Origin of the sequence: Paraburkholderia sp. SIMBA_054, assembly GCF_046534875.1 — a bacterium.
GTDB classification, from domain to species: Bacteria; Pseudomonadota; Gammaproteobacteria; order Burkholderiales; family Burkholderiaceae; genus Paraburkholderia; species Paraburkholderia hospita.
Map to the genome: position 1 here is coordinate 56,515 of NZ_JAWRXV010000032.1, position 57,671 is coordinate 114,185.

The 57,671-nt window shown below is 63.6% G+C and carries 48 protein-coding genes (2 of these 48 only partly in view); 27 read left to right on the forward strand and 21 right to left on the reverse strand.

Annotation, left to right across the window (positions count from 1 at the left end):
* Positions 1 to 1,288, reverse strand: the 5' portion of a protein-coding gene (locus tag SB822_RS32540; RefSeq protein ID WP_410856474.1) for an NRAMP family divalent metal transporter. The gene continues 356 nt to the left of window position 1, outside the view; the window shows 1,288 of its 1,644 coding nt (coding positions 1-1,288); it begins with the start codon at positions 1,286 to 1,288; its stop codon lies off the left edge, out of view.
* Positions 1,289 to 1,330: 42 nt separating this feature from the next.
* Positions 1,331 to 1,492 (reverse strand): hypothetical protein, encoded by a 162-nt coding sequence (locus SB822_RS32545; RefSeq protein ID WP_410856475.1) that lies wholly within the window; start codon positions 1,490 to 1,492, stop codon positions 1,331 to 1,333.
* Positions 1,493 to 2,262: 770 nt separating this feature from the next.
* Between SB822_RS32545 and SB822_RS32550 the strand changes: the two genes are divergently transcribed.
* The 4 genes from SB822_RS32550 (at position 2,263) to SB822_RS32565 (ending at position 6,008) form a co-directional block, all read left to right on the forward strand.
* Entirely contained in the window at positions 2,263 to 4,185 is a 1,923-nt protein-coding gene (locus SB822_RS32550) for a potassium transporter Kup (RefSeq protein WP_007744308.1), read from the forward strand.
* A gap of 103 nt (positions 4,186 to 4,288) precedes the next feature.
* Positions 4,289 to 4,957 (forward strand): nitrile hydratase subunit alpha, encoded by a 669-nt coding sequence (gene nthA, locus SB822_RS32555; RefSeq protein ID WP_410856476.1) that lies wholly within the window; start codon positions 4,289 to 4,291, stop codon positions 4,955 to 4,957.
* The gene (gene nthB / locus SB822_RS32560; RefSeq protein WP_410856477.1) at positions 4,954 to 5,619 is read left to right on the forward strand and encodes a nitrile hydratase subunit beta; all 666 of its coding nucleotides are present in this window, start codon (positions 4,954 to 4,956) and stop codon (positions 5,617 to 5,619) included. Before nthA ends, nthB begins: the two co-directional genes overlap by 4 nt.
* On the forward strand, positions 5,616 to 6,008 hold the full coding sequence (locus tag SB822_RS32565; RefSeq protein WP_410856478.1) for a nitrile hydratase accessory protein: 393 nt from the start codon (positions 5,616 to 5,618) through the stop codon (positions 6,006 to 6,008). Before nthB ends, SB822_RS32565 begins: the two co-directional genes overlap by 4 nt.
* A 23-nt stretch (positions 6,009 to 6,031) precedes the next feature.
* Here SB822_RS32565 and SB822_RS32570 read toward each other — a convergent pair whose 3' ends face one another.
* The 8 genes from SB822_RS32570 to SB822_RS32605 form a co-directional block, all read right to left on the reverse strand.
* Positions 6,032 to 6,178, reverse strand: a complete 147-nt coding sequence (locus tag SB822_RS32570) for a hypothetical protein (RefSeq protein WP_007744312.1) — start codon at positions 6,176 to 6,178, stop codon at positions 6,032 to 6,034.
* A gap of 214 nt (positions 6,179 to 6,392) precedes the next feature.
* Complete coding sequence (locus tag SB822_RS32575) at positions 6,393 to 7,109, reverse strand: PIG-L family deacetylase (RefSeq protein WP_410856479.1); 717 nt, start codon at positions 7,107 to 7,109, stop codon at positions 6,393 to 6,395.
* Positions 7,110 to 7,402: 293 nt separating this feature from the next.
* Positions 7,403 to 7,990: an NTP transferase domain-containing protein gene (locus SB822_RS32580; RefSeq protein WP_410856480.1), complete on the reverse strand. Its 588-nt coding sequence runs from the start codon at positions 7,988 to 7,990 to the stop codon at positions 7,403 to 7,405.
* Between the two features lie 1,011 nt (positions 7,991 to 9,001).
* Positions 9,002 to 10,303: an NCS2 family permease gene (locus tag SB822_RS32585; RefSeq protein WP_007746087.1), complete on the reverse strand. Its 1,302-nt coding sequence runs from the start codon at positions 10,301 to 10,303 to the stop codon at positions 9,002 to 9,004.
* A gap of 477 nt (positions 10,304 to 10,780) precedes the next feature.
* Positions 10,781 to 11,032: a DUF4148 domain-containing protein gene (locus tag SB822_RS32590; protein WP_039902891.1), complete on the reverse strand. Its 252-nt coding sequence runs from the start codon at positions 11,030 to 11,032 to the stop codon at positions 10,781 to 10,783.
* A 188-nt stretch (positions 11,033 to 11,220) separates the two neighbouring features.
* Entirely contained in the window at positions 11,221 to 12,000 is a 780-nt protein-coding gene (locus SB822_RS32595; protein WP_007746090.1) for a slipin family protein, read from the reverse strand.
* Complete coding sequence (locus SB822_RS32600) at positions 11,997 to 13,676, reverse strand: NfeD family protein (RefSeq protein WP_410856497.1); 1,680 nt, start codon at positions 13,674 to 13,676, stop codon at positions 11,997 to 11,999. Before SB822_RS32600 ends, SB822_RS32595 begins: the two co-directional genes overlap by 4 nt.
* A gap of 85 nt (positions 13,677 to 13,761) precedes the next feature.
* Entirely contained in the window at positions 13,762 to 14,838 is a 1,077-nt protein-coding gene (locus SB822_RS32605) for an AraC family transcriptional regulator (protein WP_007746092.1), read from the reverse strand.
* A gap of 264 nt (positions 14,839 to 15,102) precedes the next feature.
* Between SB822_RS32605 and SB822_RS32610 the strand changes: the two genes are divergently transcribed.
* From SB822_RS32610 to SB822_RS32635, 6 genes are all read left to right on the forward strand, one after another.
* On the forward strand, positions 15,103 to 16,236 hold the full coding sequence (locus tag SB822_RS32610; protein ID WP_114221685.1) for an acyl-CoA dehydrogenase family protein: 1,134 nt from the start codon (positions 15,103 to 15,105) through the stop codon (positions 16,234 to 16,236).
* A gap of 173 nt (positions 16,237 to 16,409) precedes the next feature.
* Positions 16,410 to 18,116, forward strand: a complete 1,707-nt coding sequence (locus SB822_RS32615) for an AMP-binding protein (protein WP_114222810.1) — start codon at positions 16,410 to 16,412, stop codon at positions 18,114 to 18,116.
* Between the two features lie 54 nt (positions 18,117 to 18,170).
* Positions 18,171 to 19,700, forward strand: a complete 1,530-nt coding sequence (locus SB822_RS32620) for a CoA-acylating methylmalonate-semialdehyde dehydrogenase (protein WP_086919356.1) — start codon at positions 18,171 to 18,173, stop codon at positions 19,698 to 19,700.
* An 812-nt stretch (positions 19,701 to 20,512) separates the two neighbouring features.
* Complete coding sequence (gene mmsB, locus SB822_RS32625) at positions 20,513 to 21,406, forward strand: 3-hydroxyisobutyrate dehydrogenase (protein WP_410856481.1); 894 nt, start codon at positions 20,513 to 20,515, stop codon at positions 21,404 to 21,406.
* A complete protein-coding gene (locus SB822_RS32630) occupies positions 21,406 to 22,203 on the forward strand; it encodes an enoyl-CoA hydratase (RefSeq protein WP_410856482.1) in 798 nt (265 codons plus the stop codon). Before mmsB ends, SB822_RS32630 begins: the two co-directional genes overlap by 1 nt.
* Positions 22,200 to 23,354 carry an enoyl-CoA hydratase/isomerase family protein gene (locus SB822_RS32635; protein ID WP_009771229.1) on the forward strand — a complete coding sequence of 385 codons (1,155 nt, stop codon included), beginning with the start codon at positions 22,200 to 22,202 and terminating at the stop codon, positions 23,352 to 23,354. Before SB822_RS32630 ends, SB822_RS32635 begins: the two co-directional genes overlap by 4 nt.
* 13 nt (positions 23,355 to 23,367) lie before the next feature.
* Here the strand turns inward: SB822_RS32635 and SB822_RS32640 are convergent, their stop codons facing one another.
* Complete coding sequence (locus SB822_RS32640; RefSeq protein WP_007746239.1) at positions 23,368 to 24,381, reverse strand: hypothetical protein; 1,014 nt, start codon at positions 24,379 to 24,381, stop codon at positions 23,368 to 23,370.
* Between the two features lie 369 nt (positions 24,382 to 24,750).
* Here SB822_RS32640 and SB822_RS32645 point away from each other — a divergent pair, with 369 nt between their 5' ends.
* The 3 genes from SB822_RS32645 to SB822_RS32655 are packed head-to-tail and all read left to right on the forward strand — an operon-like array spanning position 24,751 to position 28,571.
* Positions 24,751 to 25,302 (forward strand): (2Fe-2S)-binding protein, encoded by a 552-nt coding sequence (locus SB822_RS32645; protein ID WP_410856483.1) that lies wholly within the window; start codon positions 24,751 to 24,753, stop codon positions 25,300 to 25,302.
* Positions 25,303 to 25,311: 9 nt separating this feature from the next.
* Complete coding sequence (locus SB822_RS32650) at positions 25,312 to 26,313, forward strand: FAD binding domain-containing protein (protein ID WP_410856484.1); 1,002 nt, start codon at positions 25,312 to 25,314, stop codon at positions 26,311 to 26,313.
* Positions 26,314 to 26,336: 23 nt separating this feature from the next.
* Positions 26,337 to 28,571 (forward strand): xanthine dehydrogenase family protein molybdopterin-binding subunit, encoded by a 2,235-nt coding sequence (locus SB822_RS32655; RefSeq protein ID WP_410856485.1) that lies wholly within the window; start codon positions 26,337 to 26,339, stop codon positions 28,569 to 28,571.
* Between the two features lie 836 nt (positions 28,572 to 29,407).
* Here SB822_RS32655 and SB822_RS32660 read toward each other — a convergent pair.
* Positions 29,408 to 30,337 carry a LysR family transcriptional regulator gene (locus SB822_RS32660; RefSeq protein ID WP_410856498.1) on the reverse strand — a complete coding sequence of 310 codons (930 nt, stop codon included), beginning with the start codon at positions 30,335 to 30,337 and terminating at the stop codon, positions 29,408 to 29,410.
* A 342-nt stretch (positions 30,338 to 30,679) separates the two neighbouring features.
* Between SB822_RS32660 and SB822_RS32665 the strand changes: the two genes are divergently transcribed.
* Positions 30,680 to 31,450, forward strand: a complete 771-nt coding sequence (locus tag SB822_RS32665) for a response regulator (protein ID WP_410856486.1) — start codon at positions 30,680 to 30,682, stop codon at positions 31,448 to 31,450.
* On the opposite strand, the gene SB822_RS32670 is transcribed toward SB822_RS32665, so the two are convergent.
* From SB822_RS32670 to SB822_RS32700, 7 genes are all read right to left on the reverse strand, one after another.
* Entirely contained in the window at positions 31,447 to 32,415 is a 969-nt protein-coding gene (locus tag SB822_RS32670) for a quinone oxidoreductase family protein (protein WP_410856487.1), read from the reverse strand. The genes SB822_RS32665 and SB822_RS32670 overlap by 4 nt on opposite strands.
* A gap of 16 nt (positions 32,416 to 32,431) precedes the next feature.
* Positions 32,432 to 33,211, reverse strand: coding sequence for an alpha/beta fold hydrolase (locus SB822_RS32675; protein ID WP_410856488.1), 780 nt, complete (start codon positions 33,209 to 33,211; stop codon positions 32,432 to 32,434).
* A 105-nt stretch (positions 33,212 to 33,316) separates the two neighbouring features.
* On the reverse strand, positions 33,317 to 33,643 hold the full coding sequence (locus tag SB822_RS32680; protein WP_007743338.1) for a DUF4148 domain-containing protein: 327 nt from the start codon (positions 33,641 to 33,643) through the stop codon (positions 33,317 to 33,319).
* A 308-nt stretch (positions 33,644 to 33,951) separates the two neighbouring features.
* Positions 33,952 to 35,712 (reverse strand): cytochrome c biogenesis protein DipZ, encoded by a 1,761-nt coding sequence (locus tag SB822_RS32685; protein ID WP_410856489.1) that lies wholly within the window; start codon positions 35,710 to 35,712, stop codon positions 33,952 to 33,954.
* Between the two features lie 271 nt (positions 35,713 to 35,983).
* Positions 35,984 to 36,739, reverse strand: coding sequence for a response regulator (locus tag SB822_RS32690; protein ID WP_410856490.1), 756 nt, complete (start codon positions 36,737 to 36,739; stop codon positions 35,984 to 35,986).
* Between the two features lie 52 nt (positions 36,740 to 36,791).
* Positions 36,792 to 37,835 carry an alpha/beta fold hydrolase gene (locus tag SB822_RS32695; RefSeq protein WP_007743335.1) on the reverse strand — a complete coding sequence of 348 codons (1,044 nt, stop codon included), beginning with the start codon at positions 37,833 to 37,835 and terminating at the stop codon, positions 36,792 to 36,794.
* A 245-nt stretch (positions 37,836 to 38,080) separates the two neighbouring features.
* The gene (locus SB822_RS32700; protein ID WP_410856491.1) at positions 38,081 to 39,808 is read right to left on the reverse strand and encodes an FAD-dependent oxidoreductase; all 1,728 of its coding nucleotides are present in this window, start codon (positions 39,806 to 39,808) and stop codon (positions 38,081 to 38,083) included.
* Positions 39,809 to 40,141: 333 nt separating this feature from the next.
* Between SB822_RS32700 and SB822_RS32705 the strand changes: the two genes are divergently transcribed.
* The 7 genes from SB822_RS32705 (at position 40,142) to SB822_RS32735 (ending at position 50,506) form a co-directional block, all read left to right on the forward strand.
* Complete coding sequence (locus SB822_RS32705; protein WP_410856492.1) at positions 40,142 to 41,413, forward strand: epoxide hydrolase family protein; 1,272 nt, start codon at positions 40,142 to 40,144, stop codon at positions 41,411 to 41,413.
* Between the two features lie 133 nt (positions 41,414 to 41,546).
* Complete coding sequence (locus tag SB822_RS32710) at positions 41,547 to 46,619, forward strand: AAA family ATPase (protein WP_410856493.1); 5,073 nt, start codon at positions 41,547 to 41,549, stop codon at positions 46,617 to 46,619.
* 134 nt (positions 46,620 to 46,753) lie between these two features.
* Entirely contained in the window at positions 46,754 to 47,416 is a 663-nt protein-coding gene (locus tag SB822_RS32715; protein WP_410856494.1) for a response regulator transcription factor, read from the forward strand.
* A 155-nt stretch (positions 47,417 to 47,571) separates the two neighbouring features.
* Positions 47,572 to 47,949 (forward strand): response regulator transcription factor, encoded by a 378-nt coding sequence (locus tag SB822_RS32720; protein ID WP_007743325.1) that lies wholly within the window; start codon positions 47,572 to 47,574, stop codon positions 47,947 to 47,949.
* Positions 47,950 to 48,133: 184 nt separating this feature from the next.
* Positions 48,134 to 48,511, forward strand: coding sequence for a BON domain-containing protein (locus SB822_RS32725; protein WP_007743324.1), 378 nt, complete (start codon positions 48,134 to 48,136; stop codon positions 48,509 to 48,511).
* A 117-nt stretch (positions 48,512 to 48,628) separates the two neighbouring features.
* On the forward strand, positions 48,629 to 49,066 hold the full coding sequence (locus SB822_RS32730) for a DUF3331 domain-containing protein (protein WP_009769500.1): 438 nt from the start codon (positions 48,629 to 48,631) through the stop codon (positions 49,064 to 49,066).
* Between the two features lie 39 nt (positions 49,067 to 49,105).
* Positions 49,106 to 50,506 carry an amidase family protein gene (locus SB822_RS32735; RefSeq protein WP_086915283.1) on the forward strand — a complete coding sequence of 467 codons (1,401 nt, stop codon included), beginning with the start codon at positions 49,106 to 49,108 and terminating at the stop codon, positions 50,504 to 50,506.
* A 50-nt stretch (positions 50,507 to 50,556) separates the two neighbouring features.
* On the opposite strand, the gene SB822_RS32740 is transcribed toward SB822_RS32735, so the two are convergent.
* Both SB822_RS32740 and SB822_RS32745 read right to left on the reverse strand, forming a co-directional pair.
* Positions 50,557 to 51,006 carry a universal stress protein gene (locus SB822_RS32740; RefSeq protein ID WP_007743316.1) on the reverse strand — a complete coding sequence of 150 codons (450 nt, stop codon included), beginning with the start codon at positions 51,004 to 51,006 and terminating at the stop codon, positions 50,557 to 50,559.
* A 117-nt stretch (positions 51,007 to 51,123) separates the two neighbouring features.
* The gene (locus SB822_RS32745; RefSeq protein WP_079488200.1) at positions 51,124 to 51,426 is read right to left on the reverse strand and encodes a sigma factor; all 303 of its coding nucleotides are present in this window, start codon (positions 51,424 to 51,426) and stop codon (positions 51,124 to 51,126) included.
* A 447-nt stretch (positions 51,427 to 51,873) separates the two neighbouring features.
* Here SB822_RS32745 and SB822_RS32750 point away from each other — a divergent pair, with 447 nt between their 5' ends.
* The 6 genes from SB822_RS32750 to ilvD all read left to right on the forward strand — a co-directional run.
* Positions 51,874 to 53,343 (forward strand): aldehyde dehydrogenase, encoded by a 1,470-nt coding sequence (locus SB822_RS32750; RefSeq protein WP_410856495.1) that lies wholly within the window; start codon positions 51,874 to 51,876, stop codon positions 53,341 to 53,343.
* A 101-nt stretch (positions 53,344 to 53,444) separates the two neighbouring features.
* Positions 53,445 to 54,392 (forward strand): AraC family transcriptional regulator, encoded by a 948-nt coding sequence (locus tag SB822_RS32755; RefSeq protein WP_039901827.1) that lies wholly within the window; start codon positions 53,445 to 53,447, stop codon positions 54,390 to 54,392.
* A 25-nt stretch (positions 54,393 to 54,417) separates the two neighbouring features.
* On the forward strand, positions 54,418 to 54,864 hold the full coding sequence (locus SB822_RS32760; protein ID WP_009769504.1) for a cupin domain-containing protein: 447 nt from the start codon (positions 54,418 to 54,420) through the stop codon (positions 54,862 to 54,864).
* Positions 54,865 to 55,186: 322 nt separating this feature from the next.
* Positions 55,187 to 56,215, forward strand: coding sequence for an alpha/beta fold hydrolase (locus tag SB822_RS32765; protein ID WP_079501182.1), 1,029 nt, complete (start codon positions 55,187 to 55,189; stop codon positions 56,213 to 56,215).
* Between the two features lie 23 nt (positions 56,216 to 56,238).
* Positions 56,239 to 56,766: a cytochrome P460 family protein gene (locus SB822_RS32770; protein WP_199588700.1), complete on the forward strand. Its 528-nt coding sequence runs from the start codon at positions 56,239 to 56,241 to the stop codon at positions 56,764 to 56,766.
* Positions 56,767 to 56,933: 167 nt separating this feature from the next.
* Positions 56,934 to 57,671, forward strand: partial view of a dihydroxy-acid dehydratase gene (gene ilvD / locus SB822_RS32775; RefSeq protein WP_009769507.1) — the 5' end (the start) only. 1,122 nt of this gene lie beyond the right edge of the window; the window shows 738 of its 1,860 coding nt (coding positions 1-738); the start codon lies at positions 56,934 to 56,936; its stop codon lies off the right edge, out of view.

The window sequence follows — 57,671 nt, forward strand, 5'->3', positions numbered from 1 at the left end:
TGAACAGGTTCAGCCCTTTCGAGTTGACCCACGGCCCGAGCACCGCGCGGTCGTTGCACAGCAGAAGCAGGAACACGGTTGCGCTCGGCAGCAGCACGCCCGCGAGCGTCTGCACGGCTTCCGTCAGCAGGCCGAGCGGGCTGCCCGGAATCAGCACGAGTCCTGCCGCCGCCGCCACGATGCCGAAGTACACGAGATAGAAGCCCTTCGCATCGGCGACGCCGCGATGCAGCGAATGACGGATCTTGAACACGTCGCCGATCGCATAGGCCGTCGACAGCGACACGGCCGCCGCGCCGATGATGCACGCGTCGAGCAGCGCAATCGCGAACAGCACGGCGGGCGTGCGGCCCGCATACCTTTCGAGGCCAGCGATCACGCCGCCCGCATCGGTGAACTGGCCGAACTCCGGCTTGCCGCCGAACAGCGCGGCGCTGAACGAGATCATCGCGATGGCGCCGATCAGCACGAACACGATGCCGATCCACAGATCGGCCTTTTCGTACTTCATGAAGCGCGGCGTGATGCGCTTGTCGATCACGTAGCTCTGCTGGAAGAATAGCTGCCACGGTGCAACCGTCGTGCCGACGATGCCGATCACGAGCAGCATCACGTCCGAGAGCTTTGCGTGCGCGGGCCATGCGGGCACGAACAGATGGTGCGTCATCTGCGCGACGGGAGGATGGATCGTCACGAGCACGGGCACGAGCAACAGGCTCAGCAGACACAGCACGATCGCAAAGCGCTCGAAGCGTTTGAAGTCGCCGGTGCTGACGGCCGCCATCGTCAATGCGGCCGCGATACACACGCCCGCTACTTTCGATACACCGAAGAAGTCGAGCACGAACGTAATGCCGATGAACTCGGTGACGATGGTCAACGCATTGAGGATGAACAGGTCGATGACGCTGAACGCGCCCCAGAACTTGCCGAAGCGTTCGAAGATCAGGCGCGCATGACCGACGCCCGTGACGGCGCCCAGGCGCAGCACCATCTCCTGATTGACATACAGCACGGGCACGAGCAGCAGCAGCGTCCACAACAGCGTGGTGCCGTAGTTCTGGCCGGCCTGCGTATAGGTGCCGAAGGCGCCCGCGTCATTGTCGCCGACCATCACGATGAGGCCGGGTCCGACGATCGCGAGCAGCGTGCGCAACCGCGCGCCCCAGCTGTTACGGGGTGCAGTGTCGTGATGCGCGATCGTGCCGAGTGCACCGCGGATATCGCCGACATGCGCGTCGTCGAGAACGGCGGTGCGGGTCGGCAGGGCTTGTGGTGGCGTTGCCATTGTTATTCTCCCGTGAACGGATATAGGTCGAATGATTTCCGTTTATGCGGCTTGCCGCTTCCGCAAGCGGGCGGCAATGCTGCTGAGCGTGCTGGCGAGCTTCGCGAATACGTGGCGTCGCTCGTGATGCAGCGAAAGGAGCGCGTCGTAGTGCGCGCGTGCTTCGCGGGTTTGCGGCAAGGTCGAAAGAAGCAGGAAGTACATGTCGGTTCTCCGGCACGAAGGCTCGTGCATGCGAGGCGGCAGGCGCTGGAGAATCGATGGAATCGAAAGCGGTCGGCTTGCCTGCCTCAGGTCGATAAAGGCATTTCTGGGTTCAAGGGATGACTGTCACTGTCGGGCATGGTGGCTCCCGGTTCATTGAGAAAACGCATCGCGATTGGCGAAACGCACGTAGGCGAGATACGTGGCGATGGACAGGTCGAACTTTCGCGGCGTTGACGGCGGCGGTAAGCAGGCACACGCACGCGGACGCAGGCACGCGAAGCGAAACCGCACATGTGACGAAGGCGGCTACGAATCGCGCGCGAACGCGCTGCGCCGGGTGCTGAACCCAACGACGCTAAACAGGATGCACGAGGAATGAATCTGCGACGCGCACCGTCTGCCTGCTGGCAAGACGGCGGCTAGATGAGGAAGCGCGGACGTCTGCCGTTCAGGCGGCGAAACTGTTCGAAAACGTACTACTGCAACTGTCCAAGGCAACGCCCCTCAAATTTCAAGATAAGAGAATTTTATGCCCACGCGCAAAGCCGAGTCAATGCACTTTCTTAAGCAGAACCGAAATATGCGGTGAAGCGCACATCGGGCGTCGCGCGATGTCCACGCACGTTCGCTGCGCTTTTCCCGAGGCGCTTTCTATACTGGGATCAGCCGTCAGCACAACGGATCACGCGTACTAAAGGTCCGACCATTCATCCGGCTTTCAGATCGCTCAATAGCAGCTAACGACGAGGCGATCATTGGAGGGAGACATGAGCGTTTCAGCCACGCACCCCGGTTCGGGCGCGATCGGCGCGCCTGCGCCGCACAAACCGGCGCTCCGCTCGCTGGCGCTTGCTGCATTGGGCGTCGTCTACGGCGATATCGGCACGAGTCCGCTGTACACGCTGCAGACCGTCTTCGCGACAGCGGGCGGTCTGCCGCTGACGCCGTTGAACGTGATCGGCATCGTGTCGCTGATCTTCTGGTCGCTGACCATCGTCGTGTCGCTCAAGTATGTAACGCTGATCCTGCGCGCGAACAATCACGGCGAGGGCGGCATCATGGCGCTGCTCGCACTGGCCGCTTCGTCGGTGGCGGACCGGCCGCGCTTGCGTCATGTGCTGCTGATCGTCGGCGTGATGGGCGCAGCGCTCTTTTATGGCGACAGCATCATCACGCCGGCCATCTCCGTGCTGAGCGCGGTGGAAGGGCTGGAAGTCGCCGCGCCCTTTCTGAAGACCTGCGTGATACCCGTGACGCTCGCCGCGATCGTCACGCTGTTCGTGATGCAGAAGCACGGCACGTCGGGGATCGGCGCGGTGTTCGGGCCGGTGATGGTGGTCTGGTTCGTGGTGCTGGCCGTGGTCGGCGTGACCAACGTGGTTTCGGCACCCGCGATTCTCGCCGCGCTCGATCCGCTCGCCGGACTCGCCTTCTGCCTGCGTCACGAGTGGCTGGCGTTCGTCGCGCTGGGCGCCGTCGTGCTGTCGCTGACGGGCGCTGAGGCGCTCTATGCCGACATGGGCCACTTCGGCGCGCGGCCGATCCGCATTACATGGTTCGGCATCGTCTTCCCCGCGCTCGCGCTGAACTATCTGGGGCAGGGCGCATTGCTGATCTCCGACCCCACCGCGCTGCAAAACCCGTTCTACCGGCTCTTTCCGCAATGGGCGCTGTATCCGATGATCGTGCTCGCGACGGTCGCGACTGTGATTGCGTCGCAAGCCGTGATCTCCGGCACCTACTCGATGACCAAGCAGGCGATGCAACTGGGCTTCCTGCCGCGCATGAACGTCGTCTACACGTCGGAGAGGGAGATCGGCCAGATCTATGTGCCCGGCATCAACTGGACGCTGCTCGCGGCCGTGGTGGCCGCCGTGCTCGGCTTCGGCTCGTCGACAGCGCTCGGGTCCGCGTATGGCATTGCGGTGACGGGCACGATGCTCATCACGACGCTCTTGACCTTCTTCGTCGTGCGCTATGCATGGCATTACAACTGGCTGCTATGCGTGTTCGCGACCGCGTTCTTCTTCGTGATCGACGCGACGTTCTTCTCGGCGAACCTGCTGAAGATCGTCGAAGGCGGCTGGTTCCCGCTGATGATCGGCTTCGTGATGTTCACGATCATGGCGACATGGGGACGCGGCGGCGAAATCATGCGGGCAGAAGCGCGCGTGCACGCGGGCACGATGCCGCTCAAGGCGTATCTGGAAAAACTGATCGCAAGTCAGCCGGTGCGCGTCCCCGGCACGGCGATCTTTCTCACGCCCAATCCGGACAGCGTGCCGCATGCGCTCGTCAACAACCTGATGCATAACCACGTGCTGCACAACCGCGTTGTGTTCCTGACCGTGAACAACGAGGAGATTCCGTGGGTCGCCGAGCATGAGCGCGTTGCTTTGCATACGGTGTGTGAGAGCTGCTATCAATTGACGATCCGCTATGGCTTCAAGGACGAAGTCGATCTGCCGAAAGCGCTCGCAGCCGCAGGGGCGCTGGGTCTCGATTTCGATCCTTGCGAGGCGTCGTACTTCCTGAGCCGCGCGACCGTCGTGCCGACACCGGGCGCGGGCATGGCGATGTGGCGCGAGCGTCTGTTCGCGGTGATGCTGCATAACGTCGGCAACGTGGCGGCGTATTTCAAGCTGCCTGCCAATCGCGTGATCGAGGTTGGCGCGCGGGTGGAGATATGAGGCGGCGATGCTTGTCGAACGCGCTGCAGGTCGGCATGCGTTTGCATTCGCCAGTTTGCCCGACCATACTGCGCGAGTGTCGCATTCTTCAGGCGGAACGCAGATGAGCCATGACGCTGAACATGAGCATGAACACGGAGATGAACACGCGCACGAAGGCAGCGCGCTGCCCGAGATGGATCTGCGCGTGCGCGCGCTGGAGTCGCTGCTGATCGAAAAGGGCTACGTCGATCCGAAAGCACTCGATGTGCTGATCGACACCTACGAGCACAAGGTCGGGCCGCGCAACGGCGCGCGTGTCGTCGCGAAGGCATGGTCTGATCCCGGCTTTCGCCAGTGGCTGCTCGACGATGCGACGGCCGCGATTGCGTCGCTCGGTTTCACGGGGCGGCAGGGCGAGCACATGGTCGCGCTGGAGAACACGCCAGGCGTGCACAACATGGTCGTGTGCACGCTCTGTTCGTGCTACCCGTGGCCCGTGCTGGGATTGCCGCCCATCTGGTACAAGTCGGCGCCGTATCGCTCGCGCGCGGTGATCGATCCGCGTGGCGTGCTCGCCGAGTTCGGCGTGGTATTGCCCGACGACACCGACATCCGCGTGTGGGATTCGACGGCGGAAGTGCGCTATCTCGTGCTGCCGATGCGCCCTCCCAACACGGAGACGCTGAACGAAGACGAACTCGCCGATCTCGTCACGCGCGACTCGATGATCGGCACGGGACTCGCGCTCGCGCCGCACGAAGCGAAACCCGCAAGCGGAGGTCAACCATGAACGGCGCACAGGACATGGGCGGCATGCAGTCGTTCGGGCCCATCGCGCCCGAAACCGACGAGCCGTATTTCCACGCGGCCTGGGAGCGTCGCGCGCTGGCGTTGACGATCGCGATGGGCTCGACGGGGAAATGGAACATCGACATGTCGCGCGCCGCGCGCGAAAGCCTGCCGCCCGCGCAGTATCTGTCGAGCAGCTACTATGAGATCTGGTTCGCGGGCTTGCGCAAGCTGCTGATCGACTCGGGACTTGCGACGCGGGACGAGATCGACAGCGGCGTGTCGCAGCGCGCCGGTGCGCCCGTGCCGCGCGTGCTCGCCGCCGAGCAGGTCAACCCCATGCTATTCCGCGGCAGTCCCGCATCGCGCCCCGAGCCGTATCCCGCGCGCTTTGCGGTGGGCGACGCGGTGCGCACGCTGACGCTCAATCCGTCGACGCACACGCGCCTGCCACGCTATTGCCGAGGCAAGCGCGGCCGGATCGTCGCGGTGCGTGGCGCGCATGTGTTCCCCGATTCGAACGCGCTTGGACGCGGCGAGGATCCGCAATGGCTGTATACGGTGCGCTTCGACGCCGTCGAACTGTGGGGCAAGGACACGACGGCGTCGTCGGTGTGCGCCGATTGCTGGGAGCCGTATCTCGAAGCGGACGGGACGGCATGAGCGCGCCCGCATGCACTACGTCGCAGGAAGTTTCGCGCGAGTTGCCTGAGTTGCTTGAGGCGCTGCCCGACATGCCGCGCGACGGTGCCGGCCCGGTCTTTGCCGCACCGTGGCAGGCCGCGGCATTCGCGATGACGCTCGCGCTTCACGAGCGCGGCGTGTTCACATGGCCCGAATGGGCCGCAACGCTCGCGGATGCGATCCGTGACGCGCAGGCTCACGGCGACCCCGATCGCGGCGACACCTACTACACGCACTGGCTGACGGCGCTCGAACGCATCGCGACGGCCAAAGGCTGCGTGACGCGCGAGGGATTGATTCGGCGCAAGGACGCGTGGGACGCGGCGGCGCGCCGTACGCCGCACGGCCAGCCGATCGAGCTGGACTGAGCGGCCGGCGCGTCACGCGATTGTCATCGAACTACGGGGTCCTTGTCGGGCGGGCCTTCGGGACGCTGTGGCTCGTCGTTGTGATGACCCGGCGACGGCGGCGTGAGCGGATCCCCTTCGGGGTCTCGCGTCGGATCGGCGTTCGGGTCGGGAATCGGACTGGTGTGCATGGTGTGACCTCGTGGCGTTGTGGTCGATGCGGTCGATACGGCCTATGTGGCCTATGCGGCAACCGGCGGTGGACGCATGCGCGCTGCTCTCGCGGCAAGGTACGAAGCGTCCTGCTTACACTAGCGTAGGCGATGACCGCGAAGACTGCTGGCGTGATCGCCTGCCGCAACGCTTCAACGTGGTTTGGCGCGGTTCAACGCGGGTCGATACGGCTCAGTGCCCCGTTCTGCGGGCGCGCTGCCGGTCGACTGTCAGCCGCCAGTAGCGCTCCGCGGCGTACACGTCGTCGTAGCCGTGCGGCCCGAACGCGCGCAACTGGCTCTCGTACGCGGACACGGCTTCGCGCTTGAGCAGCGCCTGGCGCTCGCGGTCGAGCGCGTGTTCCACAGCGGGGCTGGCGGGCGTCGCGACGATGCCGCGCCCGGCCAGATCGACGAGCCGCTGCTGGACGAGCCCCGGCATCGGACGATAGATCGCTTCCTCGTACGCGAACCATTCGAGGTGCGACATGCGGGGCAGAATCTCGCAACACGCTTCGAACACGCGGCCGTGATCGTCGTGAAAGAGGCCGAGCGGCATCAACAGCGTGTTCGACGTCGAGCCATAGATCGCTTCCTCCAGCGCGGCGGCGAGCCTGGCGATCGACGGCGAATCGCCGTATTGCGCGTCGCGAAACGGCAGCCGCAGAGGGATGGCGTCGAGCACGGCGAGCGCGTTGTTATCTTCGAGCGTGCGCGCGTGGATCGATTCGTACGCGCTCGCGAAGCCTGCCTTCTGGTCCCATTCGGTTTGCATGTCCTGTGCGGGCGGCGCGGCGAACACGGTGCAGACGGCGGCATCGGGATGCGCGGCGAGCAGTGCGCCGCAACCGAAGACGGCGTCGTCGAAATGCGGCGACACGATGAACAGACGCGGGCTGGTTTCGCTCATGAGATCCTGGGCAGGATACGGGACGGGCGCCGGGCGGTGTGATGCGCATTGGCGGCGCGCACCAAGGCGGCGCGCGGCATCGTGGACAGCTTAGACCAACGATGCGATGCGTGCTCGCCGGTTTTCGCGGTGCAGCAGCGCGCAAGCGCCGTGCCTGCGAGCGCATGATCGAGCGATGGTTCCCGTATCGGCTCACCTCGACCGGCGTCGCGCTCCCGGATGTTCTCACCGTGCGCGGCGGCGTGTTTACGATTCAAGCGCGCGGATATGTCAAAGGTGTGAGCGCGAGGAGACTAGACGTTGCGCAGGTCTTCGGGCGTGTCGATATCGCTGAGCACGCCCGGATCGTCGACTTCGATGCGCTTCACGGGATGCGTTGCGAAGAGTGCGCGCGCGCCGGTGTCACCATCGAGCGTGAGCAGCGCCTCGCGATGCTCGATGCTGAAGCCGACGGGATGGCCGCGCTGTCCCTGATAGTAGGGCGCGACGATGGACGCGCCGTCGTCGACTGCGCGCGCGACGGCTTCGATGGTTGGCGTGGCGATACGGGGCATGTCGGCGAGCGCGACGATCCAGCCGTCGGCGTCGTCGCTCGCTTCGATGCCGGCGGCGAGGCTTGCGCCCATGCCGCGCTCGGCGTCGGCGGAAAAGATGACGTGACAGCCGGCGTCATTGAGCACGCGGGCGAGCATCTCCGAGCCGGGGCGCACGATCGCGATGACGTGCGGGACGACCAGCAGCAGGCGATGCGCGGATTCGAAAGCGACGGGGGTGCCGTCGGGCAGGCGGGCGAGGAGTTTATTGTGGATGCCTTCCGGGTCGAAGCGCGATCCGTAGCCGGCCGCGAGCAGCACGCCGGTAGCGAAGGAGGCGTATGCCATGGGTGGCACCAGAAGATGGGGTTTGAGTGGGGATTGTGCGGTGCAACGGGGATGGGGGCAAGGGTTTTGTTTTTGGTTTTGCTTTTGTTTTTTTTCGTCTGCGAACGGGACCTGCGGTGCGGCGATGCCGTTTGGGTCTTTGCGCTGGCATGAGCCTTCGTGGTGCGGTCGGTTTGGTTGTTCTAGCTTTTGCGCTGGCATCCGCGCTACGGTGTTTGCTGCGCAAGCGGTTGGTTCTTTTGCCTCGGCGCTGGCATCCGCGATTTGTTATCGTGCTTCAAGCGTCGCCCCTGTGCGGGGCGGCACCTACTTTTCTTTGCCGCCGCAAAGAAAAGTAGGCAAAAGAAAGCGGCTAACACCGCCAGCCCATGTTCTTATCCACGGGGCCCCAACGTCCCCACACTTCACACGGCAGCCTTTCTGTTTGCGTGCGTTGCCAACGCTTTGAATGTGCGCCTCACCCGCTTCGAATACCCGTACTCGGGCCAGCGGCAGCGAATGGTACGTGCCGCCCAGGTGGCAAACTGTGTGTAGGTTGTCGCGTCGTACAGGGTAGCGCTCTTACATCGCGGCACGCATGCGCTATTGGTTCGAAGTGAGGCGTGCGAGGCACTACGGCCTACACACAGTTTGCCACCTGGGTGGCGGTGGAATATCTGGAACGGCGTGCCGCAACGCGGGTGCGTGAAGCGGGTGAGGCGCACATCCAGAGCGTTGGCAACAAGCATGAGTCACGTGATTGCCGTGTGAAGCGTAAGACCCGTTGGGGGCCCTCAGGCAAGAAGAAATGTTGGCGGTGTGAGCCGCTTTCTTTTGCCTACTTTTCTTTGCGGCGGCAAAGAAAAGTAGGTGCCGCCCCGCACAGGGGCGACGCGTGAACGGCGAACACCGTAGCGCGGATGCCAGCGCAAGCGCTAGAAAACCAAACCGGCTGCGCCACAAAGTCAAACCGAGGATGCCAGCGAAAACGCAAACACTCACCAGCGTCGCAGACAAAAAAAGCCAGAAACCTCACTCCGACCCAAGATAAAAAAACCGAAACAAAAACACAGCAGCAATAATCCAGACAACGAGTTTCACCTGCCGCGCGCGCCCAGTGAGCAACTTAAGCCCAGCATAAGAAATAAACCCAAACGCCACCCCATTCGCAATGGAATAGGTGAACGGCATCATAAGAGCGGTAAGTGCAGCAGGCACGACTTCAGTAGCATCGTCCCAAGGCAAGTCGGCCATCTCCCGCAGCATGAGACACGACACATACAACAAAGCCGGCGCCGTGGCATAACCCGGCACAACCCCCGCCAGCGGCGCAAAGAACAGCGCCAGCAAAAACAGCACAGCAACGGTAATCGCGGTAACACCCGTACGCCCACCCGCCTGAACACCCGAAGCGCTTTCGATATAAGCCGTCGTCGACGACGTACCCAGCAGCGACCCAGCGAGGATCGCCGTACTATCCGCAAGCAGCGCGCGATTCAAACGGTGCATCTTGCCATGCACAAGCAACCCCGCGCGATTCGCGACACCCATCAGCGTGCCCGTCGCATCGAACAGTTCGACGAGAAAGAACACCAGAATCACATTCAGCACGCCCGTCGACAACGCGGCCTTCACATCGAGCTGGAACAGCGTCGGCGAGATCGACGGCGGCACGGACACGATGCCGTGAAACTGGTTGCCGCCGAAGAAGAAGCTCAAAATCGTCACGCCGACAATACCGATCAAAATCGCCCCGCGCACGCGCAGAACATCCAGCATGACGATCGCGAAGAAGCCGATGATCGCCAGCACCACATGCGGATCGTGCAGGTTGCCGAGCGTGACGAGCGTCGCCGGACTGCCCGTCACGATGCCCGCCGCCTTCAACGAGATAATCGCGAGAAAGAGGCCGATGCCGCCCGTGATCGCGACGCGAATCGAATGCGGAATGCCGTTGACGATCACCTCGCGCACGCGGAACAGCGTGACGATCAGGAACAGGCAGCCGGAGATAAAGACCGCGCCGAGCGCAGCCTGCCACGTGAACCCCATCCCCTTGACGACCGTGTACGCGAAGTACGCATTCAGGCCCATGCCCGGCGCGCACGCAATCGGGTAGTTCGCGTAGAAGCCCATGATGAGCGAGGCGAGCGCCGCCACGAGGCAGGTCGCAACGAACACCGAGTCTTTGGGCATGCCCGCATCGCCGAGAATCGCCGGGTTGACGAAGATGATGTAGGCCATTGTGAGGAAGGTGGTGACGCCTGCCAGCACTTCCACGCGCAGGGTCGTGCCCGCTTCGTCAAAGCCGAAATACCGTTTTACGGAGTCCATGAGCCGAGTCTCTCGTCGTTTGAAATGTCGTTGGTCACTGCTTGTCGTGCTGCCTGTCTCTGCCTGTTTCGGCGCGTCTTCTACCGCGCGATGGCGTCCCGTCCCGCATGGCGACGCAGGCGGGCTTCCCCGCCGCATCGGCCATCATGACGCCACGGGCGGATTTAATCACGATTGGTCAGTAAATACCGCATTTGCCGCGCGCGCGTGGAGCCCATGCAACACTCGGGACGTGTGCACGTTGCACCGCGGCAACCGGCGGCGCCCAGATGCGTTTTGCTGGCGAAGGGGCGTGATGATACCTGACGCGGCGCATCAGGCTGGATTACAAGGGGAGCGGAAAGGAAGGAAGCGCGCCGAAAGCGGCCGTGCGCAATGTCATGACAAAGGCCGCGCGCGAAGTCGCGTTGAACGCATTTCAACGGACAATGCAATGCGAAACGCGCGTTGAATGAGCGCGTCACGCATCCATCGATATTACTGTTGCGTGCCTTGAGCCTGCGCGCGGCGTTGCGCGACGATGCGGCCAGCTGCGATCGCATTGGCTGGGTAGTTGATCCAGTCGAGCGGATCGTAGCCCGCTTTGCGCCATTCGACGAGATCCGCTTTCACTTCGGCGCGGGTCTTGGGTGTGTTCTGATCATAGACGCGCGACGTCTGCGCAAATGCGGACGATACGGCTGCTACGCCGATAAGCGCGCCCAGAACCATACGAGGAATCAGCTTCATGGCAAGGGCCTGAAAAGTTAGGATGACCCTTTTATTCTAGGTTCTGTATTCGCAATGAGTAAGGCTCGTAACTGAAATGAACCATTGCTCAGTTTGCATCTATGGCCGCGCTCGAGGCGTGGTTCATGCATGCCTCAAGCGAGTTCGCGTTCGAACCTTTGAACGGGATTCGCACGGATATCCGTCGCCTAACCCATATGCTGAGAAGGCTTGCCTATCCGATCGATCACGGCCGTCAACAGATCGACGGGTAACGGAAACACGATGGTCGAATTCTTGTCGGCGGCAATGGTTGTCAGTGTCTGCAAATACCGCAATGTCATCGCCTGCGGTTGTTGCGCAAGCATCTGTGCCGCCTGCAGCAATTTCTCCGACGCCTGCAGCTCGCCTTCGGCATGAATGATCTTTGCGCGGCGCTCGCGCTCGGCTTCCGCCTGACGCGCAATCGCGCGGATCATCGTCTCGTTGATATCGACATGCTTGATCTCGACATTCGATACCTTGATACCCCACGCATCCGTCTGCGCATCGAGCACGCGCTGGATGTCGGTATTGAGCTGCTCGCGCTCGGACAGCAGTTCGTCGAGTTCATGCTTGCCGAGCACTGCGCGCAAGGTGGTCTGCGACAGCTGGCTGGTCGCTTCGAAGTAGCGCGCGACCTGAATCACCGCGCGCTCCGGATCGACGACGCGAAAGTACACGACGGCATTGACCTTGACGGACACGTTGTCGCGCGTGATCACGTCCTGCGGCGGCACGTCGAACACGACGGTGCGCAGATCCATCCGCACCACCTGCTGCACGACGGGAATGATCAGCACGAGACCCGGTCCCTTGACCTTCCAGAAGCGGCCGAGCATGAACACCACGCCGCGCTCGTACTCGCGAAACACGCGCACCGCCGAAGCGACCAGCACGATCACCAGAAGAATCAGGATGCTGCCGAAGCCAAAAGTGAAACCGATCATGTGTGTTCTCCCTCTTGTGATGGGTTGCTTGCGGGAACCACGGTAAGCATCAGGCCGCGCCGCCCCGTCACGCGCACGGCGTGGCCCGCCGCAAGCGGCGAGGTGCTGCGCACGCGCCAGCGTTCGCCATGCACGCGCGCCCAGCCGACGCGGTCAGGCTCGCCGTGCAGAAGGCTGTCGAGCGCGCTGTTAGGCAGACTGCCAGGCTGGCTGTCCTGCAGGCCATCGGCGCGGCCTTGCGCCGTATCGGCGACGAGCCCGTCGTCCAGCACCACGCCCATGCTGCCGATCATCGCCTCGGCGCCCGTCACTACGGGCCGCCGCCGCGAGCGCAGCACCATCCCCGACACGCCGAAGATAAACAGCACGCTGAACACAATGACGGCGGCGATCATCGGCAGCGGCACGCCGTAGCCGGGCACGTCGGTATCGATCAACATCAGCGCGCCGATCGCAAACGCGACGATGCCGCCAAAGCCAAGCGTGCCGAAAGTCGGCAGGAAGGCTTCGGCAATCAGAAACGCCAGGCCGAGGAAGATCAGACCGAGACCCACGTAATTGACGGGCAGCAATTGCAGCGCGAACAGACCCAGCAGCAGGCTGATCGCGCCCGCCACGCCGGGCAGCACGAAGCCGGGATTCGCGAACTCGAAGAACAGGCCATACATCCCGATCATCAGCAAGATCAAGGCCACGTTCGGATCGGTGATGACGGCGAGGAAGCGGCTGCGCCAGTCCGCCTCGAGCGTCACGACGGTCGCGTGCGCCGTCGTCAGATGCTTCGCGCCGGCGGCCGTGTCGTACGTGCGGCCGTCGAGCTGCCTGAGCAGGTCGGGAATATCGCGCGCAATCAGGTCGACGACCTTCTGCTCGAGCGCGTCGCGTGCCGACAGGCTCACGGCTTCGCGCACCGCGCGCTCGGCCCAGTCGACGTTGCGGCCGCGCAGTTGCGCGAGGCCGCGTATATAAGCCTGCGCATCCTGAAGCTGCTTGCGCAGCTCGGTCGATTGACTGTCGAGCGGGAGCGCGCCGGATGCGGCGTTGTCCTTCTGGGCCGGGCCGGACGCGGGCGTCGCGCCTGGCAACGCGGGCGGCTGGCCGGGTTTCGGCGCATCCTGGCCGCCGATGCCCAACTGCACGGGCGACGCTGCGCCGAGGTTGGTGCCCGGCGCCATCGCCGCGATGTGGCTTGCATACGTGATATAGGTGCCCGCGCTCGCGGCGCGCGCGCCACCTGGCGCGATATACGTCGCGACGGGGATGGGCGACGCGAGAATCGCCTTGATGATCTGCCGCATCGACGTGTCGAGCCCACCCGGTGTGTCGAGCTGCAGGACGGCGAGCTGGGCGTGATCGTCGGCGGCGCGGGCGAGGCCGCGCACGATGAAATCGGCGGTGGCGGGGCTGATTGCGCCTGCGACGGGAATCACTACTACGCTGCCGGGCGCAACGGGGGATTGCGCGGAGTGGGCGGAAGACATAAACGCTGCCGCGGCGCAGAACGCCAGCACGAGCAGCAACGCGCGCTGCAACAGCCTTCCCGCCGCGCCGGGGATGACGCGCGGAGCGTAAGCCCATGCGGCACGGGGCGCGGCGGCCATGAAAGCGCCACGCGCGCGGCGCGGCGTGCGTCGCGAAACCGCTTGCCGGATCGGTAGAAGCCGGTACGTTCCCATCGTCGACGGCCGGTGCGCCGCGCTGCGACGGATCACGTTCGCAGGGCGGCGCGCCAGGCCTGAAAAGAGCTGGCCTGTCTTAAGCTTAGTCGGATTCGGCGCGTTCCGCCCGGCGGGAGATACCCGCGTTCGCCGCGGGCGCGCCTGCCGTATGCGCGTTCACCGCCCGATAATCCGCCGGCCGCATCCCCGTCCATTTGCGAAACGCCCGGTGAAACGCGCTCGGCTCGGCAAATCCGAGCGTCGCCGCGATGTCGGCGACCGACTGGCCGCCGCGCTGCAACTGCGAAATCGCGATGTCGCGCCGCAAGTCGTCCTTGATCGACTGGTACGTATAGCCTTCCTGCTTCAGATGACGCCGCATCGTCGCCTCGGCGACGTGCAGGCGCTGCGCCATCTCGTCGGAGCCGGGCCAGGCGGACATCGGCAGCGCGCGCAGCGTCTTGCGCACGCGCGCCGCGAGCGAGCCGGGATTGCGGTACTTGATGATGAAGCTCGCGGGCGCGTCGCGCAGGAACGGCTTGATGGACCTTGTGGTCTGCACGACGGGCAGTTCCAGAAAATCCGGCGCGAGATCGACATACGACTCGCTCTGCCCGAACGACAGGTCGTCGCAGAACATCAGCCGGTACTCGTGCGCGGCGGGCGGCTCGGCGCAACTGAAGCGCGCCTCGATCAGCGGGATGCGCCGCCCGACCAGCCAGCATACGAGTCCGTAGACAAGGATGAAGTACGTTGCGTAAGCAAACATGGCCGGCTGCGGCGCGCCGTCGCGATGCGCGAATGCGAGGCGCACGCGGTCGTCGCGCGTGACGATCTGCACGCGCATGTCGTCGAGCACGAGGCGCATGAAGTTGACGGCACGCGTGAGCGCCTGGCCGCCGTTGCGCGCCGTCAGCGCCGTCTGCGTCATGGCGATGAAGCTGCCGCTTTTCATCGCGTGGGGATCCTGGCCGAAGAACTCGTCGTCGAGCGTTCTTGCGATGTTGGCCCACAGCGCGCCGTATTGCGCCGGCGTCACGCGGCTCTTCGGGCTCGCGAGCACCTGCGGCGCGATGCCCGCCGCCTCGACGATCGGCTGCAGGTCGACGCCGCGCGCGCGGGCGAGCGCCAGCGTCTCTTCGACGAGACTCACGGAGATCGTGCCTCTTTCGGTTTTCATTCGGTCGCGGTTCCTCGCGCAGCCTGGAAGTGGGCGTTTCATGAATTCTGGCAAATGCGCTCACGTGAATTGCCGCGAGCGCCTGCCGGAACCGCCATTCTGCCGCATCGGCGCCACGCACGAAATCCAGTTATGGCAAATGCGCTCACAAAAATTGAGCGGACGCGGCATCGAATCCCGCTTTCGCGCCGCCTACACTGGGTTCCAACAGACGCGCAGTGTGTGCAGTGCAGCAGGCGCGCAGAGACAAACGGAGCGAGACACATGGACGAGTTCTATACCGACGAGCAGCGGATGATCCGCGACGCGGCGCGCGACTTCTCGGTCGAACGCCTCGCGCCGAACGCGGCGCAGTGGGACCGCGAAGGTCAGTTGCCTGCGGAAGTCGTCGGGCAGATGGGCGAGCTGGGCTTTCTCGGCATGATCGTGCCGCCCGAATGGGGCGGCTCGTACACCGACTACATCGCGTATGCGCTCGCACTCGAAGAGATCGCGGCCGGCTGCGCCGCCTGCGCGACGCTGATGAGCGTGCACAACTCGGTCGGCTGCGGGCCGATCCTCAACTTCGGCACCGACGCTCAAAAGGACCGCTATCTCGCCGATCTCGCGACGGGCAAGCGCATCGGCGCGTTCTGCCTGACCGAGCCGCATGCGGGCAGCGAAGCGAACAACATCCGCACGCGCGCCGTGCTGCGCGATGGCCAGTGGGTCATCAACGGCAGCAAGCAGTTCGTGACGAACGGCGCGCGCGCCAGCATCGCGATCGTGTTCGCCGTCACTGATCCCGACGCGGGCAAGCGCGGCATCTCGGCTTTTATCGTGCCGACGGATACGCCGGGCTTCAACGTCGGGCGCCCCGAGAGCAAGCTCGGCATTCGCGCGTCGGATACCTGCCCGATCTCGCTCGACGATTGCGCCGTGCCCGAAGCGAATCTGCTTGGCGCGCCGGGCGAGGGCTTGCGCATCGCGCTGTCGAATCTGGAAGGCGGACGCATCGGTATCGCGGCGCAGGCGATCGGCATTGCGCGCGCGGCGTTCGATGCGGCCCGCGCGTATGCGAACGAGCGCATCCAGTTCGGCAAGGCGTTGAAGGAACATCAGACCATCGCCAACATGCTCGCCGACATGGCGACGCGCCTGAACGCCGCGCGCCTGCTCGTGCATCACGCGGCGCGGCTGCGCAGCGCGGGGCGGCCGTGTCTGTCGGAGGCATCGCAGGCGAAGCTGTATGCGTCGGAGATGGCTGAAGAGGTTTGCTCGAAGGCGATTCAGATTCACGGCGGCTATGGGTATCTGGAGGACTACGCCGTCGAGCGGCATTATCGCGATGCCCGCATTACGCAAATCTATGAAGGCACGAGCGAAGTACAAAGAATGGTTATCGCGCGGCACGTTTGAGCGCAGAATAATCCGCCAATAGAGTGATGAGACCAGAGTAAGGCGCTAAAGCGCCAACTCTGGGCCAACTCGCCAAGGGACCGGAGTAAGCGCTAAAGCGCTAACTCCGGCCGACTTGCCATGGGACCAGAGTAAGGCGCTAAAGCGCCAACTCTGGTCGACAGGAGACGACGATGACGGCAGCCCAGAGCTTTTTCGACGCGCGCGACCTGTTGTTGCGCCACCGCACCGACTATGAGCGCGCGTACAGCGAGTTCAGATGGCCTGAACTCGGGGAGTTCAACTGGGCGCTCGACTATTTCGACGTCGTCGCGAGAGGCAACGACAACCCGGCGCTGTGGATCGTCGATGATCCGGCGCAAGAAGGGCTGAAGCTCTCGTATGCGCAGATGTCGGAGCGCTCGTCGCGGATGGCGAATTTTCTGCGCGAGCTAGGCGTGGGGCGCGGCGACCGGCTGTTGTTGATGCTGCCGAACCGCGTCGAGCTGTGGGACGTGATGCTCGCGGCGATGAAGCTCGGTGCGATCGTGCTGCCCGCCACGACGCAACTGTCGCCCGACGACGTGCGCGACCGCGTGCAGATCGGCGGCGCGAATTTCGTGGTGGTCGATAGCGCGGAGACGGGCAAGTTCGACGCGCTCGATACGCCGTTGAAGCGGATCTCGGTTGGCGCGCCGCGCGAAGGCTGGACGGATATCGCAGCCGCCTACGCATCGTCGCCGACCTTCACGCCGGACGGCGCCACGCGCGCCAGCGATCCGATGCTGCTGTACTTCACGTCGGGCACGACGTCGAAGCCGAAACTGGTCGAGCACACGCACGAAAGCTATCCCGTCGGCCATCTGTCGACGATGTACTGGATCGGCCTGCAACCGGGCGACATCCACTGGAACATCAGCTCGCCCGGCTGGGCGAAGCACGCGTGGAGCTGCTTCTTCGCGCCGTGGAATGCGCAGGCGTGCGTGTTCGTCTACAACTTCGCGCGCTTCGTGCCGAAAGAAACGCTCGACGTCCTGGTGCGCTACAACGTCACGACGCTGTGCGCGCCGCCCACCGTGTGGCGCATGCTCGTGCAGGAGCCGCTCGCGTCGTATCCCGTGAAGCTGCGCGAGATCGTCGGCGCAGGCGAGCCGCTGAACCCGGAGATCATCGAACGCGTGCGGCATGCCTGGAACATCGTGATTCGCGATGGCTACGGGCAGACGGAAACCACCTGCCAGATCGGCAACCCGCCGGGGCAGCCTGTGGTGCCGGGTTCGATGGGGCGTCCGTTGCCGGGCTACCGCGTCGAACTCGTCGATGCGGACGATCATCCCGTGACGGAAGGCGAAATCGCGCTGCCGCTCGCGCACCGTCCGCTGGGCCTGATGACGGGCTACGCGAACAACGCGAAGGCCACCGAACACGCGATGCGCAACGGTTACTACCACACGTCCGATGTCGCGATGCGGCGCGACGATGGTTATCTCGTGTACGTCGGCCGCTCGGACGACGTGTTCAAGTCGTCCGATTACCGGCTGAGTCCGTTCGAACTCGAAAGCGTGCTGATCGAGCACGAAGCGATTGCCGAGGCGGCCGTGGTGCCGAGCAACGATCCGCTGCGTCTGTCGGTGCCGAAGGCATTCGTGACCGTGCGACATGGATTCGAAGCGGGTCCCGAACTCGCGCGCGAGGTGTTCCGCTTTTCGCGCGAAAAGCTCGCGCCGTACAAGCGCATTCGCCGCCTTCAATTCAGCGATTTACCGAAGACGATCTCCGGAAAGATTCGCCGCGTCGAACTAAGGCGGCGCGAACTGGAGCGCACGGCGGAGCCGGCGCGCCTGCAGGATGAGTACTGGGAAGAGGATTTCCCCGAGCTTCGCAATGGGAACGGAAACTGAGCCCGAACTGAACGACAGTCGAGCCACCGATATCTACTTCAGGAGACATGCAGAATGAGCGCAATTCCTTCGACTCTGGCTGACCGCAAGGTCGACACGGTCAAGCTGTTGATCAACGGCGAATTTGTCGAGTCGAGCGCGACCGAGTGGCGCGACATCGTGAATCCGGCGACGCAGGAAGTGCTGGCGCGCGTACCGTTCGCGACGAAAGCGGAAGTGGACGCGGCGATCCGTTCCGCGCATGCCGCATTTGCGACCTGGAAGAACACGCCGATTGGCGCGCGCATGCGGATCATGCTGAAGTACCAGGCACTGATTCGAGAGCACATGCCGCGCATTGCGAAGACCTTGACGGCGGAGCAGGGCAAGACTTTGCCCGATGCAGAAGGCGACATTTTCCGCGGCCTCGAAGTGGTCGAGCATGCGTGCTCGATCGGCACGTTGCAGCAGGGCGAGTTCGCGGAGAACGTGGCGGGGAGTGTCGACACGTACACGCTGCGTCAACCGATTGGTGTCTGCGCGGGCATTACGCCGTTCAACTTCCCCGCGATGATTCCGCTGTGGATGTTCCCGATGGCGATCGTATGCGGCAACACATTCGTGCTGAAGCCGTCGGAGCAGGACCCGCTATCGACGATGCAACTGGTCGAGCTGGCCATCGAAGCGGGCGTGCCGAAGGGCGTGCTGAACGTGGTGCATGGCGGGAAGGAAGTCGTCGATGGGTTGTGCACGCATGAGCTGGTGAAGGCGATTTCGTTTGTTGGATCGACGACTGTGGGCACGCATGTGTACAACCTGGGCAGCCAGCACGGCAAGCGTGTGCAATCGATGATGGGCGCGAAGAATCACGCTGTCGTGTTGCCTGATGCGAACCGCGAGCAGACGTTGAATGCGCTGGTGGGTGCCGGCTTTGGCGCGGCGGGGCAGCGGTGTATGGCGACATCGGTGGTGGTACTGGTGGGGTCGTCGAAGGAGTGGTTGCCCGAGCTTGTCGCGAAGGCGAAGACGTTGAAGGTGAATGCCGGACATGAGGCCGGCACGGATATCGGGCCTGTGGTTTCGCGTGCTGCGAAGGAGCGTGTTCTTCGTCTGATCGACGCGGGCGTGAAAGAGGGCGCAACGCTTGCGCTGGATGGGCGGGGTGTTGGTGTGCCTGGCTACGAGGCTGGCAATTTCATCGGGCCGACGGTGTTTAGTGATGTTTCGGTCGAGATGGATGTCTATAAGACGGAGATCTTTGGGCCTGTGTTGTGTGTGATGACCGTGCCGACGCTGGACGACGCGATTGCGCTTGTGAATAGCAATCCGATGGGTAATGGCGTCGGACTCTTCACGCAGAGCGGCGCGGCGGCGCGGAAGTTTCAGAGCGAGATCGATGTTGGGCAGGTTGGGATCAATATTCCTATTCCCGTGCCGGTTCCGTTTTTTAGTTTTACTGGGTCTCGCGGGTCGAAGCTTGGGGATCTTGGGCCCTATGGCAAGCAGGTTGTGCAGTTTTATACGCAGACTAAGACTGTCACGGCCAGGTGGTTTGATGATGCCACTGTCAGTGATGGTGTGAATACGACCATTAGCCTTCGATAAGTTTTTGTTTGTCTGCGACGCTGGGTGGTGTGCTTGTTTTTGAGTTGGCATCCGCGATTTGTCTTCGTGGCGCGGCCGGGTTGGTTTGCTTGTGTTTGCGCTGGCATCCGCGCTATGGTGTTTGCCGTTCACGCGTCGCCCCTGTGCGGGGCGGCACCTACTTTTCTTTGCCGCCGCAAAGAAAAGTAGGCAAAAGAAAGCGGCTAACACCGCCAGTTCTTGTTTTTTTCCTGAGGGCCCCCGAAGGGTCTTACGCTTCACACGGCAATCACGTGACCCACGTTCGTTGCCAACGCTTTGAATAAACGCCTCACCCGCTTCAACCGCCCGCATAACTGCTAACGGTAGCGAACGGTTAGTGCCGCCCAGGTGGCAAACTGTGCGTAGGTTGTCGCGGCATATACGTTAGCGCTCTTACATGGTGGAACGCGTGCGCTATCGGTCCGAAGTGAGGCGTGTGGAGTACTACGGCCTACACACAGTTTTCCACCTGGGCGGCGGTGGAATATCTGACACGGCGTGCGGCAACGCGGGTGCGTGAAGCGGGTGAGGCGCAGCGCAAGAGCGCTGGCAACAAAGATGAGTCACGTGATTGCCGCGTGAAGCGTAAGACCCTTCGGGGGCCCTCAGGCAAGAAGAAATGTTGGCGGTGTTAGCCGCTTTCTTTTGCCTACTTTTCTTTGCGGCGGCAAAGAAAAGTAGGTGCCGCCCCGCACAGGGGCGACGCTTGAAGCAAGCTAACAAATCGCGGATGCCAGCGCAGAAAGCAAAACACCGCCATAGCAGTCGCAGACAAAACCACAGGAGCGAACATGAAAATCGGCTTCATAGGACTAGGCAACATGGGCGCGCCGATGGCGCTAAACCTGCTAAAGGCGGGCCACGCCCTAAGAGTTTTCGATCTGAACACGCAAGCGTTAGAAACCCTGCAACAAGCAGGCGCAAAAACAGCAAAAACGCCAAAAGAAGCATCGACGGACGTCGAATATGTCATCACGATGCTCCCAGCCGCAGCACATGTAAAAACAGTGCTAACAGGCGAAGAAGGCATCCTCGCGGGCATCGCGAAGAACATAACGATCATCGACTCGAGCACAATCGACCCAGCCAGCGTAAAAACTTTCGCCGAACTGGCGACACAGAATGGAAACACCTTCGTAGACGCGCCAGTCTCAGGCGGCACAGGCGGCGCCACATCCGGCACACTGACCTTCATGGTCGGCAGCACCGCAGAAACTTACGAACAGGTAAAGCCAATCCTCTCAGCAATGGGCAAAAACATAGTCCACTGCGGCGAAACCTCGACCGGCCAGGTCGCAAAGATCTGCAACAACCTGGTGCTAGGCATCACGATGGCAGGCGTGTCAGAAGCGATGGCACTCGGCGAAAAGCTCGGCATTGACCCCCAGGTACTGGGCAAAATCATCAACACATCGACGGGCCGTTGCTGGAGTTCGGACACCTACAACCCGTTCCCCGGCGTAATCGACACCGCGCCGTCGACACGCGGCTACACAGGCGGCTTCGGCACCGACCTGATGCTCAAGGACCTCGGCCTCGCCACCGATGCCGCAAAACTCGCGCGCCAACCCGTCTACCTCGGCGCGCTCGCGCAACAGCTCTATCAGACCATGAGCACGAACGGCGCCGGCAAGCTCGACTTCTCAGCGGTGATCAAGCTGTATCGCAAGGATGGAGACGTGTAATGATCGAACTCGACTACGCGCATGACGGCAGCGTCGCAGTGCTGACCCTGAAGCGCCCGCCAGCGAACGCATTCACGCCGGAAGGGCTATTGCAGCTGCAGCACACCATCGAACGCCTGAACGGCGACGCGCAAGTGCGCGCAATCGTCATCACGGGCGACGGCCCGAAGTTCTTCAGCGCGGGCGCCGATCTGAACACCTTCGCCGACGGCAACAAGGAAATCGCGCGACAAGCAGCATCGCGCTTCGGCACGGCGTTCGAGACGCTGCAAAACGCGCGGCCCGTCGTGATCGCGGCGATCAACGGCTATGCTATGGGCGGCGGGCTCGAATGCGCGCTCGCGTGCGATATCCGCATCGCCGAGCAGCACGCGGTAATGGCGTTGCCGGAAACGGCCGTTGGCCTGCTGCCGTGCGGCTGCGGCACACAGACGCTGCCGTGGCTCGTCGGCGAAGGCTGGGCGAAGCGCATCGTGCTGACAGGCGAACGCGTCGATGCAGCGACGGCGCTGCGCATCGGGCTCGTCGAAGAAGTGGTCGAAAGAGGCGCGGCGCGCGAATTCGCGTTGCAGATGGCGGCGCGCGTGGCGGGCTTGAGCCCGCAGGCCGTCACGTTCAGCAAGGATCTGATCCAGCAGGCGCGCAACGGCGTGCCGCGCACGGCGGCGCTGGCCGTGGAGCGCGAGCGCTTCGTCGATCTGTTCGACGGCGCCGATCAGCGCGAGGGCGTCAACGCGTTCCTCGAAAAACGCGCGCCGAAGTGGCAAGGCGCGCAATCGAAGGAGTCGCAGCGATGAGCGCTGTTCTCAAAGAGGCAAGCATGCACGAACCCGACGTGCTGTTTCGCGTCGTCAATCGCGTCGCGATCGTCACGCTGAACCGGCCGGCTGCGCTGAACGCGTTGTCGCACGAGATGGTGCGCGAGCTGGCCGCGCTGGTCGAGCGCTGCCGCACCGATAGCGAGATCGTCGCCGTGGTGCTGCGCGGCGCAGGCGCGAAAGGCTTCTGCGCGGGTGGCGACGTGCGCGCGCTGTTCGGCATGCGGCAGCGCAACGAAAGGAACTGGCAGCAGTTCTTCATCGACGAGTACCGGCTCGATTACGCGCTGCATACCTTCCCGAAGCCCGTTGTCGCGCTGCTCGACGGCATCACGATGGGCGGCGGCATGGGGCTTGGCCAGGCGGCGCGGCTGCGCATCGTCACCGAGCGAACCAAGATCGCAATGCCCGAGACGCGCATCGGCTTTCTGCCCGACGTCGGCGCAACGCGTTTTCTGAGCATGATGCCCGCCGAGATCGAACTGTATGTCGGGCTGACGGGCGTGACGCTGTCGGGCGCGGAGGCATTGCGCTTCCAGCTGGCGGATCTGTGCGTGCCGTCCGAATGGCTCGATACGTTCGAGGAACGTCTATTGCGCATCGCAACGGCCGACGTCGCCGCCGACGAGCTGCTGCGCGCTTTGCGCACCGTATTCGAGCCGCCGTGCAACATCGTCCCGCACGCGGGGCTCGGCGCGTTCACGCAGCTGATCTTGCGCCATTTCGACCGGCGCTCGGGCGTCGAGCGGATCGTCGCGACGCTGCGCCATGATCTGGAGCGCGAGCATTCGCGTGAGGTGCGTCAATGGCTGCAGGCAACCTACGAAGCGCTGACGTCGCATTCGCCGACCATGCTGTACGTCACGCGCGACGCGTTGTTGCGCGGCCGTCAGATGACGCTCGCCGAATGTTTCCGGATGGAACTGGGCATCGTCACGCGGGCAATCGAAGAGGGCGATTTCAGCGAAGGCGTGCGCGCGCATCTCGTCGACAAGGACCGCAAGCCGCGCTGGGCACCCGCGACGCTGGCTGAAGTGCGGCCAGAGCGCGTGCGGCATTTCCTGTCGTCGCCGTGGCGCGCGCAGGCGCATCCGCTGGCCGATCTTGGCGAGGAGCAAGCGCTGGCGTGAACGCGCGCCACGCCTAGAACCGATATCCGATACCACCCATCAGCACATCCGTATCGCGGCTATAGCGCGTGACGACGCGATTCCACGTCACGCGCGCCGCCCAGTGTTGCGTGAAGCGATACGAGGCCGACGCCGAGACAATGCCCGACAGGATGCCGTCGCCCGTCGGGCGTTCGTCCGGATCCTCGCCGTGATGGATCGCGGCGTACGCGCCCGCGCCGAAGCCGAGCGTCAGGTGATCGTCGAGAAACGCGCGCGTCAGCCATAGCTGTGCCGTGAGGCCGTCGCGGCGCGCTTTCAGGCCGTCGCCTTCATGCAGATAACCGAGCGTGCCGTCGAGCCAATGCGTGAGCCCGCGCCGGTATTCGATCGACTCGGCCATGGACGTCTGCGATTCGAGGCTGTTGAGAATGGTCTCTCCAACCATCACCGTGACTTCGTTGTTCGTTACGTCATGCGTACGCGGCAGGGCCCAGGCGCGCGGTCCCGGCTCTTCGGGCGCGTCGAGCTGATAGCCGACGCCGAGCAGTACGGCCGTCGTCGAAGGTCCGCGCGACACCTGTATGCGGTTGAGCTGCAGGCTCGTCGTCCAGCGGTGCGACGTGTACCACGTCGCCCGCGCGCTGAACAGGCCGCCCCAGCCGTGCGTGTTCGAGTAGCCTTGGCCCTGTTCGGCGGCTTCCGTATCGAAGTAACGATACGGTCCGACGCCGAGCGCAAACACGAAACGGTTCTGCGCGAGCGGCAGACGCCCCCAGATCTGCACCGCCTGGCCATCGCGATGATGGTCCGGCATATGGCCTTCGTTCAGCCATGTGATGCTGCCCGCGACGTATCTTCCAAAGCCTTCCGTATAGTCGATCGCCCATGAATAGGTGTTCGTGCTCGCACCTCTCAGCCAGCCGCCGTACAGGGCAATTTCCTGCGCCGACGCGCTGCGGGCCGACAGCGCAGCGCAGGCCGCACCCATCAGCAGCAACGGTTTCAGACGGTGGCGCGGGTTGTTCTTCAGATTGTTCAAAGACATGCCCCTTGAATAAAAATCATTCTGAATGAGTTGAGTGATCTGTGCGCTGTAAGGGGCAGATGTAACGGTTACAGATTTTTGCAGCGGTGCGCGCGAGGCCGGGTATTGCGCTTGCTGCGCCTGATCACTCTGTCGATCGATTTGAGATTCGATCCGGCATTCGGACGGTCAGAAGCGCAGGGCGTTTGAAACGCGGAGGGTTCGAAGCACGCCACCGGCGCGTCCACGGATCGGCGCCTATACTTTTCGCTTGTCCATCGGTGCTCCACGATACGGCGACGGCGTCGCGCGATCGTGACGCGCGCCATCTGGCATTCGACCGTCTTCCTTCCGATCGTCCCCTTCCGATTGCTGCATGGAGATTTCCCGATGCCCCACACCATCGCCCGACCCGAAGTCACTCCGCAGGAAGCCAATCCACCTGGCGACACGCCACACGCGCAGCCGTCGTCGAGCGTCACGATTCCCGTCGAACTGAACGTGAACGGCACGTCTTACGCGCTCGCGCTCGATCCGCGCACGACCCTGCTCGACGCGTTGCGCGAGCATCTGCATCTGACAGGCACGAAAAAAGGCTGCGACCACGGCCAGTGCGGCGCGTGCACGGTGCACGTGAACGGCCGCCGCGAGAACTCGTGTCTGTCTTTCGCGGCGACGCACGAAGGCGACACGATCACGACCATCGAAGGCATCGGCGAGCCCGATGCGCTGCATCCGATGCAGGCCGCGTTCGTCGAATGCGACGGCTACCAGTGCGGCTACTGTACGTCCGGCCAGATCATGTCGGCCGTCGCGCTGCTCGACGAAGCGATCGGCCCCGATGACGCCGACGTGCGCGAAGCGATGAGCGGCAACCTGTGCCGCTGCGGCGCCTATCAGAACATCGTGACGGCCATCCAGACCGTGCGCGGCAAGCGCTAGGAGGCCACGATGGAACTGTTCCAGCTTTCGCGCGCGAACGACATGCGCGACGCGATCGTCGCAGGCGCCGCGTCGCAGACCGCGCAGCAGGGCGCACAGGTGCGCTTTCTCGCGGGCGGCACGACGCTGCTCGATCTGATGAAACTCGATGTGGAGAAACCGGCGCGCGTGGTCGATATCAGCCGGCTGCCGCTCGACCGCGTCGAAATAACCGACGAGGGTGGCGTGCGTATCGGCGCGCTGGTGCGTAATGCCGACCTCGCGCTGCATCCGCTGATTCACGAGCCGTATGCGGTGCTGTCGCAGGCGCTGCTGGCGGGCGCGTCCGCGCAACTGCGCAACATGGCGACGACGGGCGGCAACCTGCTGCAACGCACGCGCTGCGTCTACTTCCGCGATACCGCGATGCCGTGCAACAAGCGCGTGCCCGGTTCCGGCTGCGCCGCGATCACCGGCTTCAACCGGACGATGGCAATTCTCGGTACGAGCGACGCATGTATTGCAACCAATCCGTCGGATATGAACGTCGCGCTCGCGGCACTCGGCGCGACGGTTCAGATTCACGGGACGAAGGGCGCGCGCAGTGTTCCGATCGACGATTTCTACCTGCTGCCGGGCGACACACCGGAGCGCGAAACCGTGCTCGAACCGGGCGATCTCGTCACACATGTCACGTTGCCTCCGATTCCGGGCAGCCGGTCGCTGTATCTGAAGCTGCGCGACCGCGCGTCGTATGAATTCGCGCTGGCTTCGGCGGCCGTCGTCGTCAATGTGGCCGACGGGCGTATCACGCGCGCGCATGTTGCGCTCGGCGGCGTCGGCACGAAGCCGTGGCACGCGCGCGAAGCCGAAGCCGAACTCGCGGGCGCCGTGCCCGATGCGGCGAGCTTTGCGCGCGCCGCCGACGCCGCGCTCGCGAATGCGAAAGCGCAGAGCCAGAACGGCTTCAAGATCGAACTATCGAGGCGCTGCCTGATACATGCATTGACGCAGGTCATGCAGTCCGTCTGAAACTTTTTCGAGGACTTCTTTCCATGTCCACTGTGTCCGATTCTTTGCTGTCCATCATTGGGCAGCCGCAGTCACGCATCGACGGTCCGCTGAAAGTGAGCGGCGGCGCGCAGTACACCTCCGATATCGATTTGCCCGACATGCTGTACGCGGTGCCCGTGTGCGCGACGATCGCGAGCGGGCGTGTCACGTCGCTCGAATTCGCTGCCGCTCAGGCGATGCCCGGCGTGCGCGTGGTTCTGCATCGCGGCAACATCGGCCGCTTCTATCGCATTTCGGGTAATTCGATGGAGACGGGCTTCGTCGACGAAGCGCGCCCGCCGTTCGAGGACGACGTGATCCGCTATTACGGCCAGTATGTGGCCGTCGTCGTCGCCGAGACATTCGAGGCCGCGAGCAACGCCGCGGCCGCCGTGAAAGTCGGCTATGAAAAGACGGCGCACGACGTCAGCGACGAGCTTGAAGCGAAGGGCGAGCCGCATGTCCAGAGCGAGCGCGGCGATGCGGCATCCGCATTCGACACAAGCGAAGTGACGCTCGACGAGACGTATGTGACGCCCGTCGAAACACATAATCCGATCGAACTGCACGCTACTGTCGCGCAGTGGGACGGCGAGGGCTACACGTTCTACGAGACCACGCAGGCTGTGTCGAACCATCAGGGCACGCTGATGCAGATGCTCGGCCTGCCGAAAGAGAAAGTGCGCGTGATCTCGCGTTATCTCGGCTCGGGCTTCGGCGGCAAGCTGTGGATGTGGCCGCACTCGCTGCTCGCGGCGGCGGCGTCGCGGCAAACGGGGCAGCCGGTGAAGCTGGTCGTGAGCCGCAAGATGATGTTCCAGAACGTCGGGCATCGTCCGACGACGCAGCAGCGCATGCGTCTTTCCGCTGATCGCGGCGGCAAGCTCACGTCGATTCGCCACGATTACGTGAACCACACTGCGATCGCTGACGACTACGAGGAAAGCTGCGGCGAGATCACCCCGTTTTTGTACAGCGTGCCGAATCTGCGTGTGAGTTCAGGTCTCGTGCGGCGCAACGTTGGATCGCCGACCGCGATGCGCGGACCGGGCGCGGTGCCGGGACTCTACGCGCTCGAATCGTCGATGAACGAACTGGCGCGCAAGCTCGATATCGACCCTGTCGAATTCCGTTTGAGGAACGAGCCGAAGGTTGACGAATCGACGGGTCTGCCGTTTTCGTCGCGGCATTTGGTTGAGTGTCTGACGACGGGCGCGGAGAAGTTCGGCTGGGCGCAGCGCACGTCCGAAGTCGGTTCGATGACACGCGACGGGCTGACACTCGGCTGGGGCGTCGGCGCATGCGGCTGGCCGGGGCTGCGTTTTTCCGCCGAGGCGAGCGTCGATCTGCTCGCGGACGGCACGGCGCGCGTCGTGTGCGGCACGCAGGACATCGGCACGGGCACGTACACGATCCTCGCGCAACTGGTCGCGGGGCACACGGGCATTCCGCTCGACAGGATCGAAGTCGCGCTCGGCGATACGATGCTGCCCGTGGGACCGATATCGGGCGGCTCGGCGGCGACGGCTTCCGTGATTCCCGCCGTGCTGCAGGCGGCGCGTGCGGCAACGGACATGGTGTTGGCGCGGGCCGTCGCTGTCGACGAGTCGCCATTCAAGGGTGCCGACAAGGACGCGCTTGCGTTCGGCGCGGGACGTGTGTATCGCAAGACGGACGCGGTGGAGAAGGGCGTGCCGTTCGCGCAGATCCTGCAGGCCGCGAAGATGCACGCGGCGTCAGGTAAGGGCAGTGCGCAGGGCGGCTTCGACGATCCGCTGAAGAAGCACTATTCGATCTACTCGTATGGCGCGCATTTCGCCGAGGTGACGTGGCAGCCGGAGACGGTGCGGCTGCGCGTGAGCCGCATCGTGACGGTGATCGACGCGGGGCGGATTCTGAATCCGCGGGCCGGGCGCAATCAGATTGAAGGGGCTGTGGTGATGGGTGTTGGCATGGCCCTCTTCGAACATACGATGTATGACGCGCAAAGCGGTGCGCCGATCAATAGCAATCTTGCTGACTACATCATCGCTTCGCATGCGGATACGCCGGCGCTCGATGTGACGTTTCTGGATTATCCCGATCCTGTGTTCAACGAGCTGGGCGCGCGTGGGATTGCCGAGATTGGGCTTGCTGGGGTCGCGGCGGCGATTACGGATGCCGTGCATCATGCTACGGGTGTCAGGGTGCGGAGGTTGCCGGTGATGATTGAGGATTTGCTTGTAGAGAGGGCTTAGTGTGGCGCCTTCGCGGCGCGGGCGGTTTGGTTTGCTTGTGGGTGCGGGCTGGCTTCCGCGATTTGTCTGCCGACGCTGGGTGGTGTGCTTGTTTTTGAGTTGGCATCCGCGTTTTGCCTTCGTGCTTCAAGCGTCGCCCCTGTGCGGGGCGGCACCTACTTTTCTTTGCCGCCGCAAAGAAAAGTAGGCAAAAGAAAGCGGCTAACACCGCCAGTTCTTGTTTTTTTCCTGAGGGCCCCCGAAGGGTCTTACGCTTCACACGGCAATCACGTGACCCACGTTCGTTGCCAACGCTTTGAATAAACGCCTCACCCGCTTCAACTGCCCGCATAACTGCTAACGGCAGCGAACGGTTAGTGCCGCCCAGGTGGCAAACTGTGTGTAGGTTGTCGCGGCATACACGTTAGCGCTCGTACATGGTGGAACGCGAGCGCTATTGGTCCGAAGTGAGGCGTGTGGAGTACTACGGCCTACACACAGTTTGCCACCTGGGCGGCGGTGGAATATCTGACACGGCACGCTGCAACGTGGGCGCATGAAGCGGGTGAGGCGCAGCGCAAGAGCGCTGGCAACGAACGTGGGTCACGTGATTGCCGTGTGAGGCGTAAGACCCTTCGGGGGCCCTCAGGCAAGAAGAAATGTTGGCGGTGTTAGCCGCTTTCTTTTGCCTACTTTTCTTTGCGGCGGCAAAGAAAAGTAGGTGCCGCCCCGCACAGGGGCAACGCGTGAAGCACGCTAACAAAACGCGGATGCCAGCGCAAATACAAGCAAACCAAACCAGATGCCCGCGCAGCGGCCAAACCAAACCCCCCCAGCAGTCGCAGACAAGAACCCCACTAGTGCATGTGGACACCTTCCACCGAAAACACGGAAAGCCGCCGCTGAATCCACTTGAGCAATTCCATCGGCCCAGGCGTAAGCAGACGCCCCGTCTTCACGATCAACCGCGCGTGCGTACTCTGAAAAACAGGATGATCGACGGGCACCGTCGTAAGTTCACCGCTTGCCACTTCACGCCGCGCCGCAAACTCCCCAATCAACGTGACAAAATTCTCCACAGCAACCATACGTTTAAGCACAGCAAGCGAATTAGTCGTCATAGCCGGCTCGATCTGCATGCCTTCGGCAACTTCAAGCATCTTCACCGCGTGTCCGATCCCAAACGTCTGCGGCATCAACGCCAGCGGAAACGCCCGCAAATCCTGAATCGTAGCGGCCCGCTTCCGCATCGCAAGCGGATGCTCCCGCCGCAACAGCAAAACCGCCCGCTGAACCGAACTCGCAAGACACTCAAGCCGCGGATGCGGCGGCGGGTTATAAGCCAGCCCGATATGCGCCCGGCTTTCAGCCACCTCTTCGACAATGCCATCACGAGCCAGCATGCTCATCTCGATCGTCAGCGCAGGATACTTCGCGCAGAACGGCGCAAGCACATCCTCGGTCAGCGTATCGACGAAACCTTCGCTCACAGCCAACTGCACCCGTCCATGACGCAGGCCGCGAAATGCATGCAACTGGTCTTCGAGTCTCTCCTGCTGCGACTGGCACCCCTCCCAGAACTCCAGCAGATGCGCCGCCGGTTCCGTCGGCCGCGCGCCTTTGGCACCGCGCTCGAACAGCGTGACGCCCAGTTCCTCTTCGAGCAGCCGGATCTGTCGCGTGATGACCGACGGCGACGTGTTCATGTCGTCGGCGGCGCCGCGAATCGATCCTTGCGTCAGGACCGCGTAGAAATATCTCAGGCGCTGGTGATTGATTGTTCGCATCGTTGTCAGACCCATGAAATCTCGAGTGTTGCTCATAGGGCAACAAGGAGTGAGCACAGTTGCTGTTGTGTCAACGATGCGTTCCTGCCACCATGCGCGGCACATTAACCCGCACCCGGTGGCCGGCGTGACGCGTGTCGACGTTGCTCATTTGAGCAGCGGAATGTATCCGTCACATGTCGTGAAGTGGCTCGCAGGCAATGTTTTGTATCGGCGGGTGTGGGCCGGATACATGCGCGTACGAAGGCGACGACCGTGCTGCTGTCAGCGCGGTCGCGCCATCAGTGCGAGCCGGAAGCAGCGCGCCTTGCCGGTGCCGTAGCCGCAGTCGTTGGATCAGTCATGAAGAAGCTCGAACACGTGTTGATCGTCGATAACGATCGTGAGATCCGCGAACTCGTCGCCATCTATTTGCAACGCAATGGCATGCGGGTATCGCACGCGTCCAGCGGGCGCGACATGCGCGCGGCGCTCGAGCGCGACATGCCCGATCTCATCGTCCTCGACGCGAGGTTGCCGGATGCGGATGGCCTGTCGCTGTGCCGCGAATTGCGCGCAGGCGAATTTCGCGCGATACCCGTCGTCATGCTGTCCGCGCGTCACGACGAAGCGGATCGCATCGTCGGCCTCGAACTGGGCGCCGACGACTTTTTGTCCAAGCCGTTTGTGATCCGCGAACTGCTGGCGCGCATTCGCGCCGTCCTGCGCCGCACGAACATGCTGCCGCCCGGCATGCGCGTCGCGGAATCGGCCACCGTCCTGCGTTTCGGCGAGTGGCGGCTCGACACGGCAGCGCGCCGTCTGCTCGATCCCGAAGGCACGGTGGTCGCGTTGAGCGGCGCGGAGTATCGGCTGTTGCGAGTGTTCCTCGATCATCCGAACCGCGTGCTCACGCGCGACCAGTTGCTGAACCTGACGCAAGGCCGTCACGCCGACCTGCTCGACCGCTCGATCGATCTGCTCGTGAGCCGCGTGCGACAGCGGCTGCAGGACGGCGTGCGCGACGGACGCTACATCAAGACGCTGCGCAACGAAGGCTATCTGTTTTCGGCCGCCGTGATGCGCGTCGAAGGCCATGAGTCGCATGCGCCTGTGCCGGACTGCATCGCCTAGGGAATCAGCAGCAGCTTGCCCGTGGTCCTGCGGCTCTCCATATCGGCATGCGCTCGTGCAGCATCCGCAAGCGGATAGACGCCGCCGATCCGCACGTCGAGCACGCCCGCGATGATCCAGTCGAACAGCTGCTTCGCACGCGCGCGCAACAGGGCAGGGGTGTGGACGTGATCGGCGAACGTCGCGTAGCCGATCTTGATGCTCTTCGGCAGGCTCATGATATGAAGCGGGCCGGCCGCGCCCAGTACCGGCCCATACCAGCAGAACGTGCCCGAGCGCCGCAGCGATGCGAGCGAACCCTGAAACGTCGCCGGTCCCGAACCGTCGTAGACGACATGCACGCCTTCGCCGTCGGTGACGCGCATGACTTCGTCGGCGAACCGGCCTTCGCTGTCGACGATCACATGATCGGCGCCCGCTTGCCGCGCGGCTTCGATCTTGTCTTCATGCGACACGCGGCCGATCACCATGCCGCCGCGCTGTTTGATGATCTGCGTGAGCAACAGCCCGAGGCCGCCCGCCGCCGCATGCACCAGCGCGATGTCGCCTTGCCGGACAGGGTAGAAGTCCGTCGCGAAGTGACTGGCCGTGAGGCCCTGCATCATCACGGCGGCGGCGGTGGTGTGATCGATTGCGTCGGGAATGGGGACGAGCGATACAGCGGGTATCGCGATACGCTGTGCGTAGCTGCCGGGCGCATAGACCCACGCGACACGCTGTCCCGGCCGGATATCCGCGACGTTGTCGCCAACACTCAACACGCGTCCCGCGCCTTCGACGCCCAGCGGTTTCGGATTCGCCATCGTCGACCAGATGCCGCCGCGCCGCACGCCGATGTCCATGAAATTGACGCCTGCGGCATCCACTTCGACGACGGCTTCACCCGGGCCAGCAACAGGTTCGCCGCATTCGACCAGCCGAAGCTTCTCCGGCCCCCCAGGACCGTCCATCATGATGGTCTTCATGTCGCGCGCCTCTGCCTTAGTGCGCGTTGCGTGCCGCCGCGAGAATCGCGTTGGCGACGGCTTCGGGCTGGCTCAGCATCGCGACGTGGCTCGCGTCGACGCGCGTCACCTGCGCATGGATCTGCGTCGCCATCTTCGCTTGCAGATGCGGATCGATCATCTTGTCGCGGCCGGGAATCACGAAGTACGACGGTTTCTCGTGCCAGGCGGCCTGCGTCACCTTGTCGTTCACGCAGCCGGAAAACCACGGCCCTTGCGTCGCGGCGACGATGCGTTGCTGGCCTGCGGGCAGGTCAAGCGCGAAGTCGTCGCGCACGGCCTTGTCCGACAGCGTGAGATAGCCGGCCGAATCCTTTTGCAGTTCATTCGCCCATACGGGCGGCTTCATGCCTTGCGTGATGTCGGCGATCGACTGGTTGGCGTCGGGCGCGAAGGCCGCGACGTAGACGAGCGACTTGACCTTCTCGTCGTTGCCCACCTGGCTGATGACCACGCCGCCCCACGAATGACCGACCAGCACCACGGGTCCTTTCTGCTGATCGATGACGCGCTTCGTCGCCGCGACATCGTCGGCGAGCGAGCTCAACGGATTCTGCACGGCGACAACGTGCAGCCCATGTGCTTCGAGTAACGGGATCACGCGGTTCCAGCTCGACCCGTCGGCGAATGCTCCGTGCACGAGAACGACACTGGTACCTTTGAGATCGGCTTGCGTGGCCGCGTGCGCAGTCTGCAACGCGAAAAGTCCGCACAGCATCGTGGCGAACGCGAGGAAGGTCCTGAAGCTTCTTGTCATTGTGTTGCCCCTGAGTACCGCGTTATCGATAGATGTTTTTCTGCTGCGTCAGTTGGGCGCTCCGTTACGACGCATGTGCATGCATCGGAAACGGAGCAGCGGCGATCACGAGTGCGCGTAGATCGGTTCGAGACCCAGCACATCTTGCTGCGGAGCGGGCGTTTGTGCGGTGTCGCGATGCGCGCCCGAGTTCGATTGACCCGCTGCGACGCCGCCATACGCAGCACCCTTTTCAGCCTGGATGCGCGACAGCGCGGCTTCGATGTTCGTCGGATATTGGGTGTTGTCGCTGGCCGGGTTGTAGCCGGCCTGCTGCAACTGAACCAGCTCGGCGCGCACCTGGGCGCGGGTCACGGGTTGGTTCGACTGCGCGAACGACACAGCGGGAGCGGCGATCAAGGCTGCAACGATGAGGGATTGAACGAGTTTCATGAGTACTTCTCCAGTAGTGAAGCGGGTCTGCGTTGATGTCATTCCGGGCGGTCATCGCGCTTTGCGCATTGCATGCGCGATGCCTTCTCGCCCGGTCAGTCGCACTGTCATGAATCAACCTTGCGTGTCGTTATTTGAACCCGCTCACGTATCTGGCTTGTTTCCAGAACGCGCCGGAATGTAAGCCAGTATTTCTCGATCGGCGATATATACATTGCGCTACAAATCTCAGGCAGCGGGTTGCCAATGACAAACGCCACTGCACCGCGAAAGCGCAGTGGCGTTGCCTGAAGCGCTGACTGAGCGTGTCAACCGAACGTGAACGAGAAAGCCTGCACACCCGGATCGAGGAACTCGATCGTGAAGGTCCGGTCGCGCACGGCGTCGTGCTGACGCACGAGTTGATACAAGCGGGCGCTCGTCACGACACCGCTGCCGTCGGCGGCGACATCGGCGCCATGCGAGTCGCCGGGAGCCGCCCCGTCGATCGTGACGCGAAACCGCACGGGCTTGCCATTCACGCCGGGGCCGAGCACGAGATGCAGATCGCGTGCGTGGAAGCGGTAGGCGATGCGTCCATGCGCGTCGTCGAGCACGGCCGCTTCGCCGCCCACGATCCACTTCCCGCCGAATGCCCAGCTATTGAGCTGCAATTGCGACGGCACGGTGTACGCGGCGACGTCGTCGGGCCGGAGGTTTTCCGGCGACGCGAAGCCGCGCGCCTGCTGATAACCCACATAGGTCTCGCCCGATTCGACGTTCGGGTTATCCGCGGCCGCCTGCGCGCCGGCGCCCTGAATGGGCGGCAGATCGCGCGCCTGCATCGTGTGTCCCGACTCCGCCAGCAGCTGCTGGATCACCTTCTCGGCTTCGGCATAGCCGCCTTCGCCGAAATGGTGATAACGGATGCGACCTTGCGCATCGACGATATAGAACGCCGGCCAGTACTGATTGCCGAACGCTTGCCAGATCTTGTACCCATTGTCGATCGCGACGGGGTAGTGCACGCCGAGGTCGGCGACGGCGCGCTTCACGTTCGACGGATCGTGCTCGAAGGCGAACTCCGGCGTATGCACGCCGACCACCACGAGACCATCGTTACGATAGCGGTCCGACCACGTCTTCAGATACGGCAGCGTGCGCAGGCAGTTGATGCACGAATACGTCCAGAAGTTGACGACGGCGACCTTGCCGCGCAACGCGTCGCTCGTGAGCGGCGGCGAGTTGAGCCAGCTCTCGGCGCCATCGAGCGAAGGCAGATGGCCTTCGACAGGCAGCGCGGACGGCACCTTCGCGCTGATGCGCTGGATGGGCGGCTTCAGCGTGCGCGGCTGTTGCGCGTGGTCGGAACCAAGCAGGCCGACCAGCCGGCTCTCGACGCCCGTCGTCGATGCCGACGGCAACTGCGCAAGGGCGCGTGTATCGAAGCCGAAGCCGATGGCCGTGACGCTCAACAGCACCAGCGCGCCCATCGCGCGGCGCACGCGCTCGCCGAGACCGAGCGATCGCTTGAGCCCATCGAGCGCCTGCTTGCCGAGCCCCGACACGACGGCGAGCGAACTCGCCGCGCCGAGCGCGTACGCGGTCAATGCTGCCGCCGTCGCCCAGGTCGCGCCATGCAGCGCGGCGCTCGTGAGAATCAGGCCGAGAATCGGGCCCGCGCAAGGCGCCCACAGCAAGCCCGTCGCCACGCCGAGCAGCAGCGCGGAGCCGATCTGGAAACGTGTGCCGCGCATTTGCGACAGCGCGGCGACGCGGTTGCCGATCCCAAAGAACGGGCGCGACAGACGCGCCGCGAGCGCCGGGAACAGCAGCGATGCGCCGAACACGCCGAACAGCGCGAGCGATACCCAGCGCCCGTAGTGGTTCAGTTGCGCGGCCCCGCTCAGGCCGGCAATGCCGACGCCCGTGACGAGCGCGAACGTGATAGCCAGGCCGAGCAGCAACGGCAGCCGGCCCGTCACGAACGGCTTGTCGGAACGGGCGAAGACGAATGGCACGACGGGCAAGATACATGGGCTCAGGATGGTGAGCACCCCGCCCAGAAACGCAATGACGATGAGTAACATGGAATCGACCTCCTGATCCGGAAACGGTTGATTCAACCGGTCTGCACGCAGCGCATGTCGATCTCGCGCGTGCCCTTGTGACGGATTAAAGCCCGCACATGTATCCGGCGAATTTCAGGAAGGTGAGGGTGCGTATCGCGATGTATCGGCTGCGCCGCCGGATACATGGCGATACAAACGACGGCCGGGGCGGCCTTCTTCTGGACGCAGGCGTGGCTAAAACGCCGTCATGCGCCACAAGACGCTGACGACGCTGGAACTGCGCCACGCATCAGGCATGCTGCCGCGCGCGCGCTTCTTCGACAGCCTTCACCGTCGACGAAAACACATAGCCTTCGTTGCGCAGCGTCTTGATGTAGCGCGGCACGCGGGCGACGTCGCGGAGCCTTTGCCGCAGACGGCTGACCAGCAGGTCGATCGAACGATCGAACGGTTCGGCGTTGCGCCGCTGCGTGAGATTGAGCAGCTGGTCGCGCGTCAGCACGCGTTGCGGGTGATCGAGAAAGGCGCGCAGCAGCCGGTATTCCGCGCCGCTCAACGCGACCACAGCATCCTCTGTGTCGAGCAGGTGACGCGCCGTCGTATCGAGCCGCCAGTCGCCGAAGCTCAGCATCTCCGTCGACTCCTCCACCAGCATGCCGGGCGGCAGCATGCGCGTGCGCCGCAGCACCGCGCGGATGCGTGCGAGCAGCTCGCGCACGGCGCACGGCTTGGCCAGATAGTCGTCGGCGCCCATCTCCAGGCCGATGATCCGGTCCATCTCATCGCAATGCTCGGTCACCATCATCACGGGTACGGCACGATGACGCCCCGCGCGCAGCCCACGGCATAGCGCGAGGCCGTCTTCGCCCGGCAGCATCACGTCGAGCAGGATCACATCGGGCGTATGCCGGTCGAGCAAGGCGTGCATGTCGCGTCCGCTGGACGCGAGCGATACGCGCATGCCGTTTTTCTCCAGATAGCTGGCGACGAACTCGCGCATGCCGCGGTCCTCGTCGACGATCAGAACGTGGTCGGGTTTGTCCATGATGTCAGGTCAGGGGCGACGATTGGCGTGTCATGCTTGAACGCATCCGGGATCAAAGGCGAGCGACTTGCAGGACGGCCTCGGCAAATGCCTGAGGCGCTTCCTGCGGCAGGTTGTGGCCGATGCCGCCGCTCACGTTGCGGTGCTGATACTTGCCCGTGAACATCTTCGCGTACGCGGACGGATCGGGATGCGGCGCGCCGTTCGCGTCGCCTTCCATCGTGATGGTCGGCACACCGATGGTGGGCAGAGCCGCGAGACGCTGCTCGATCTCGTCGTATTGCGGCTCGCCTTGCACGAGGCCCAGACGCCAACGGTAGTTGTGAATCACCACGGCGACGTGATCGGGGTTGTTGAACGATGCCGCCGTGCGGTGATAGGTGGCATCGTCGAAATGCCATTTGGGCGACGCGAGTTGCCAGATCAGCCGGTTGAAGTCGTTGCGGTTGGCCGCGTAGCCCAGTTCGCCGCGCTCGGTGGCGAAATAGAACTGATACCACCACGCGAACTCCGCCTTGGGCGGCAAGGGCTTGCGGTTTGCTTCCTGGCTGCCGATCAGATAGCCGCTCACCGACACCAGCCCCTTGCAGCGCTGCGGCCACAGTGCAGCGATGATGCACGCCGTGCGCGCGCCCCAGTCGAATGCGCCGAAGATGGCCTGATCGATCTTCAGCGCATCCATCAGCGCGATGATGTCGACGGCGACCACGGCCTGCTGGCCGTTGCGCGGCGTTTCGTTGGCAAGAAAGCGGGTCGAGCCGTAGCCGCGCAGAAACGGCACGATCACGCGATAACCCGCCGCAGCGAGGATCGGCGCGACGTCTACGAACGCGTAGATGTCGTACGGCCACCCATGCAACAGGATGACGGGCTGTCCGTCCTTCGGGCCCATGTCCACGTAGCCGACGTTTAGCGTGCCCGCGTCGATCTGCTGGATCGCATCGAACGACGTATGGTGAGCCGCTTTCTTTGCGGCGTGCGCGCTCTTCGTGGCTTGCGCGTGCGCGAGGTTGCCAAGTCCCAGTTCCAGCAGCCCGATGCCTGCCGCAGTCGTCCCGATCAGTCGACGGCGGCGCAGATTCACCGTGTCTTGCATGTGCGTACTCCTTTTTTTCGTACAGTTTTTTTGTCAGAGTCGTTCGGGCTTGCTTCGCTAACGCAAGGCAAGCTGACCGATCGCCGCTTCAAAGCATCGATGTGCAAAGATTAGACTGCGGGCTGCATGTGTTCCATACAATCTGCATCTAGCCAGCTGATTCATACGGATGGGCAACCGCATACGTTCGTATAGGTTACGCTGGGTTTCACCCCAAACCCGTCCGGTTCATGCGAACGGCGTGCTCATGCGACGGGCAACGGAGCGCTCAGAAACTGATGAATCTCCGCGACGACAGCGGCGCCGTCGCCCACCGCCGCCGCAACGCGCTTCGCCGATGCATTGCGCACATCGCCGATCGCAAACACGCCGGGTACGTTGGTCTGCAGCGCGAAGCATGCCGTATCGGCGCGCACGCCCGCCGCGAGGCCCGTTTTGACGAAGCCCCGGTCGTCGATCTCGACGCTGCAATCGCGCAGCCATTGCGTGTTGGGGTTCGCGCCCGTGAACAGGAACAGGTGCCGCGTATCGAATACGCGCTCGCCTTCGGGCGTGCTGCATGTGACGGCTTCGAGGCCCCATTCGTCGCTTCTGACGGACGCGACGACGGTCCGTGTATGCAGCACCACGTTACCCAGCGAAGCAATACGGTCCATAAGATAGCGCGACATGCTCGACTCGAGACTGTCGCCGCGAATCAATATGTGGACACGGCTCGCGTGTGTCGACAGGAACACGGCGGCCTGACCCGCCGAGTTGCCGCCGCCGACGAGGACCACTTCCGCGCCACGGCACAGACGTCCTTCGATCGACGAAGCCCAGTAGTAGACGCCACGGCCTGCGACTTCATCGAGGCCTTCGATGTCAGGCTTCCGGTACGCCGCCCCCGTCGCGATCACGACCGTGCGCGACGAGATGCGCTGGCCGCCTTGCAGTTCGAGCTGAAGCGGCGCCTGCGCACAGTCGAGCCGGTCGATGCGGGTGGGGATCACGACTTCCGCGCCGAACTTCACTGCTTGTGCGAACGCGTTCGCCGCCAGCTCGCGGCCCGACACGCCCGTCGAAAAGCCGAGGTAGTTCTCGATCCGCGCGCTGGCGCCTGCCTGTCCGCCTGGGCCGTGGCTGTCGAACACGATCACCGACAGTCCCTCGGATGCCGCATACACGGCAGCGGCGAGGCCGGCTGGCCCCGCGCCGACTACGGCAACATCATAGGTGCGCGCCGAGTCGAGTTCGGGCAGCAGGCCCAGCCGCGCGGCCAGTTGACGCTCATCGGGGTCTCGCAGCAGCGTGCCGTCCGCGAGCACGACGACGGGCACGTCGTCGTGCCATACGCCCCAGTCTTCGAGCAGGTCGCGGATGTCGGCATCGGTCGCGGGGTCCGCGACGGAGTACGGATGACCGAGCCGATGCAGCAGCCCTTCGAGCGCGAGCAGCCTGAGATCGCCGGAACGTCCGATCAGCACGGGGCCAGCGCCTTCGCGCACGAGACCGAAACGGCGCAGCACCAGCGAGCGCATGATCCGCTCGCCCAGGTGCGCTTCCGCGACGAGCATGTCGCGGATCTGCTGCGGCGGAATCATCAGTGCGTCAACGTCGTCGAGTGCGAGGCCATCGGCGAGCGCGGGCTTGCCTGTGAGCTGCGCCACTTCGCCGAGGAACTGGCCTGCGCCCAGCTCGACGATGGTCTGCGACCGGCCGAGCCCATCGCGCCGCGACAGCCTTGCACGCCCGCGCAGCAGCACGCGCATGCCGAGTCCCGGCTGGCCGATGCGGAACATCACCTCGCCTGCGCGCCAATGCTCAATCATGCCGAAGCGCATCATCTTTTCGATGTCGGCGGTGCTGAAGCGGGGGTAACGGTCATCGGCGGGCGCGGCCTTCGGAGCCGCATTCGAATCCGATTGCGGCTCCATCGGGGAAGGACGCTTGCCTGCCTGTGGATCATCGCTGTCGTGTCGATGCTGACTCATCGCATTCCTCTGTTTGCTATTGCGCTGGAATAATCGCGGCTATGGGGTCAAGGGTCAATCCAAACGAACGTATGATATGCACGCTTGCCTATATCGATTCCTTTGTTTATTCCCGCGTGCAACTTTAAGTTATTCCTGGTGTTTTAACGCCAGCCTGTTACGAACAGGTACATCGCGGACAAACGCGAGATACATTCGTCGCTTCTAATGAGTGGGACGCTTCGGGCCATTCGCTTCGCAAGCGGTCATGCATTGCTCTGCCAGTTCGCTCACATCGATGTGCATAGCGTCATGCACGTCGATGCCCACTCCTTGGAAACAGGATGACAAAGCATGTCTTCAACTCCGTTCTCGCCGATGCGGCGTAACGTGCTGGCCGCCACGGCGGTAGCGGGCGCATTTGCGTTATTTCCCGAAGCGATTTACGCCGCTAATAGCGCCGGGAATATCCGTCCATTCAAAGCCAATATCCCCGATAGCGATCTCGCTGATTTACGCCAGCGTCTGGCTAAAACGCGCTGGCCAGGTAAGGAAACGGTCACCGACGAATCCCAGGGCGTGCGGCTCGCGCGCATGCAGCAACTCGTTCAATACTGGGGCAGCGAATACGACTGGCGAAAGGGCGAAGCGAAGCTGAACGCCTTGCCGATGTTCGTGACGGAGATCGACGGGCTGGATATCCAGTTCATCCATGTCCGCTCGCGTCACAAGAACGCGATGCCGATGATCATGACGCATGGCTGGCCGGGTTCGATCTTCGAACTCATCAAGGCAATCGGTCCGCTCACCGACCCGACCGCCTACGGCGCCAGCGCCGACGATGCCTTCCATGTGGTCGTGCCGTCCTTGCCCGGCTTCGGCTTTTCGGGCAAGCCGACCACCCCGGGCTGGGGCTCGGATCACATCGCGCGCGCATGGGGCGTGCTGATGGAGCGGCTTGGTTATACGCGCTTCGTGTCGCAAGGCGGCGATTGCGGCTCCGTGGTGTCGCACCGCATGGCGATGCAGCACGTCAAGGGTTTGATCGGCATTCATGTGAACATGCCCGCCACCGTCCCGGCTGATATCGCGCGTTCGCTGGCGCTCGGCGATCCCGCGCCGGCCGGCCTGTCGCCCAAGGAGAAGAACGCATACGAGAAGCTCGCCGTGTTCTATCGCGACAACTGCGGTTATTCGGCGATGATGGTCACGCGTCCGCAAACGGTTGGCTATGCGCTCGCCGATTCGCCCTCCGGCCAGGCCGCGTGGATGTACGACAAGATTTCGCAGTGGACCTATAGCGGCGGCGTGCCCGAGCGCTCGTTGACGCGCGACGAGATTCTCGACGACATCTCGCTGTACTGGCTGACCGACAGCGCGACGTCGTCGGCGCAGATCTATTGGGAAGACCACTCGAACAACTTCAACGCCGTCGATATCTCGCTGCCCACCGCGATCACCGTCTTTCCGGGCGAGATCTATCAGGCGCCGCGCAGTTGGGCCGAGCGTTGCTATCACAACCTGATCTATTTCAACGAGGTCGACAAGGGCGGCCATTTCGCGGCATGGGAAGAGCCGCTGCTGTTCGCCCAGGAAGTGCGGGCCGGGTTCAGGCCGTTGCGTTGAGCCCGGGAAGATCGACCGGCGATCGCCCGACGTCACAATATGAGCCCGGCGTCACATACGGGCGTTGCGGGGTGACAGGCACGGTACAGTAGCGGGCCTGTTATGCCCGTCGCTGTGTCTGCAACGTCATCGCATGATCGATCTTCTTACCCGAAACTTCATTGAACTCAGCGCGGGAGCGCTCAGGCTGCAACGGGCCGTCGCCGAAAGCGCTGCGCCCGTTCTCGTCGTTGGCCGGGCCAACGCGACGCCTGCCGAGCTGGCCGCGCTGCAACGCGAATACGCACTGCGGGACAGGTTGCACGAAGCGTGGTGCGCCGTGCCGCTGACGTTGCAGCCGCATGGCAACGGCGCGTTGCTAGTGCTGGCCGACCCGGGCGGCGAGCTGTTGCGCGCGGGCACGCAAGGTCCGGCCGGGTTGAAGGCATTCTTCGCGCTGGCTGCGAGCCTCGCGACCGCATTGAATGCGATGCACGCGGCGGGCGTGGTCCATCGCGCGCTGATGCCGCGCAGTTTCCTCATCGACGAAGCGGGCCGGGCTCGGCTGGTGGGGTTCGGCTTTGCGTCGTGTGCGCTGAACGACATGGCGAGCGTGCCCGATGCCGACTTCGAATGGTGCGAAGCGAGCTTCATCTACATGGCGCCCGAGCTTGGCGCGCGCATGAACGTGCGGGTCGACGAACGGGCCGATCTCTATTCGCTGGGTTGCATCCTCTATGAACTGCTGACGGGTGTCGTGCCCTTCGACAGCGCGACGGATGCCGCCGCGCGCGTCCACGCGCACGCGACGCATCGCCCGCGTCCGCCCGCCGAGTTCGCCGCGCACGTGCCGCCGCAGGTCTCGCAACTGGTGATGAAGCTGCTGGAGAAGGCGCCGGGGCAGCGCTATGCCAATGCCGCAAGCCTGCTCGCCGATCTGCGCCGGTGCGAGGATCTGCACGACCGTGCCGGGCACATCCCATCATTTGCGCTCGATACACACGCCGCGCTGCAATCGCTGCAGCGTGCCGACGGTGTGTTTGGACGTGAAGCAGAACTCGAAGCATTGACCACGGCTTACCGTATCGTCGCTGATGGCGGCAAGGCGCGCATCGCATGGATAGCGGGCGCGTCCGGTATCGGCAAGTCGACCTTGCTGCAGGAAGCCGTCGCGCGCATCCGCCGAACGGACGCGCCGCTGCTTGCCGCGGGCAAGAGCGAGGAAGGCCGCCGCGCGACGCCGTATGCGATCCTCGTGCAGGCATTGGAGCCGTTGCTGCAATACGTGCTGGGTTGCGCGGACGACGAATTCGCGCAGTGGCGCAACCGCATCCGTGAAGCGACCGGGCCGGCCGGTCGCACGCTCGCGGGCCTGTTGCCGACCCTCACGGCCGTGCTCGGTTCGCAGCCGGGCATCGGCGAGGCGCCGGACCCGCAGCCCTCGCTCGAACGCGAGCGCGTGCTGCAAGGCATGGCACGCCTGATCGCGTGCTTCGCGACGGCCTCGCGCCCGCTCGTGCTGTTGCTCGACGACCTGCAATGGGCGGACGTCGGCACGCTGCATGTGCTCGAGCGCCTGTTCAAGCACACGGACGTGGCGCTGCTGTTCATCGGCGCATTCCGGGGCAACGAAGTCGGCGCGGATCATCCGTTGCGGGTCGGTCCGCTGGCGCAATCGCGCGACACGCTGCGCATCGAACTGGGACCGTTGAACGACCACGCGCTGCGCGAACTGATCGCGCTCGCGCTGCATCGGGACATGCACGCGCTCACGCCGCTGGCCGACGAAATCGGCCGCAAGACCGGGCGCAATCCGTTCTTCGTTCGTCATCTGCTGCGCGTGCTCGCCGACGAAGGCGCGCTCGAATATGACCTCGAAGCAGGCGCGTGGGGATGGCACCTCGAACGCATCATGAGCCATCGCGGCGCGGACAATGTCATCGAACTGCTGACGCACAAGCTCGAGCAGTTGCCCGTGCCCGCGCAGTGCGTGCTGCGCACGCTGGCTTGCCTTGGCGACCGCGCATCGGGCGAGATGCTCGCCATCGCCTCGGCGCTGCCCACCTGTGATGCGGTTCAGGGCCTGCACGCCGCGCTCGAAGCGGGCAGCGTTTATCGCGACGGCGAGGACTGGGTGTTCTGGCACGACCGCATCCGCGAGGCGGCGTACGCATCGATCCCGAAGGCCGCGCGCGCGCCGCTGCATCTGAAGATCGCGCGGCGGATGCTCGCGCACCGCGCCGCGCAAGCCGATGTGTTCGCGATGGCCGTGCAGGTCAATCTCGCGCGGCCCGTCGTTACGGACCCTGACGAGCGGCTCGCGTTCGCGCGCCTCAATCTCGATGCCGGGCGCCAGGCGAAGGCGGCGACGGCGCACCATTCGGCCTTGGGCCTGTTTCGCGCCGCGCTCGACTTTCTCGGCGACGACGACACTAGCGAAGACGGTCTGACGGCCCGCATGCTGTGCGGCGAGGCGGAGTTCATGACGGGCGCGCTCGAACCCGCCGAGGCGCGACTGTCGGCGCTGGAGCGGGTGGCGGGCGACGGCATCTTCGGCGCGGACCTGGCGCGCTTGCGCGCGGCGCTGTACACGACGCTCGGCCGCTACGATCTCGCGCTGCAAGTGGGGCTCGCGTTCCTGAGCAAAGCGGGCATCGACGTGCCGTTGCGCCCGAGTGTCTACGACGTCGACCGCGAATACGCGCGTCTGCGCGGCTGGCTCGACGAGCATGGCATCGACGGGCTGCGCCGCCTGCCGATCGTCGCCGATCCGTTGCGCCGCGCGATCACCGACATCTTCGCCGATCTGATTCCACCCGCGCTCTACACGGATCAGGATCTCGTCGACCTGATGCTGCTGCGTGCCGTCAATCTCGGGATCGAGCACGGCCACTCCGATGCGTCCGCGAACGTGTACACGTGCATGCAGCAGATTTTCGGCGCGCGCTACGGCGACCATACGGCGGCGTTGCCGTTCGGCGAGCTGGCGCTGCATCTCGTCGACGAGCGCGGCCTCGCGCGTTATCGCGCGCGGGTCTATATGGTGTTCGGCACCTTCGTCGTGCCGTGGGCGTTGCCGGCGAGAGCGGGGCACGACTACATCCGCCGTGCGTTCGATGTCGCCGTCCAAAGCGGCGATCACACCTTCGCGATGTATTGCCCGAGCAACCAGGTCACGGGGATGCTGTTCGCAGGCGAGTTCCTCGGCGACGTGCGCGCGACGATTGCGCGAGGTCTTGCGCTGGTGCGCGACGCGAATTTTCGCCTCGTCATCAAATCGTTTCTCGCGAAGTGGGCGTTCGTCACGGCGTTGCAGGATGGCGCGCCGGACCCCGACGAAGAGGCCCCGCCCGTCCCCGTCGAGGGTGCGCCCGTCACGCTGGTGGATCTCGCCTACTGGGTGTATCGCATGCAACGCGCGCTGCTGTTCGGCGATCTGCATGATGCCGTCGAGTCGCATCGACGGGCCGATGCCTGCGCGCACTTCGCGCGCTCGTTCGCGGAGCGCGCCGAGTTGCCGTACTACGGCGCGCTGACGCTGCTCGCGTTGCCCACGCGCAATGCCGCACAGCAAGCGGCGCTTCAGCGCCATATGGATCAACTCGATGTGTGGGCTCGCGCATGCCCGATGAACTTCGTCGCGCGGCGTGAACTGGTGCGTGCCGAATACTTGCGCGCAGTGGGCCTTTCGAACGAAGCCGGGCAAGGGTATGCGAAGGCCGTGTCGCACGCGCGCCGTCACGGCTTCACGCAGGTCGAAGCATTGGCCGCCGAACTGGCGGCGCGCTTTCATGCCGCGCGCGAAGAAGAGGTGCCCGCGCAAGCGTATCTGAACCATGCTCGCGGCGCGTGGCAGCGTTGGGGCGCGACGGCCAAGGTGCGTCAGTTGCAGGCCGACTATCCGGACTATTTCGAGTCCGATAGCAGCGCGCCGGGCGCGAGCCGTCTGCAGGAACTCGACGTTCAGGCCGTGCTGCGGATTTCCAATGCGCTTGCCAGCAACATCGTGCCGGCGCGTCTGGTCGAAACGCTGTTGCGCACGGCACTCGAAAGCGCGGGCGCCGAGCAGGGCGCACTGGTGCTGTTGCAACGCGGCGTGTGGCGCGTGGCGGCGCGCGCGCACGTGCTGGGCGGCGCCATCGTCGTCTCGCACGAAGCGGCCGATTTCTCGTCGGAGACGCTGCCTGTGTCGATCGTGCATGCCGTCGCGCGCACGCAGGAAAAGCTCGTGTTGGACGACGTGTGCGATTCGCCCGCCTATGCGCAGGACGACTACGTGCGGCGTCATCGTCCGCGCTCGGTGCTGTGCGTGCCGCTGATGCGTTACGCGATGCTCGTCGGCGTGCTCTATATCGAGAACAATCTCGCGGCGAACGTGTTCACGTCGGCGAAAGCGGCCTTGCTCGAAGTCGTCGCTTCGCAAGCGGCGTTCGCGCTCGAAAACGCGCGCCTCTATGAAGAACTGTTCGAGCAGAACCGCCAGCGCGCCAAGGCCGAAGACCAGTTGCGCAATGCGCTCGGCGATCTGGAGCGCGCGAGCCGTTTGAAGGCGATGGGCGAACTGGTTGCGTCGATCGTGCACGAAGTTGGCCAGCCGCTCGCTGCCGTCGATACGTCGGCGAGCGCGGCGTTGCGCTGGCTGAACCGCAATCCGCCCGAGATCGGCGAGACCCGCGAGATGCTCACGCATATCGGCCTGAGCGCGACGCGGGCAAGGGCGATCATTCAGGGCCTGCGCGCGAAGGCGCGCAGAGCAGAGCCGCAATTCACCACGCTCGATCTGAACGAGGCGCTGCGTGAAGCGGCCGCGCTCGTCGCCGGGCAACTCGATGCAATGGCGATCACGCTGGAGCTGCGCGGTCTCGACTGTCCCGTGCAGGTGCGCGGCGACCGCATCCAGTTGCAGCAGGTCGCCATCAATCTGCTGACGAACGGCGCCGAAGCGATGGCGTCGCTCGCGCAGGGCGAACGCAAGCTGAGACTGATCTGTACGTCGGATGACGGGGCGCCTGTTTGCGTGTCGGTGGAAGACCGGGGCAGCGGCATCGATCCGCAGATTGCCGGGCGTCTGCTCGAACCGCTTTTCACCACGAAGGAAAACGGCATGGGCATGGGTCTCGCCATCTGCAATTCGATTGTCGAAGCACATGGCGGCACGTTGACGCTGTCGCCGCGCGAAGTGAAAGGCACGCGCGCGACGTTCACGCTGCCGCGCTTCGTGTCTTGAGCCGCCGCATACGATCGTATGATTGCCGCGCGTTCGCCGATGAGCCTCGTGGACCGTCGTGATCGCATTTGTTACCATCGCCGTCCGCTTGATTGCGCGGACGTTCGCGTCATCGAAAACAGCAAAAATCAACGATGTCCAAATCCACGCCGTTCCAGACTGGTTTTCTTGAGTCCGATGCCCGCCTCGTTTATGTCGTCGATGATGATGAGCTCGTACGTGGCGCGCTTTCGGGCCTGTTACGCTCGATCGATATCGACGTGCGTGCGTTCGCGTCGACGGAAGAATTTCTCGCTGCCGACAAGCCAGCCATTCCTTCGTGTCTCGTACTCGACGTGCGGCTGCGCGGTCAAAGCGGCCTCGCGTTGCAGCAAACGCTGATCGACGACGGACGCCTGCATATGCCCATCATCTTCATGACGGGCTACGGCGACATTGCGATGTCGGTGAAAGCAATGAAGGCCGGTGCGATGGATTTTCTCGCCAAGCCGTTCCGCGATCAGGACATGATCGATGCCGTGATTGCCGCGCTGGAGCGTGATGCGCGGCGTCTCGCGTCCGACCGCTCGCTGCACGCGATGCGCACGGCGTGGGAGTCGCTGACGCCACGCGAGCGCGAAGTACTGCAACTCGTCGCAACGGGGCTGTTGAACAAGCAGATTGCCGCGAACATGGGTATCGCGGAGATCACCGCGAAGATTCATCGCGGCCAGGCAATGCGCAAGATGAACTCACGTTCGGTTGCGGAACTGATGCGCAAAATGGAAGCGCTAGGCATCGTTCAAACGCCGCGATAACCGCTCGCCGCCAGCCTGCAAGACGCCAGGCAAGCGGCAAGTAGGGCCATATACGATCATATGATGGCGGGCAGGTGAGACGCGCCCTATCCTGAAGCTGCCGGGCAAGATTGGGATCCGCTCATTCGCTTGGCTGGTCATCAGCGAGAGTGTCCTTGTCCCTGCACAACAACGAGCTAGTTTCCATCGTCGACGACGATTCCCTCGTGCGCGCCGCGGCCAGCAGTCTGGTGCGTTCGTTCGGATGGGAGGCACGCGTCTTTGCATCCGGCGCGGAATTGCTTGCTTCCGACGTGCTCGAACGCACGCGTTGCCTCGTCTGCGACGTGCAGATGCCGGACATGGACGGTATCGAACTGCTCGACACGCTAGAGCGCAAAGGCATGCGCATCCCCACGATCTTCGTTACCGCCTTCGCCACGGTTCGCATACGCGAGCGCGTGCAGGCGGGCGCGGCGCTTTGCATGATCGAAAAACCGATCGAGGCATTCGAGCTGGAGACGTGGATTGGCCGCGCGCTCGGATATGGATGACGATCAGGCCGTGCTGATGAAAGCGCTATGCGTGAGCGAATGCAATGCAACTGTAATCCCGATACATTTGGATACGTCGAGGAAAAACAGACGACACATTCGGCGCTTCTAATCCTTGGCAGGCATCGACGTTAGCTCGTTCGATGGCCTGCAAACCAGTTTCTACAACGACAAGGACAAGACAATGAACCTCCGCCAATTCGTGATGGGCAGCGGCCTCGCCGCCGTTATCGCATTCTCTTGCACGCAGGTGTTCGCTGCGGACGCGGCTGCATCGGCAACCGACGCAACGACGGCCGCTCCCGCTGCCACGTCGAAAAAGTCGATTCGCGTCGCGAATCGCGCGTTCTCGAAGACCGTTCAAAAGACGCTGTTGAAGACGAAGGGCCTGGAAGATACGTCGATCACGGCATTCGGCAACGCGAAGACGGGGCAGGTGACCTTGGCCGGACAGATTGCGAGCGAGGACCAGGACCACCTCGCCGTCGAAACGGCAAAGCAGGTGCGTGGCGTCACGGCCGTCGTCAGCAAGCTGACGCTGCGCCAGCAAGGCGGCGGTTGATCGCGGCGTAATACACGATGGCGAACGGCCTTGCGGGCATGCGTCCCGCAGGGCCGCCGCCGTCGGAACAAAGACGTTTTCACGCTATGGCCCGCGACAGGGACGGGAGATGAGTCGATGAATGCGCTATCCGAAGACAATATCGTGGTCCGCACGCTGCTGAATGTGCTGGACCCTTCCACAGAACAGCGCGACGCGTGCGCAGTCAACCGTTATGCGGCGCTGAAGAAGCTGCGCGTCAGCATCCCGTCGCCCGTCGTTGAAGACGCGTGCGACGCGCCGTCCCGTCCCGCGCATATCGTGGTCGAAGAGCGGCTGTCGTCGTGCACGATCAGCGTCTCGTGGAGCGATCCCTGCTCGGGGCGATACAACGCGCAGATATGGCGCAGCGGACTCGCGCGCGACGCAGCCGTGTGCGCGCTGACGGGCCGCGCAATCAGTCGCGGCGACGAGGTGTTTCGTCCGCGCGCGCATGACTTTCATGTGCCGTCCAACCGGCATCAGATGATCCTCGCCGCGACACTCGATCCGCATGCGGAACAGCCCGTCGCATGAGGCGTATCATTTCCAGTCCGAATCTTTATCGGGGACAACATGAGTGAACTATGGCGCTTGTCGGCGGCTGAACTCGCGAGGCGTGTTCGCAGCCGTGAGGTATCCGCGCGCGAGGCGGCGCAATCCGCGCTGGCGCGTCTCGACGCAGTGAACCCCACCATTAACGCCGTCGTCGCGCACAAGCCCGAATGGGTGCTGCGCCAGGCGGACGAGATCGACCAGGCGATCGCGCGCGGCGAAGATCCGGGGCCGCTTGCAGGCGTGCCCGTCACCGTGAAGATCAATGTCGATCAGGCTGGCTTTGCGACCACGAACGGCACGCGTCTGCAGGAAAACCTGATCGCCGAAACGAGCAGTCCTGCCGTGGACAATCTGTCGAAGGCGGGCGCGGTGCTGCTTGGCCGCAGCAATTCGCCGACCTTCGCGCTGCGCTGGTTCACGTCGAACCAGGTGCATGGACGCACGTTGAATCCGCGCGATGCAAAGCTCACGCCCGGTGGCTCATCGGGCGGCGCGGCGGCGGCTGTCACCGTGGGCATTGGACAGCTTGCGCTCGGCACCGATATCGGCGGCTCGGTCCGCTATCCCGCCTACGCGTGCGGCGTACATGGACTCAGGCCGAGCTTAGGGCGTGTGCCGGCGTTCAACGCGTCGTCGCCGGAACGCGCGATCGGCGCGCAACTGATGTCGGCAGCGGGACCGATTGCACGCACGATCGAAGATCTCCGTCTCGGCCTGCTTGCGCTTGCCGCGCCGGATCTTCGCGACCCCTGGTATGTGCCGCTGCCGCTGGAAGGGCGCGCCGTGCCGCTGCGCGCAGCGCTGTGCCTGCGCCCCGGCGGTTTGCAGATCGCGAAGGAAGTCGAGGATGCGTTGCTCGATGCGGCGCGCCGGCTCGTCGATGCAGGCTGGACCGTCGAGGAAATCGACGACGTGCCGTCGATCCGTGAAGCCGGGCAATTGCAGGAGCGCTTATGGCTGGGTGACGGCTTCGACGCGCTGGCCGATTCCGTCGCGCGTGACGGCGATCCGGGCGCGGCGGCCGTCGTCGCGGCGGCACATCTGAAGGTACAGGGCCTGCCTGCCGATGTGATCAGCCGTTCGCTGGTGCGGCGCTCGACGCTGGTGCGTCAATGGCGTCTGTTCCTCGATCAGTACGCGGTGGTGCTGATGCCCGTCTCAGGCGAACTGCCGTTTCCCGATGACCTCGATCAGCGTGGCCCTGAAGGTTTCGACCGGGTATGGGAAGCGCAGCTCACGATGCGCGCGCTGCCCGCGATGGGTCTGCCGGGGCTGGCCGTTACGACGCAACTGGTCGACGGTGTGCCCGTCGGCGTGCAGATTGTCGCCGCGCATTATCGCGAGGACTTGTGTCTGCTGGCGGGCGAAGCGATCGAAGCGCGCGGCGTGCCGCCTTCGCCTATCGACCCTGTTGTTTGAGCTTGCCGGGCGGCAACTGCCGCCCGGTCCACACGCGCCCTCATCAAAAATCACGAAAGGGGCGCGGTGACGGCCACGATTGCGGCGCCGCGCAGCCGTTCGGCCAGATCGAGATGAACTGGGCGCTCGCCCCACCAGCGCGCGAACCCCGATTGCACGCGATGGCCGATCACCACGATATCGGCATGGAATGCTGCGACATGCAGCGGAACCACGTCGACAGTGCGTCCGAACTTGATGAAGCCATGCGCGGTGACGCCGAGATTCACGAGATGCGCGACTGCAATGTCGAGCGCGTGTTGCGCATGTGCTTCCATACTGCTGCACGCGAGATCCGACAGCATGCCTGCACAGGTCGCACTGGCCGTGACCGAATCGACGACGGAAACCACATCGACGTGTGCGGACAATGCCAGCGACAATTGCGAGCAACGTTTCAGCGCGGCTTGAGCTTCGAGCGTTCCGTCGTAGACGAGCAGCATTCTTGAAAAGGATGACATGTTCTTTCGATCCGTAACGGAGCGCGAAGCGGGTCGTACTCCGATTGAAAGTGATGATTTCGTAATGCGAGCCGGATGCATCCGATGCTGGATTTCCGGTGCTCTTCTCAACAACGCTTAGCGAGGCGGATCTATTCCGCACACGTTTTTCTGGAAAAGGTGTTGTGAGCAAAGAGAACTTTTCTTCGCAGTACAATGCCGCCGCGCATGACCCATCGGATCGGCGCGCCAGATCGAATAGACGATCGAGAACATCCAGTCGGGCGGCGATGTGTCGCGAGGCAGCTTGTGTGAGTCTTCAAGCCCGCGCGCGCAGGCTTGATGAACCAGTTCTTCCGCTTCATATTCGTTCTCTGTCAGCCTTAACGCGAAAGACCAGAGCCGGGGAAGCATGTCCGGAAGAATGAGCGAAAAATCCATGCACTGCATTGCAATCGGGAAGCGGATTGAGGGAGGGGAACTGCTTACTCTATCGCTTCCAATTGACGGATGCCTTGTCCATGCGGCGCATTTGTCTTGTCTGGGACGCACATTCGAACGCTATAGACGTGAACGACAGCGGGTAGGTATGTCCGGGAAAGGCATTTGAAACCGGATGTATCGTAAGCGGCGGCAGATACATTACGACATATTCCTGCGCTAAAACCAGGCTATAACCAGGCATCAATCAGAAAGCGCGTTTTGGACAAGCGATCGAATTGCCTTGGACAATTTCCGAAAGAGTCGAATCACTACACTGAAAAGTCACAGGTTCCCGACGTTAGCGGAATCCGTTGGTGGGTTTCAACCCGACATGACGCGATACGTCGTGTGCTGGCTTCGAAACCCTTTCACTGTAGATGTAGAAGACTTTCAATCGGAAAGACCATGACCGAGTACTCCACAGCACTTTCGTCGAATGTCCGCAGTCGCTTTTTCATCGATGGCGAATGGGTGCTGAGCCACTCCGACGTGCACCATGTCCTGATTTCTCCTGCGACGGAAGAGCCTTTCATGTCGGTTCCGCTCGCGGATTCCGTGGACGTCGAGCGCGCGATCGCGGCGGCCCGCCGAGCGTTCGACCATGGCCCGTGGCCGAAGCTATCGGGCGCCGAGCGAAGCGTATATCTGAAGCGGTTGACGGAAGAAATCCGTCAGCGCTTGCCCTTGCTCGCGCAACTGTGGACCGATCAGGTCGGCGCGCCGATTACGTTTGCGAATGGTCTGCTTCCCACGGGCATCACGCGCTTCGAGTTCTTTTCGTCGCTCGCAGAGACGTTCGAATTCGAGGACGCGCGACCGACACGGCGCGGCCACGCGCGCGTACGTCGCGAACCCGTCGGCGTCGCCGCGTTGATTGCGCCGTGGAATGCAACCTTCCCGATCGTGTCGCACAAGATCGCGGCGGCGCTGGCCGCGGGTTGCACGGTCGTCGTCAAGTCGCCGCCGGAGAGTCCGCTCGATGCGCTGATCATCGCGGAATGCGCGGCGGCTGCGGGCCTTCCGCCGGGCGTGCTGAATGTCGTCACGGCGGGCCGCGACGAGGGCGCGCAACTGGTGCAATCGCGCGATGTCGACAAGATCAGCTTTACGGGCAGCGTCGCCACGGGGCAGTGGATCGCACGCGCGGCAGTGGATCGGCTGGCTCGCGTGACGCTGGAACTCGGCGGGAAATCGGCGGCGATTCTGCTCGACGACGTCGATCTGCCTTCGGCGCTGGCAGCGCTGACGCCGTTCACGATGCCGTTTTCCGGCCAGATCTGCTTCGCGCAGACGCGCATTCTTGCGCCCAGGGCACGACATGACGAGGTCGTCAGCGCGTACGCTGAGATCATTTCGAAGCTGAAGCTTGGCGACCCGCGCGAGACCGATACGCGGATCGGGCCGGTATTGAACGCAGTGCAGCGGGATCGTGTGCGCGGCTATATCGAGCAGGGCATCAGTGAAGGCGCGCAGCTCGTGTTGGGCGGTACTGGCAATGGTGGCTTCGGGAAGGGCTATTTCGTCGAGCCTACGGTATTCGCTCACGTCACGCCGGACACGACGATTGCGCAGCAAGAGATCTTCGGCCCGGTCGTTTCGATTCTTCCTTATGACGACATCGACGACGCCGTGCGTATCGCGAACGACACGCCGTATGGCCTGAGCGGCTCAGTTTATAGCAGCGATGTGGAGCGGGCCTACGCGCTCGCGTGCCGCATCCAGGCAGGCCATATCGGCATTAACGGCGTCAAACTGGCGGCCAATGTGCCGTTCGGCGGTTACAAGTTATCAGGAGTGGGCCGCGAAGGCGGTCGCGAGGGACTGGAGGCGTACCTCGAAACCAAGGCAGTGTTCATGCCGACGGCGGCTGGATGACAGGCAGAGAGGCGCGGGCGTGATCGATCGTTGTGGTCGATTCGTTACGCACGCGCCAAAGACCTGCGCATGCCGTCCGTTTTGAATCATGGGACGTTTTCATGCACTTCGACACGCACGAGATCACTTTCGACACCGGTCTGAGCGCGGGCGAGCGATGGTCGCACATCATGTTGAACAGCCACGGATTGCAATGCGCATTCGATCCGCGGCAGTCGATCGACTCGACCGTCAAGAGTTGGACCCTCGGCGAAGTCGGCGTCTCGCTTGCCGACCTGGCAACGCAGACGCTGTCGCCTGTCGGCGAAGAATTGCCGTCGTGGCAAGGCGGCTGGCTTTTCGTGAAGCTCGTGACGGAGGGCCATGTGCATGTGCAATCGCGCGGCCTGGTCGAGCGTTTCGACGCGGGCAGCATGTTCATCATCGACCCCGTCTATCCGTTTGTCGAAGTGTTCCCTGAGCGCGCGCGGATGACTGTGCTGCGCGTACCGAAGGAGCGTCTGCGTGAGCGCGGCGTGTATCGTTCGAGTGCGGGGCCGCTGGTGGGCGATGCGCTGTCGCCCGATGTTCGCGCGACCTGCGATCTCATCCAGTGCATCGCGCGGCAATCCACTGCGCCGAGCGTCATTGCGCAAAACATGATGGGCGAGCAACTGCTCGAACTCATCGAATTCGCGATGATCGATCCCGGCGCGCGCTCGAAGAGGCGATGCCCCGAAGCGTTGATCCATCAGACGAAGCGCTATATTGAAAGCCATCTCGGCGAGGCTGGGCTGGACGTCGCTGCGATTGCATCCGGTGTGCATGTTTCTTCTCAACACCTGCAGCGGCTGTTCCGTGTAAAGGGCATGTCGCTGATGCGGTATCTGTGGCAGGCGCGGCTCGAGCGCGCGGGGCTATTGCTGCGAACGCGCGGCGCGCACGACAGTTCGATTCAGGAAATTGCATGGCAGTGCGGATTCACCACGGCAGCGCATTTCAGCCGCCTGTTCAAGCGGCAATACGGCGTGTCGCCATCGGATTTCCGCTTTACGGTCAATCAGTTGTAAAAGCATTCAGTCACAGGAAAACATCGTGAACAAGGCATTTTTCGCAGCATTGGCATTGAGCAGTGCAATCGCATCAACGGGTTTGCACGCGGAAACCATCAAGCCCGTCAAGGTTTCGAAAGCCGAACTCGCGGGCGCGATATTCAACCGGAACGACGCGGTCAAGAAGGACGAAAACGGTCAGCGAAGTACTGACGTGGTCACCTTCACGTCTCCAGATAACGCCTATCAGACGGGCGTCTATAAATCGGGTCCGTTGCACGAGGACATCAAAGGTCCGCAAGGTCTGCCTTATACGGAGTTCCTCTATTTTCTTTCGGGCAATGTGAAGCTGACGTCGTCGGACGGTTCGGTGATGGTCGTGAATACGGGCGAAGCCGTCACGCTGCCGAAAGGATGGACGGGGCAGTTCGACACGCAGGGCTACACCAAGCTCTACGTCACCTACGATGCGGACGAAGCGAAGAAGTAGTAAGACGGTCCGAACGGCTGAACGCGTTTCCCGGACCGCAATTCACGACGTTTTTGTATCCCAATGTATCTGCCCCGCCGCCTGATACATAACGACTCATTGGCGGACATTGCGGACAAACCGCAGATACGTCCGACATGTTTAATACCTCCATGCCAGCTGTTCTGGCGTTGCGAACGGGAAGCGCGAACAGGCGTTCGCGTGAAACGCACTGAGCCGACGCTCGCGCTGTGCGCGTTCCGCGTGCTGTCGAATCAACAGGCTGCGCATCTGACAAGAGCGCGCAGATGTCATCCAAGCAACCGTACCTGAGGAAAAAAACATGTCGGATCAGATCAACACTCGGCGCCGTCGTCTGCTCGGGACGACCGTTGCAGGCATCGGCCTGATGGAACTGGGCTTGAGCGGGCTCGCCAATGCGCAGACCAGCGTCAAGACGGGCGGACGTGCCGCTTCGTTCGATACGATCAAACAGATCAATGCGGGCACGCTGAACATCGGCTACGCGGAAGCGGGCCCGCAGAGCGGCCCGGTTGTCATTCTGCTGCACGGCTGGCCGTACGACATCTACAGCTTTGCCGAAGTCACGCCGCTGCTGGTCGCAGCCGGTTATCGGGTGATCGTGCCGTATCTGCGCGGCTATGGCAGCACGCGCTTCCTGTCCGCGGATACGCCGCGCAACGGCCAGCAAGCCGTGATCGCCGTCGACATCATCGCGCTGATGGACGCGCTGAAGATCGACAAGGCCGTGCTGGGCGGGTTCGACTGGGGCGCGCGCACGGTGGACATCATTGCGGCGCTGTGGCCGGAGCGTGTCAAGGCGCTGGTGTCGGTGAGCGGTTATCTGATCGGCAGCCAGCAGGCGAACCGCGCGCCGCTGCCGCCGAAAGCGGAGTTCGCCTGGTGGTATCAGTTCTACTTCGCAACCGAGCGCGGCTATGCGGGCTACGACGCGAATCGCCACGACTTCAACAAGCTGATCTGGCAACTCGCCTCGCCGAAGTGGAATTTCGACGACGCGACCTTCGATCGCACGGCCGAGTCGTTCGCTAACCCGGACCACGTTGCCATCGTGATCGACAACTATCGCTGGCGTCTCGGGCTGTCGCGCGGCGAGGCGAAATACGACGAACTCGAAAAGCGACTCGCGGCAGCGCCGACCATTTCGGTGCCGACCATCACGATGGAAGGCGACTCGAACGGTGCGCCGCATCCGGACCCGTCTGCGTACGCGAAGAAGTTCACGGGCAAGTACGCGCACCGGAACATCGGCGGCGGCGTCGGACACAACCTGCCGCAGGAAGCGCCGAAGGCATTCGCCGACGCGATCATCGACGTAGCGCGTTTCTGATCGGACGACCGAGGAGCCATCCAATGCGACCCATCCGGACCGCGTATGTCGTCCTCAGCACGGCGCTGCTGCTCGGCGCCGTGTCGGCGGATCAGGCAATTGCCGAATCCGCCAAGCCTGCCGCTGCAACGAAAGCGGCATCGCCGATTTACGGTGTCACGATTCCTGACGGATACCGCAAGTGGCAAATGATCGCGCCCGCCGAGGAAGCCGCGCCGCTCGACGAGCTGCGCGTCGTGCTGGGCAATCCCGCTGCGATCAAGGCGATCGAAAGCTCGACGCTGCCGTACCCGGACGGCACGATTCTCGTGAAGCTCGCGTACAAACGCAAGCAGTCGCCCGATTTCGAATCCGCGACCGTGCCGGGCCAGGCGACGACGGTGCAGGTGATGGTGAAAGACTCGCGGCGCTATGCATCGACGGGCGGTTGGGGGTTCGGGCGCTTCATCAACGGACAACCCGCTGACCTCGCGCAGCACCAGACGTGTTTCGCCTGTCACGCGGCACGGGTGAAGGACCGCGACTACGTCTTCACGCGGTACGCGCCGTAAGCGCGGGCGGGGATTTCCAGGTAGTGGGATTCCGACGTGCCTAAAGGCTGTGTGGGATAATCGCGGTTTGCCCAGGGCGCGACTCACGAGGTTGTTCGCACGGGCGCACGAGGGGCCTTTATTCCCGTGGCCCGCTTTCTCTCCGCGATAACTCTCCCACAACCACGATGCCCGCATACCGTTCCAAAACCTCCACCGCCGGCCGCAACATGGCTGGGGCGCGCTCGCTGTGGCGCGCCACCGGCATGAAAGACGAAGACTTCTCGAAGCCGATCATCGCGGTGGTCAATTCGTTCACCCAGTTCGTGCCCGGACACGTGCACCTGAAAGACCTGGGCCAACTCGTCGCGCGTGAAATCGAAGCCGCGGGCGGCGTAGCCAAGGAATTCAACACCATCGCCGTCGACGACGGCATTGCGATGGGCCACGACGGCATGCTGTATTCGCTGCCGAGCCGCGACATCATCGCGGACTCCGTCGAATACATGGTCAATGCGCACTGCGCCGACGCAATGGTGTGCATCTCCAACTGCGACAAGATCACCCCCGGCATGCTGATGGCCGCGATGCGCCTCAACATCCCCGTGATCTTCGTGTCCGGCGGCCCGATGGAAGCCGGCAAGACGCGCCTCGCGAATCCGAAGACGGGCACCATCGAGTTCAAGAAGCTCGACCTCGTGGACGCGATGGTGATCGCCGCCGACCAGTCATACTCCGACGCCGACGTCGCCGAAGTGGAGCGCTCTGCGTGCCCGACCTGCGGTTCGTGCTCGGGCATGTTCACGGCCAACTCGATGAACTGCCTGACGGAAGCGCTGGGTCTTTCGCTGCCCGGCAACGGCACGGTGGTCGCGACGCACGCGGACCGTGAGCAACTGTTCAAGCGCGCGGGGCGCCGTGTCGTC

Excerpts from the sequence above, each read along its gene's own strand:
- SB822_RS32545 (WP_410856475.1), bottom strand. The coding sequence starts at position 1,492 with ATGTACTTCCTGCTTCTTTCGACCTTGCCGCAAACCCGCGAAGCACGC.
- SB822_RS32550 (WP_007744308.1), top strand. The coding sequence starts at position 2,263 with ATGAGCGTTTCAGCCACGCACCCCGGTTCGGGCGCGATCGGCGCGCCT.
- nthA (WP_410856476.1), top strand. The coding sequence starts at position 4,289 with ATGAGCCATGACGCTGAACATGAGCATGAACACGGAGATGAACACGCG.
- nthB (WP_410856477.1), top strand. The coding sequence starts at position 4,954 with ATGAACGGCGCACAGGACATGGGCGGCATGCAGTCGTTCGGGCCCATC.
- SB822_RS32565 (WP_410856478.1), top strand. The coding sequence starts at position 5,616 with ATGAGCGCGCCCGCATGCACTACGTCGCAGGAAGTTTCGCGCGAGTTG.
- SB822_RS32570 (WP_007744312.1), bottom strand. The coding sequence starts at position 6,178 with ATGCACACCAGTCCGATTCCCGACCCGAACGCCGATCCGACGCGAGAC.
- SB822_RS32575 (WP_410856479.1), bottom strand. The coding sequence starts at position 7,109 with ATGAGCGAAACCAGCCCGCGTCTGTTCATCGTGTCGCCGCATTTCGAC.
- SB822_RS32580 (WP_410856480.1), bottom strand. The coding sequence starts at position 7,990 with ATGGCATACGCCTCCTTCGCTACCGGCGTGCTGCTCGCGGCCGGCTAC.
- SB822_RS32585 (WP_007746087.1), bottom strand. The coding sequence starts at position 10,303 with ATGGACTCCGTAAAACGGTATTTCGGCTTTGACGAAGCGGGCACGACC.
- SB822_RS32590 (WP_039902891.1), bottom strand. The coding sequence starts at position 11,032 with ATGAAGCTGATTCCTCGTATGGTTCTGGGCGCGCTTATCGGCGTAGCA.
- SB822_RS32595 (WP_007746090.1), bottom strand. The coding sequence starts at position 12,000 with ATGATCGGTTTCACTTTTGGCTTCGGCAGCATCCTGATTCTTCTGGTG.
- SB822_RS32600 (WP_410856497.1), bottom strand. The coding sequence starts at position 13,676 with ATGGGAACGTACCGGCTTCTACCGATCCGGCAAGCGGTTTCGCGACGC.
- SB822_RS32605 (WP_007746092.1), bottom strand. The coding sequence starts at position 14,838 with ATGAAAACCGAAAGAGGCACGATCTCCGTGAGTCTCGTCGAAGAGACG.
- SB822_RS32610 (WP_114221685.1), top strand. The coding sequence starts at position 15,103 with ATGGACGAGTTCTATACCGACGAGCAGCGGATGATCCGCGACGCGGCG.
- SB822_RS32615 (WP_114222810.1), top strand. The coding sequence starts at position 16,410 with ATGACGGCAGCCCAGAGCTTTTTCGACGCGCGCGACCTGTTGTTGCGC.
- SB822_RS32620 (WP_086919356.1), top strand. The coding sequence starts at position 18,171 with ATGAGCGCAATTCCTTCGACTCTGGCTGACCGCAAGGTCGACACGGTC.
- mmsB (WP_410856481.1), top strand. The coding sequence starts at position 20,513 with ATGAAAATCGGCTTCATAGGACTAGGCAACATGGGCGCGCCGATGGCG.
- SB822_RS32630 (WP_410856482.1), top strand. The coding sequence starts at position 21,406 with ATGATCGAACTCGACTACGCGCATGACGGCAGCGTCGCAGTGCTGACC.
- SB822_RS32635 (WP_009771229.1), top strand. The coding sequence starts at position 22,200 with ATGAGCGCTGTTCTCAAAGAGGCAAGCATGCACGAACCCGACGTGCTG.
- SB822_RS32640 (WP_007746239.1), bottom strand. The coding sequence starts at position 24,381 with ATGTCTTTGAACAATCTGAAGAACAACCCGCGCCACCGTCTGAAACCG.
- SB822_RS32645 (WP_410856483.1), top strand. The coding sequence starts at position 24,751 with ATGCCCCACACCATCGCCCGACCCGAAGTCACTCCGCAGGAAGCCAAT.
- SB822_RS32650 (WP_410856484.1), top strand. The coding sequence starts at position 25,312 with ATGGAACTGTTCCAGCTTTCGCGCGCGAACGACATGCGCGACGCGATC.
- SB822_RS32655 (WP_410856485.1), top strand. The coding sequence starts at position 26,337 with ATGTCCACTGTGTCCGATTCTTTGCTGTCCATCATTGGGCAGCCGCAG.
- SB822_RS32660 (WP_410856498.1), bottom strand. The coding sequence starts at position 30,337 with ATGCGAACAATCAATCACCAGCGCCTGAGATATTTCTACGCGGTCCTG.
- SB822_RS32665 (WP_410856486.1), top strand. The coding sequence starts at position 30,680 with ATGAAGAAGCTCGAACACGTGTTGATCGTCGATAACGATCGTGAGATC.
- SB822_RS32670 (WP_410856487.1), bottom strand. The coding sequence starts at position 32,415 with ATGAAGACCATCATGATGGACGGTCCTGGGGGGCCGGAGAAGCTTCGG.
- SB822_RS32675 (WP_410856488.1), bottom strand. The coding sequence starts at position 33,211 with ATGACAAGAAGCTTCAGGACCTTCCTCGCGTTCGCCACGATGCTGTGC.
- SB822_RS32680 (WP_007743338.1), bottom strand. The coding sequence starts at position 33,643 with ATGAAACTCGTTCAATCCCTCATCGTTGCAGCCTTGATCGCCGCTCCC.
- SB822_RS32685 (WP_410856489.1), bottom strand. The coding sequence starts at position 35,712 with ATGTTACTCATCGTCATTGCGTTTCTGGGCGGGGTGCTCACCATCCTG.
- SB822_RS32690 (WP_410856490.1), bottom strand. The coding sequence starts at position 36,739 with ATGGACAAACCCGACCACGTTCTGATCGTCGACGAGGACCGCGGCATG.
- SB822_RS32695 (WP_007743335.1), bottom strand. The coding sequence starts at position 37,835 with ATGCAAGACACGGTGAATCTGCGCCGCCGTCGACTGATCGGGACGACT.
- SB822_RS32700 (WP_410856491.1), bottom strand. The coding sequence starts at position 39,808 with ATGAGTCAGCATCGACACGACAGCGATGATCCACAGGCAGGCAAGCGT.
- SB822_RS32705 (WP_410856492.1), top strand. The coding sequence starts at position 40,142 with ATGTCTTCAACTCCGTTCTCGCCGATGCGGCGTAACGTGCTGGCCGCC.
- SB822_RS32710 (WP_410856493.1), top strand. The coding sequence starts at position 41,547 with ATGATCGATCTTCTTACCCGAAACTTCATTGAACTCAGCGCGGGAGCG.
- SB822_RS32715 (WP_410856494.1), top strand. The coding sequence starts at position 46,754 with ATGTCCAAATCCACGCCGTTCCAGACTGGTTTTCTTGAGTCCGATGCC.
- SB822_RS32725 (WP_007743324.1), top strand. The coding sequence starts at position 48,134 with ATGAACCTCCGCCAATTCGTGATGGGCAGCGGCCTCGCCGCCGTTATC.
- SB822_RS32730 (WP_009769500.1), top strand. The coding sequence starts at position 48,629 with ATGAATGCGCTATCCGAAGACAATATCGTGGTCCGCACGCTGCTGAAT.
- SB822_RS32735 (WP_086915283.1), top strand. The coding sequence starts at position 49,106 with ATGAGTGAACTATGGCGCTTGTCGGCGGCTGAACTCGCGAGGCGTGTT.
- SB822_RS32740 (WP_007743316.1), bottom strand. The coding sequence starts at position 51,006 with ATGTCATCCTTTTCAAGAATGCTGCTCGTCTACGACGGAACGCTCGAA.
- SB822_RS32745 (WP_079488200.1), bottom strand. The coding sequence starts at position 51,426 with ATGGATTTTTCGCTCATTCTTCCGGACATGCTTCCCCGGCTCTGGTCT.
- SB822_RS32750 (WP_410856495.1), top strand. The coding sequence starts at position 51,874 with ATGACCGAGTACTCCACAGCACTTTCGTCGAATGTCCGCAGTCGCTTT.
- SB822_RS32755 (WP_039901827.1), top strand. The coding sequence starts at position 53,445 with ATGCACTTCGACACGCACGAGATCACTTTCGACACCGGTCTGAGCGCG.
- SB822_RS32765 (WP_079501182.1), top strand. The coding sequence starts at position 55,187 with ATGTCGGATCAGATCAACACTCGGCGCCGTCGTCTGCTCGGGACGACC.
- SB822_RS32770 (WP_199588700.1), top strand. The coding sequence starts at position 56,239 with ATGCGACCCATCCGGACCGCGTATGTCGTCCTCAGCACGGCGCTGCTG.